The sequence below is a fragment of the Pseudomonas fluorescens genome (genome assembly GCF_902497875.1).
Lineage (GTDB): Bacteria > Pseudomonadota > Gammaproteobacteria > Pseudomonadales > Pseudomonadaceae > Aquipseudomonas > Aquipseudomonas fluorescens_BR.
In genome coordinates this window covers 1-57,137 of record NZ_CABVHY010000038.1, presented here as the reverse complement: position 1 = coordinate 57,137, position 57,137 = coordinate 1, and the positions used below count along the sequence as shown (strand labels likewise).

General features: G+C 60.3%; 51 protein-coding genes and 3 pseudogenes (1 of these 54 running past the window's edge). 28 read left to right on the top strand and 26 right to left on the bottom strand.

What is annotated here, in order from left to right; genetic code table 11:
• The 4 genes from F8N85_RS29090 to F8N85_RS29075 form a co-directional block, all read right to left on the bottom strand.
• On the bottom strand, positions 1–420 hold the 5' portion of the coding sequence (locus tag F8N85_RS29090) for a MarR family winged helix-turn-helix transcriptional regulator (RefSeq protein WP_150806912.1). It extends 54 nt beyond the left edge of the window; 420 of the gene's 474 nt are visible here — the first part of the coding sequence; it begins with the start codon at positions 418–420; the stop codon falls past the left edge of the window.
• 306 nt (positions 421–726) lie between these two features.
• Complete coding sequence (locus F8N85_RS29085; protein WP_150806911.1) at positions 727–4,398, bottom strand: translocation/assembly module TamB domain-containing protein; 3,672 nt, start codon at positions 4,396–4,398, stop codon at positions 727–729.
• Entirely contained in the window at positions 4,395–6,122 is a 1,728-nt protein-coding gene (locus F8N85_RS29080) for an autotransporter assembly complex protein TamA (protein ID WP_150806910.1), read from the bottom strand. Before F8N85_RS29080 ends, F8N85_RS29085 begins: the two co-directional genes overlap by 4 nt.
• A 65-nt stretch (positions 6,123–6,187) precedes the next feature.
• On the bottom strand, positions 6,188–6,838 hold the full coding sequence (locus F8N85_RS29075; RefSeq protein WP_150806909.1) for a GNAT family N-acetyltransferase: 651 nt from the start codon (positions 6,836–6,838) through the stop codon (positions 6,188–6,190).
• A gap of 211 nt (positions 6,839–7,049) precedes the next feature.
• On the opposite strand from F8N85_RS29075, the gene xthA reads away from it, so the two are divergent.
• Positions 7,050–7,862, top strand: coding sequence for an exodeoxyribonuclease III (xthA, locus tag F8N85_RS29070; RefSeq protein ID WP_150806908.1), 813 nt, complete (start codon positions 7,050–7,052; stop codon positions 7,860–7,862).
• 212 nt (positions 7,863–8,074) lie between these two features.
• Positions 8,075–9,409: a substrate-binding domain-containing protein gene (locus F8N85_RS29065; protein WP_150806907.1), complete on the top strand. Its 1,335-nt coding sequence runs from the start codon at positions 8,075–8,077 to the stop codon at positions 9,407–9,409.
• A gap of 141 nt (positions 9,410–9,550) precedes the next feature.
• Here the strand turns inward: F8N85_RS29065 and F8N85_RS29060 are convergent, their stop codons facing one another.
• Complete coding sequence (locus F8N85_RS29060) at positions 9,551–10,780, bottom strand: acyl-CoA dehydrogenase (protein ID WP_150806906.1); 1,230 nt, start codon at positions 10,778–10,780, stop codon at positions 9,551–9,553.
• A 151-nt stretch (positions 10,781–10,931) separates the two neighbouring features.
• On the opposite strand from F8N85_RS29060, the gene F8N85_RS29055 reads away from it, so the two are divergent.
• The 3 genes from F8N85_RS29055 (at position 10,932) to F8N85_RS29045 (ending at position 13,588) form a co-directional block, all read left to right on the top strand.
• A complete protein-coding gene (locus tag F8N85_RS29055; RefSeq protein WP_150806905.1) occupies positions 10,932–11,867 on the top strand; it encodes a LysR family transcriptional regulator in 936 nt (311 codons plus the stop codon).
• Between the two features lie 201 nt (positions 11,868–12,068).
• Positions 12,069–12,470, top strand: coding sequence for a MerR family transcriptional regulator (locus tag F8N85_RS29050; protein ID WP_150644617.1), 402 nt, complete (start codon positions 12,069–12,071; stop codon positions 12,468–12,470).
• Between the two features lie 218 nt (positions 12,471–12,688).
• Positions 12,689–13,588 (top strand): hydroxymethylglutaryl-CoA lyase, encoded by a 900-nt coding sequence (locus tag F8N85_RS29045; RefSeq protein ID WP_150806904.1) that lies wholly within the window; start codon positions 12,689–12,691, stop codon positions 13,586–13,588.
• Positions 13,589–14,323: 735 nt separating this feature from the next.
• Here the strand turns inward: F8N85_RS29045 and F8N85_RS29040 are convergent.
• The gene (locus tag F8N85_RS29040) at positions 14,324–16,015 is read right to left on the bottom strand and encodes an AMP-binding protein (RefSeq protein WP_150806903.1); all 1,692 of its coding nucleotides are present in this window, start codon (positions 16,013–16,015) and stop codon (positions 14,324–14,326) included.
• A 178-nt stretch (positions 16,016–16,193) separates the two neighbouring features.
• Here F8N85_RS29040 and F8N85_RS29035 point away from each other — a divergent pair, with 178 nt between their 5' ends.
• The 4 genes from F8N85_RS29035 to F8N85_RS29020 all read left to right on the top strand — a co-directional run bounded on the left by F8N85_RS29035 (position 16,194) and on the right by F8N85_RS29020 (position 21,863).
• Positions 16,194–17,357, top strand: a complete 1,164-nt coding sequence (locus tag F8N85_RS29035; RefSeq protein ID WP_150806902.1) for an isovaleryl-CoA dehydrogenase — start codon at positions 16,194–16,196, stop codon at positions 17,355–17,357.
• Between the two features lie 15 nt (positions 17,358–17,372).
• A complete protein-coding gene (locus F8N85_RS29030; RefSeq protein ID WP_150806901.1) occupies positions 17,373–18,980 on the top strand; it encodes a carboxyl transferase domain-containing protein in 1,608 nt (535 codons plus the stop codon).
• A 118-nt stretch (positions 18,981–19,098) separates the two neighbouring features.
• Positions 19,099–19,914, top strand: coding sequence for a gamma-carboxygeranoyl-CoA hydratase (locus F8N85_RS29025; protein ID WP_150806900.1), 816 nt, complete (start codon positions 19,099–19,101; stop codon positions 19,912–19,914).
• On the top strand, positions 19,914–21,863 hold the full coding sequence (locus tag F8N85_RS29020; RefSeq protein ID WP_150806899.1) for an acetyl/propionyl/methylcrotonyl-CoA carboxylase subunit alpha: 1,950 nt from the start codon (positions 19,914–19,916) through the stop codon (positions 21,861–21,863). The genes F8N85_RS29025 and F8N85_RS29020 overlap by 1 nt, the downstream gene beginning before the upstream one ends.
• Positions 21,864–21,906: 43 nt before the next feature.
• Here F8N85_RS29020 and F8N85_RS29015 read toward each other — a convergent pair whose 3' ends face one another.
• Positions 21,907–22,575 carry a LexA family protein gene (locus F8N85_RS29015; RefSeq protein ID WP_150806898.1) on the bottom strand — a complete coding sequence of 223 codons (669 nt, stop codon included), beginning with the start codon at positions 22,573–22,575 and terminating at the stop codon, positions 21,907–21,909.
• Between the two features lie 129 nt (positions 22,576–22,704).
• Between F8N85_RS29015 and F8N85_RS29010 the strand changes: the two genes are divergently transcribed.
• Together F8N85_RS29010 and F8N85_RS29005 are read left to right on the top strand one after the other, a co-directional pair.
• Positions 22,705–23,046, top strand: coding sequence for a DUF6124 family protein (locus F8N85_RS29010; protein WP_150806897.1), 342 nt, complete (start codon positions 22,705–22,707; stop codon positions 23,044–23,046).
• Positions 23,047–23,571: 525 nt separating this feature from the next.
• A complete protein-coding gene (locus tag F8N85_RS29005) occupies positions 23,572–24,723 on the top strand; it encodes a M14-type cytosolic carboxypeptidase (RefSeq protein ID WP_150806896.1) in 1,152 nt (383 codons plus the stop codon).
• Between the two features lie 229 nt (positions 24,724–24,952).
• On the opposite strand, the gene F8N85_RS29000 is transcribed toward F8N85_RS29005, so the two are convergent.
• Together F8N85_RS29000 and F8N85_RS28995 are read right to left on the bottom strand one after the other, a co-directional pair.
• Positions 24,953–25,498, bottom strand: a complete 546-nt coding sequence (locus F8N85_RS29000; protein WP_150806895.1) for a cytochrome b — start codon at positions 25,496–25,498, stop codon at positions 24,953–24,955.
• A complete protein-coding gene (locus F8N85_RS28995; protein ID WP_150806894.1) occupies positions 25,495–26,574 on the bottom strand; it encodes a catalase family peroxidase in 1,080 nt (359 codons plus the stop codon). Before F8N85_RS28995 ends, F8N85_RS29000 begins: the two co-directional genes overlap by 4 nt.
• Before the next feature lie 151 nt (positions 26,575–26,725).
• Between F8N85_RS28995 and F8N85_RS28990 the strand changes: the two genes are divergently transcribed.
• Both F8N85_RS28990 and F8N85_RS28985 read left to right on the top strand, forming a co-directional pair.
• Positions 26,726–27,232, top strand: a complete 507-nt coding sequence (locus F8N85_RS28990) for an RNA polymerase sigma factor (RefSeq protein ID WP_150806893.1) — start codon at positions 26,726–26,728, stop codon at positions 27,230–27,232.
• Complete coding sequence (locus F8N85_RS28985; protein ID WP_150806892.1) at positions 27,229–27,981, top strand: anti-sigma factor family protein; 753 nt, start codon at positions 27,229–27,231, stop codon at positions 27,979–27,981. The genes F8N85_RS28990 and F8N85_RS28985 overlap by 4 nt, the downstream gene beginning before the upstream one ends.
• 203 nt (positions 27,982–28,184) lie before the next feature.
• Here the strand turns inward: F8N85_RS28985 and F8N85_RS28980 are convergent, their stop codons facing one another.
• The 3 genes and pseudogenes from F8N85_RS28980 to F8N85_RS28970 form a co-directional block, all read right to left on the bottom strand.
• Positions 28,185–29,618, bottom strand: a complete 1,434-nt coding sequence (locus F8N85_RS28980; RefSeq protein WP_150806891.1) for an FAD/NAD(P)-binding protein — start codon at positions 29,616–29,618, stop codon at positions 28,185–28,187.
• 25 nt (positions 29,619–29,643) lie between these two features.
• Positions 29,644–29,814, bottom strand: a pseudogene (locus F8N85_RS35250) (ABC transporter ATP-binding protein); the annotation flags it as partial.
• Between the two features lie 116 nt (positions 29,815–29,930).
• Positions 29,931–30,494, bottom strand: coding sequence for a helix-turn-helix domain-containing protein (locus F8N85_RS28970; RefSeq protein ID WP_150806890.1), 564 nt, complete (start codon positions 30,492–30,494; stop codon positions 29,931–29,933).
• On the opposite strand from F8N85_RS28970, the gene F8N85_RS28965 reads away from it, so the two are divergent.
• The 9 genes from F8N85_RS28965 (at position 30,489) to F8N85_RS28925 (ending at position 40,682) form a co-directional block, all read left to right on the top strand.
• Positions 30,489–31,517 carry a DMT family transporter gene (locus F8N85_RS28965; RefSeq protein WP_150806889.1) on the top strand — a complete coding sequence of 343 codons (1,029 nt, stop codon included), beginning with the start codon at positions 30,489–30,491 and terminating at the stop codon, positions 31,515–31,517. The two genes, F8N85_RS28970 and F8N85_RS28965, sit on opposite strands and share 6 nt — an antisense overlap.
• Positions 31,518–31,763: 246 nt before the next feature.
• Positions 31,764–34,682, top strand: a complete 2,919-nt coding sequence (locus F8N85_RS28960; protein ID WP_150806888.1) for a monovalent cation/H+ antiporter subunit A — start codon at positions 31,764–31,766, stop codon at positions 34,680–34,682.
• Positions 34,682–35,026, top strand: a complete 345-nt coding sequence (locus F8N85_RS28955) for a Na+/H+ antiporter subunit C (RefSeq protein WP_023968969.1) — start codon at positions 34,682–34,684, stop codon at positions 35,024–35,026. The genes F8N85_RS28960 and F8N85_RS28955 overlap by 1 nt, the downstream gene beginning before the upstream one ends.
• Complete coding sequence (locus F8N85_RS28950; RefSeq protein ID WP_150806887.1) at positions 35,023–36,708, top strand: monovalent cation/H+ antiporter subunit D; 1,686 nt, start codon at positions 35,023–35,025, stop codon at positions 36,706–36,708. The genes F8N85_RS28955 and F8N85_RS28950 overlap by 4 nt, the downstream gene beginning before the upstream one ends.
• On the top strand, positions 36,705–37,193 hold the full coding sequence (locus F8N85_RS28945) for a Na+/H+ antiporter subunit E (RefSeq protein ID WP_150806886.1): 489 nt from the start codon (positions 36,705–36,707) through the stop codon (positions 37,191–37,193). The genes F8N85_RS28950 and F8N85_RS28945 overlap by 4 nt, the downstream gene beginning before the upstream one ends.
• Positions 37,190–37,468: a K+/H+ antiporter subunit F gene (locus F8N85_RS28940; RefSeq protein WP_150806885.1), complete on the top strand. Its 279-nt coding sequence runs from the start codon at positions 37,190–37,192 to the stop codon at positions 37,466–37,468. The genes F8N85_RS28945 and F8N85_RS28940 overlap by 4 nt, the downstream gene beginning before the upstream one ends.
• Complete coding sequence (locus F8N85_RS28935) at positions 37,465–37,833, top strand: Na+/H+ antiporter subunit G (protein WP_150806884.1); 369 nt, start codon at positions 37,465–37,467, stop codon at positions 37,831–37,833. Before F8N85_RS28940 ends, F8N85_RS28935 begins: the two co-directional genes overlap by 4 nt.
• A gap of 236 nt (positions 37,834–38,069) precedes the next feature.
• Complete coding sequence (locus tag F8N85_RS28930) at positions 38,070–38,456, top strand: DUF2946 domain-containing protein (RefSeq protein WP_150806883.1); 387 nt, start codon at positions 38,070–38,072, stop codon at positions 38,454–38,456.
• Positions 38,457–38,546: 90 nt separating this feature from the next.
• Complete coding sequence (locus tag F8N85_RS28925; protein ID WP_150806882.1) at positions 38,547–40,682, top strand: TonB-dependent receptor; 2,136 nt, start codon at positions 38,547–38,549, stop codon at positions 40,680–40,682.
• Positions 40,683–40,859: 177 nt separating this feature from the next.
• On the opposite strand, the gene F8N85_RS28920 is transcribed toward F8N85_RS28925, so the two are convergent.
• From F8N85_RS28920 to F8N85_RS28910, 3 genes are all read right to left on the bottom strand, one after another.
• The gene (locus F8N85_RS28920; RefSeq protein WP_150806881.1) at positions 40,860–41,876 is read right to left on the bottom strand and encodes an ABC transporter substrate-binding protein; all 1,017 of its coding nucleotides are present in this window, start codon (positions 41,874–41,876) and stop codon (positions 40,860–40,862) included.
• Positions 41,877–41,996: 120 nt separating this feature from the next.
• A complete protein-coding gene (locus F8N85_RS28915) occupies positions 41,997–42,200 on the bottom strand; it encodes a hypothetical protein (RefSeq protein ID WP_150806880.1) in 204 nt (67 codons plus the stop codon).
• The gene (locus tag F8N85_RS28910; RefSeq protein ID WP_191636289.1) at positions 42,200–42,646 is read right to left on the bottom strand and encodes a hypothetical protein; all 447 of its coding nucleotides are present in this window, start codon (positions 42,644–42,646) and stop codon (positions 42,200–42,202) included. The genes F8N85_RS28915 and F8N85_RS28910 overlap by 1 nt, the downstream gene beginning before the upstream one ends.
• A gap of 864 nt (positions 42,647–43,510) precedes the next feature.
• Between F8N85_RS28910 and F8N85_RS28900 the strand changes: the two genes are divergently transcribed.
• Together F8N85_RS28900 and F8N85_RS28895 are read left to right on the top strand one after the other, a co-directional pair.
• On the top strand, positions 43,511–43,741 hold the full coding sequence (locus F8N85_RS28900; RefSeq protein ID WP_150806919.1) for a hypothetical protein: 231 nt from the start codon (positions 43,511–43,513) through the stop codon (positions 43,739–43,741).
• Between the two features lie 214 nt (positions 43,742–43,955).
• On the top strand, positions 43,956–44,195 hold the full coding sequence (locus F8N85_RS28895; protein ID WP_150644313.1) for a DUF2789 domain-containing protein: 240 nt from the start codon (positions 43,956–43,958) through the stop codon (positions 44,193–44,195).
• 8 nt (positions 44,196–44,203) lie between these two features.
• Here F8N85_RS28895 and F8N85_RS28890 read toward each other — a convergent pair whose 3' ends face one another.
• From F8N85_RS28890 to F8N85_RS28875, 3 genes are all read right to left on the bottom strand, one after another.
• Positions 44,204–44,407, bottom strand: coding sequence for a hypothetical protein (locus tag F8N85_RS28890; RefSeq protein WP_150806878.1), 204 nt, complete (start codon positions 44,405–44,407; stop codon positions 44,204–44,206).
• 116 nt (positions 44,408–44,523) lie between these two features.
• Complete coding sequence (locus tag F8N85_RS28885; protein ID WP_224795771.1) at positions 44,524–45,753, bottom strand: methyl-accepting chemotaxis protein; 1,230 nt, start codon at positions 45,751–45,753, stop codon at positions 44,524–44,526.
• 698 nt (positions 45,754–46,451) lie between these two features.
• Positions 46,452–46,856, bottom strand: a complete 405-nt coding sequence (locus F8N85_RS28875) for a TraR/DksA family transcriptional regulator (RefSeq protein ID WP_150806876.1) — start codon at positions 46,854–46,856, stop codon at positions 46,452–46,454.
• A gap of 413 nt (positions 46,857–47,269) precedes the next feature.
• On the opposite strand from F8N85_RS28875, the pseudogene F8N85_RS28870 reads away from it, so the two are divergent.
• Positions 47,270–47,998: pseudogene (locus F8N85_RS28870) on the top strand (MurR/RpiR family transcriptional regulator); the annotation flags it as partial.
• 18 nt (positions 47,999–48,016) lie between these two features.
• Here the strand turns inward: F8N85_RS28870 and F8N85_RS28865 are convergent.
• From F8N85_RS28865 to F8N85_RS28855, 3 genes are all read right to left on the bottom strand, one after another.
• Positions 48,017–48,883 carry a patatin-like phospholipase family protein gene (locus F8N85_RS28865; RefSeq protein WP_150806875.1) on the bottom strand — a complete coding sequence of 289 codons (867 nt, stop codon included), beginning with the start codon at positions 48,881–48,883 and terminating at the stop codon, positions 48,017–48,019.
• A 278-nt stretch (positions 48,884–49,161) separates the two neighbouring features.
• Positions 49,162–50,091, bottom strand: a complete 930-nt coding sequence (locus F8N85_RS28860; protein WP_150806874.1) for a hypothetical protein — start codon at positions 50,089–50,091, stop codon at positions 49,162–49,164.
• Positions 50,092–50,290: 199 nt separating this feature from the next.
• Positions 50,291–50,614 (bottom strand): hypothetical protein, encoded by a 324-nt coding sequence (locus tag F8N85_RS28855; RefSeq protein WP_150806918.1) that lies wholly within the window; start codon positions 50,612–50,614, stop codon positions 50,291–50,293.
• Positions 50,615–50,808: 194 nt separating this feature from the next.
• On the opposite strand from F8N85_RS28855, the pseudogene F8N85_RS28850 reads away from it, so the two are divergent.
• Positions 50,809–50,919 (top strand): annotated as a pseudogene (locus F8N85_RS28850) (DNA-binding response regulator); the annotation flags it as partial.
• A gap of 168 nt (positions 50,920–51,087) precedes the next feature.
• Here F8N85_RS28850 and F8N85_RS28845 read toward each other — a convergent pair.
• From F8N85_RS28845 to F8N85_RS28835, 3 genes are read right to left on the bottom strand one after another with little or no spacing between them, the layout of a single operon-like run.
• Complete coding sequence (locus F8N85_RS28845) at positions 51,088–51,504, bottom strand: SRPBCC family protein (RefSeq protein ID WP_150806873.1); 417 nt, start codon at positions 51,502–51,504, stop codon at positions 51,088–51,090.
• Between the two features lie 35 nt (positions 51,505–51,539).
• Entirely contained in the window at positions 51,540–52,337 is a 798-nt protein-coding gene (locus tag F8N85_RS28840) for an SDR family NAD(P)-dependent oxidoreductase (protein WP_150806872.1), read from the bottom strand.
• Positions 52,338–52,353: 16 nt separating this feature from the next.
• Complete coding sequence (locus tag F8N85_RS28835) at positions 52,354–53,364, bottom strand: aldo/keto reductase (RefSeq protein WP_150806871.1); 1,011 nt, start codon at positions 53,362–53,364, stop codon at positions 52,354–52,356.
• Positions 53,365–53,479: 115 nt separating this feature from the next.
• Between F8N85_RS28835 and F8N85_RS28830 the strand changes: the two genes are divergently transcribed.
• Positions 53,480–54,385 (top strand): LysR substrate-binding domain-containing protein, encoded by a 906-nt coding sequence (locus F8N85_RS28830; protein ID WP_150806870.1) that lies wholly within the window; start codon positions 53,480–53,482, stop codon positions 54,383–54,385.
• A 42-nt stretch (positions 54,386–54,427) separates the two neighbouring features.
• Here the strand turns inward: F8N85_RS28830 and F8N85_RS28825 are convergent, their stop codons facing one another.
• Both F8N85_RS28825 and F8N85_RS28820 read right to left on the bottom strand, forming a co-directional pair.
• Positions 54,428–54,679 carry a DUF1652 domain-containing protein gene (locus F8N85_RS28825; protein WP_150806869.1) on the bottom strand — a complete coding sequence of 84 codons (252 nt, stop codon included), beginning with the start codon at positions 54,677–54,679 and terminating at the stop codon, positions 54,428–54,430.
• A 200-nt stretch (positions 54,680–54,879) separates the two neighbouring features.
• Positions 54,880–56,376 (bottom strand): helix-turn-helix transcriptional regulator, encoded by a 1,497-nt coding sequence (locus F8N85_RS28820; RefSeq protein WP_150806868.1) that lies wholly within the window; start codon positions 56,374–56,376, stop codon positions 54,880–54,882.
• 501 nt (positions 56,377–56,877) lie between these two features.
• Here F8N85_RS28820 and F8N85_RS28815 point away from each other — a divergent pair.
• Positions 56,878–57,137 (top strand): IS110 family transposase (locus tag F8N85_RS28815; RefSeq protein WP_150806867.1); only part of this gene is annotated, 260 nt, incomplete at its 3' end.

Here is a 57,137-nt window from a genome sequence, read left to right as displayed (position 1 = left end):
TTTCTTCAGGATCCGCTCCAGCGTTTGCAGCTCCTCAGGGTCGAGTGCGCTGGCCAATTGATTCATCGCGTTGGCACCGATTCCCGGAAGCATGTCGGCCAGCCGCTGTCCTTCGACCGTCAGCACCAACTGCACCTGGCGCCGGTCACCTTCGCTGCGTTGGCGCGCCAGCAGGCCTTTCTGTTCGAGCCGGTCGAGCATCCGCGTCATCGAACCGCTGTCGAGGGACAGATGGCGGCACAGCTCGGCCGGGGTATCGACGCCAAACTGGGCCATGATGATCAGCACCTTGAACTGCGCGGCGGTGACGCCGTGAGGTTCCATATGGGTGTCGATGATCCGGTCCTTGAGCAACGCGGCACGGCCGAGCAGCAGCCCGAGATGGCAATTTAGAAAGTTGTCCGGCGTGAAGTGTTTCATCTGGCCACCAAATAGCTGCCTAGGCAGAGAGTGTGTGTCCAGATGTTACTGCCTAGGCAGTGAATGTCAACGAAATAGTTAGGAAGCTTTGTATTTAGGGGATGAGTGGTGCAGGGTAGGAACCCGAGGTTATGAGTGGCAAGTTTTTAGAAAGGAGGTGTTAGCAGGTACACATCAGGCGCAGGTAAGGCCGCCAAGATCGCAGCCTGCGGCAGCTCCTACGCCGAGTCGATTCACCCTTGAAATAACAGGTGTACGCAATATCTGTAGGAGCTGCCGCAGGCTGCGATCTTTTAGCTTCGCGTCCTAAAAATCCCGCTTGTAGAAGATATCCAGCGAACTGGCGATGCCGCTGGCGGCTTCCAGATAGACCCGCTTACTCAGTTTGTAGCGCAGGGCGATGGTATTGGCCGGTTCGAACACGCCCACCCCATACCTCAAACTGAGCTTCTCGGAGATATTGCCGCTGGCGACCACACTGGTGGCGGCGCCGCTGCCCTCGGTGTTGAGCTGGAAATCCTGAATTCCCAGGTCCTTGGCCAGCGTGCCGGTGAAGTTGGAACTGCCCATCAGCCCCAGACCCAGCGCCGCCTGGGCCAGCATGTTGTTGTCTTCTCCGGTGGTGCTCCGCGGATGACCGAGCACCAGGTAGGACAGCGCATCCTCCTGGCTCATGGCCGGTTCGGAGAAAATCTGCGTGGTCGGCTGCTCGGCATTGCCGCTCAAGCGGATCCCGGCGATCACATTGCCAGTCTGGCGAATCGCTTCGATGTCCAGATACGGCTGATCGATGGGCCCGGCGAACAACAGCCGTGCACGACGCACCGTCAGGCGCTGGCCATAGGCGCGATATCGCCCTTCATTGAGCCAGAGCTCGCCACGGGTGTCCATGTTGTCGCCGATATGCACCTGGCCTTGCAGGTTGGCGGTCAGGCCAAAACCGCTGAAGCTGAGCTTTTCCTTGCCGACGATCACGTCGATATCCATGGCCATGGCCAGCGGCGGCTTGCCCTCTTCGGTCTGATGGCCAACGATCACCGCGTCATCCGAGACTTTGACGGTGGATGGCGGTAACTCGCGGATGGTGATATCACCCTTGGGCACCAGCACCTTGCCGGTGATCGCCAATTTGTCGTTCTGCATCGAGATCTGCAGGTCCGGTGCCACTTCCAGCACGGCATAAGGCTCGACTGTGACTGGCAATTGCGAGCCCTTGAGGCTCAGATCGACCACCAGTGCCTGGCCCCAGTTAATATTCCCGCTCAAGCTGCCCTGCCCGCTCTTGCCGCTTTTCCAACTGCCGTTCAGCTGCACGCTTTCCCCAGCAATCAGTGCCTGAAGCTGCAGGGCCTCGAAACTACTGGGCAATTCCGGCCCCGACACTTCGCCGTCGCTGAGAACCAAACTGCCGTTGACCTGGGGCGCCAGCAACCCTCCGGACAAACTGCCGCTGCCGTTCAAATGCCCGGACAGCTTCTCGACCATTGGCACGAAGGGTCGGGCCACCGACAGATCCAGGCCACTGAGACGGAACGAGCCAGTGAGTGGCATGTTCTTGGCTAACGGATTGATCTGCGCCTGCAGCATCAGTTCTCCCAGCTTGCCGCCGACGAAATTGAGCTGGGTATCGATGCGAGTCGGACCCAGGCGGCTGTCGAGCTTCAGTGTCTGGTAAGGGAAATCCAGCCACTGGTCTTTCTCGCGGATGCGCAACGTCCCGCCGCTGGCGTCGACCGTGACCTGGCCTTTCGGGCCGCTGGCCGGCAGATCCAGTTGCACGTCGGCATTGAGCCGGCCTTTCCAGGCGAATTCCTTCGGCAACCATTGCGCGAGGCTTTCAATCGGGAACTGCTTGAGGTGGTAACGCAGCATAGGGTCGGGCATCAATCGCTGGTCTTCACCGCACATACTGGCTTGTCCGGACACCCAGCAGTGGGCACCAAAGTTGAGCTTGCCATCGGCCAGGTACTCGAGCTTCGCCGGGGACTGCAACTTCCAGTCCTGTCCTGCGGCCTGTATGTCACCACTGGCCAGACGTCCGCGCCAGTTGCCTTTATCCAGATTGCCGTCCAGCCCCAGGGCCAGTTTGAGCAGCGGGCCCTGCAACTCCAGCGCCAGCTTCTGCTGCTTGATATCGCCCTGGCCGCTGGCGGTCAGCGTGCCCAGTTGCGTATCACCGGCCTGGATGCCGCTGGCTTTAAGATTGATGCGTGCCCGTTGCGCGCTATCCAGCTTGGCGTCCAGGTTCAGGCTTTGCAGGCGGTTATCCTCCAGCGCCAGCTGCAGACCTTGCAGGCTCAACTTGCCTTGGGGTGCCTTGAGTGTCCCGGCGACATCGACGCGGCCATTGAGCTGGCCGCGCAATTGCGGCCAGAGCTGACCCAGGCGCGGCATCTTGATGTCGATCTGCCCGGCCAGTTTCTGTTGCAGGCTGCCGCTGCCATGAATGCGGTTGTCACCCAGGCGAATATCCAGGGCGTTGAGGGTCCATTGTTCGCCCCCGCCATCGGCCTTGGCCTGGAACACCGCGGGTTGACCGCGCAGTTTGCCCTTGAGGTCCAGGTCAGCGTTCAACTTCAGCTGTTCATTCTTCAGCTCACCCTTGCTGCGCAACGGGCCGGCCAGGGTGCCCGGCAGCTCCGCCAGCCAATACGCCGGGTTGATCGCCGACAGGTCCAGCGCCGTGTCCCAGGCGATGCCGTCAGCGAATTGCAGGTTCAAATGCCCTTCGGCCTTGCCCTGCCCTGCCGCCAGCTTGAACTCCGGCAGGAAGATTTTTGTCAGGTCGCCACTGAACGGGCTGCTCAGGCTGAACGCCCCCGCCGGGCCATCGAGGGCAGCCTTGAAGTTGCCCAGATAGTTGCCATCGCGATAGAACACTTCACCATTGAAGGTCCGCAGCGCCACTTCAGGTTCGTCGATTAGCGGATAGAGCCGATGCCAGGGGAAGTTCAGCCAGTCGACCCTGGCCTCGGCGCTGAAGCCTTCACTCCAGTCCAGTTGTCCGCTGAGCTTGAGGCTCTGCTCGGCGCTTGCACTGAGGTCCAGCGCGGCGATTTGCGCGCCCTTGGCGTCGACCTTGCCTTGCAGCAGCAGGCCAACCGGCCCCTGTTCGGCCGGCAAGGTGGCATTGCCCAGCAATTGGTAACCGTTTTTCAGATCACCCTTGCCTGTGAGCTCAAGCTGATTGAGTTGCAAGGTGTCCGGCAAGTCGGCGCTGGCCTTGAAGCCATCCGCGGTGATGCGCACCTGGGCCGGGAGGTTATCCACCAAGGGTTGCAGCTCGCCAGTCAATTGGCCTTGCAGGTAGCCACTGCTGTCGGCCTTGAGGTTCAAGGTTTTCAACAGATTGCCGTCGACTTTCAAGGCCAGTGCCCAGGGTTCGCTGCCCGGTGCCGGCAAGGTCAATCGACCTTCAGCCGTCAACGGCCAGTCGCCACTTGGTTGCAACAGGCCGGACAGGTCCAGGCTCAGCTCGTCCCGCTGCAGATGCACCGAGTCGATCTGCAGCCCCTTGGCCGTCCACTGCGCCGCCAGTTGCAGGCCTTTGAGTTCTTCGCTGCCGTTGAACAACAGGCTGCCGATCCGCACTTCGCCCAACTCGATCGCCAGTGGCAGTTTCAACTCGGGCAGGTTGATGGGGCCGCTGCTTTCATCGCCGCCCGGTGGAAACTGCAGGCTGACCTGCTCGACCTTCAGTTGTTCGATGCACAGGGTCATGCGCGTCAGACACAGCGGCGACCAGGCAAACACCGGTCGGCGCAGCTCGACCCGGCTGCCGTCCTGCTGCCAGAGCAGATGCTCGGCACTCCATTGACCGCCCAGGCGACCCTGGAAATTTTCCACCGTCAAACCCGGTACCAGCCCCATCGCCCAATGGCTTCCAGCCTGAGTCCCCAGCACCGTGGCGAGCGCCAGCAACACCATCGTCACCAGCGTCAGGATCGCCAGCAGGGCTATTTTCACACCACGATTCACAGCTCAGGCCCCATGGAAAAGTGCAAACGAAAGCCGCCGTCGTCGTCCATTGCCCGGGCAACGTCCAGCCGCAACGGCCCGACCGGCGAAACCCAGCGCACACCGATGCCGACCCCGGTCTTGAGGTTTGGCAGTTCAAGGGTATTGAACGAGTTGCCCTGGTCGATGAAGGTCGCAACCCGCCATTTATCAGTAACAGAATATTGATACTCGGCGCTGCCGGCGACCATGTAGCGGCCACCGATGCGATCGCCTTTGGAGTTTTTCGGCGACAGGCTCTGGTAGTCGTAACCGCGCACGCTTTGATCGCCACCGGCAAAGAAGCGCAGTGACGGTGGGACCGACGCGTAACCATTGGTGGCGCTGCCGCCGAACTGCACGCGACCGAGGAGCCGGTGCTTGTCCCAGACCGTGGTCAGGCCCTTGAGCAGCGCCGTTCCGTAGAGCAGATTGTTATCCGAGCCCAACCCTTCCTTGGCCACCTTGGTGTCGAATTGCAGACGATAGCCATTGTGCGGATCGATGCGGTTGTCGCTGCGCAGGTAGGAATAACTGACGCCGGGCATCAGCAAGGTACTCAGACCGGAATCATCGCCGAGGCGGTACTCTTCGCGCTGCCATTTCAGCGAAACCACGCGCTGCCAGCCGCTGGGCAACTTGCTGTGCCACTCGGGACCGAGGGTCAGCAGCTTGCTCAGGCTGTCGTTGCTCGCCAGTTCTTCGTATTGATAGCCGCCGGCATAGCGCAGTTTGTCGGTCAGCGGTGGATCCAGCGGCACGTCGTACCACAGGCCGACGTTCTGCCGTGGCGCGGACACCTCGGCCTCCCAGCCATAGCTGTGGCCTTGGGGGTTGACCCAATGCCGGGTCCAGTTGGCCTTGACGCGCGGCCCGACGTCGGTGGAAAACCCCAGGCCCAGGCCCATGGTCCGCGGCTTGCGGGTTTCCAGGTGCACGGCCACCGGAATCACGTTGTTGGCCGCGGCGGCGGGCGCGGTATCGACTCGCACCCCTTCGAAATAACCGCTCGACTGCAACGCCTGGTTCAACTCGGCGATCTGTTCGGAGTCGTAGGGATCACCGGCCTTGAACGGCACCATGCGTTGCAGCAGGTCTTCATCGAACGGGGTGTCGCCGGCAAAGCTGACCTTGCCCAAGGCATAACGCGGACCACTGTCGTAGACCAGTTCAATGTCGGCGACGCCGGCCTGGGGGTCGACCAGTAGTTTCTGATGGGTAAAGCGTCCGCTGAAATAGCCGTAGCGCGAGGCCTGATTCTGGATCAGGCGCTTGGCGTCTTCGTAGTGTCCGTGATTGAGTACCGCGCCGGATTTCAGCTGAGTGCCTTTGGGCACCCGGAAGGATTTGAGAGAAGCTGCGGGGCCATCGACGCGCACCGTGACATTGCGCAAATGCACGGGCTCGCCGGGGTCGATGTTCAACACCAACCGAGGCTTCTTGCCGCCTTTGACTTCGCTGTCGATCTGCGGCTGATAGTAACCCAAGGCCTGGGCAGCCTTTCGCGCTTGCTCCTCGGCGCCGCGACTGAAGCGCAACAAGGCTTCTTCATCGCGCTCGCCGAGGCCTCCGATATAGCCTTCTATATTGGCCTTCAGTTCATCGTTGGACGGTTTGATCCGGACGTCCAATTCGCTTTGTGCAAGCGTCGCACAGCTGGTGACCAGCACGAGTAAACCGCTGGCAATTCTTCCTGGAAGCTTCATAGGCGCGGATGCTATCACGAGCAAGGGAGCGTGATAGAGGCCTGGATTGAGCGGAAGTTTCCAGATTAAGCAGTTGCTGTTTGTAACACCTGCGGGTTGGGGTGAAAAAACACGTGTTCGCGGACAGGTCCTACAGCGACCTCGCCGATTTCCTCGTAACCCTGACGCTTATAGAACTCCAGATAACGAGGGTTCCCGGTGTCGAGTACTACGCCTTCCGAATGCTCGTCTACTGCGCACCAATTATGCACCGCTTGCAGCAATTGCTCGCCGAAGTGCTTGCCCTGGAATTGCGGATGAATCCCCAGCAACGGCAAGACATGAACCGCATCGGAGGGCAGGCAGGCCACCACCGCCTCGTGATAGTCCAGATAACGCCGGGTACAACGAAAGCCGGTGCTGAGCACCATCCGCAGGCGCCAGGCCCAACTTTCGGTGATACCCAGACGACGTTGCGGCGGTGCGATCAGGGCGATACCGATCAGCCGGTCATTGACCAACAGGCCGATGGCCGGCAAGTCCTGGAGAAAGTGCTGTTTGACCAGTTCGCGCACCGTGGCCCGGACTCGTTGCTCATAACCAGGCCGCTCGGACTCGAACAAAAAGGCGAACGTCGGCTCATGCCGGTAGGCCTGATACAGCAAGGAGCGCGCTTCGCGGGAATAGCCACTGTCGAGCATATGAATGTCAGCGATGGCAGTTGAGGTCTCAGGCATAACGGTCGATCTCCCCAGGGCACGGCTCAAAGTGGCCGCACTCTTTTTACAGACGCTTGTTACTACGAGCCTGTGTACCCGCGCACAGTTCCCCGTAACTACTGCTCATACTCTACGCCCAAAGGACCTTAGCAGCGCATCTGACCTACTGCCACGCTGGCCGCCGCCGGTCTTGTCGGCTAGCATCGCAGTTTTGCCAGGACTGCCGACCATGAAGATCGTCTCGTTCAACATCAACGGCCTGCGCGCCCGGCCGCATCAGCTGGCAGCGCTGATCGAGAAGCACCAACCGGATGTAATCGGCCTGCAGGAAACCAAGGTCCATGACGACCAGTTCCCGTTCGCCGACATCCAGGCCCTCGGCTATCACGTGTATTACCACGGGCAAAAGGGCCATTACGGCGTCGCCCTGCTCTCCCGTCAGGCCCCGATCGCCCTGCACAAAGGCTTTGCCAGTGATGAGGAAGACGCTCAGCGACGGTTTATCTGGGGCACTTTCGCCGACGCCAACGGCGAGTCGGTGACCATCATGAACGGCTATTTCCCACAAGGTGAAAGCCGCGACCACCCGACCAAGTTCCCGGCCAAGCAACGCTTCTACAACGACCTGCAGCAATTGCTCGAAACCCAGTTCCGCAATGACCAGCCGCTGGTGGTGATGGGCGATGTAAACATTTCCCCGGAAGACTGCGACATCGGCATTGGCCCGGACAACATGAAGCGCTGGCTGAAAACCGGCAAGTGCAGCTTCCTTCCGGAAGAACGCGAGTGGATGGCCCGCCTGAAGAACTGGGGCCTGGTGGACAGCTTCCGGCACCTGAACCCGGACGTCGCTGATCGCTTCAGCTGGTTCGACTACCGCAGCCGTGGCTTTGAAGACGAACCCAAGCGGGGTCTGCGCATCGACCTGATCCTGGCCTCGCACGCTCTGTTGCCGCGAATCAAGGCTGCAGGCGTCGACTACGACCTGCGCGCCATGGAAAAACCTTCCGACCATGCGCCGATCTGGCTTGAGTTGAGCTGAGCCCCAAAGACCGACACAACTCTCATGTGGGAGCGAGCTTGCTCGCGATTGGGGCTGACATTCAACATTGATGTTGGCTGACAGTCCGCTATCGCGAGCAATCGAGCGTCGACCGGCTGCTCCCACAGTTGATCTGCGGCGCCTGTCATATTTCAGCAACCTGACTGTCTTATTCTCCCGGCACTTCCTTTGCCCTAAAAGGTGCCGCTCCGATGCTGCGCGCGCTGTTTGTGATGATGCTTTGCGGCCTGACTGTTCCGGTCTTCGCCAATCAGCTACCGACCCCGGAGCATGGCCCTGCCCTGCGCATTCAGGGTTCCAACACCATCGGCGCCGCACTGGGTCCGGCGCTGGTCAAAGGGCTGATGGAAGATCAGGGCCTGCTCAAGGTACGTAGCGAAATCACCGGCAAAGCCAACGAACAGCGGATCGTCGGCCAGACGACAGAAGGTCGCCAGGTGGTAGTGGAAGTCGCGGCCCATGGCTCCAGTACCGGCTTCGTCGCCCTGAAAACCTCAAGCGCTGACCTCGCAGCCGCCTCGCGGCCGATCAAGGACAGTGAACTGGTCGATCTGGAAGCCGTGGGCGACCTGAAAAACCCGGGCGCCGAACAGGTTATCGCCATTGACGGTCTGGCGATCATCCTCCATCCGCAGAACCCGCTGAATCAACTGAACACCGAGCAACTGGCGCGTATTTTCAGCGGCGAGGTGAAAACCTGGGAGGATCTGGGTGGCATTGGCGGGATGATCCAGTTGTATGCCCGGGATGAGCAATCGGGCACCTACGACACCTTCAAGGAACTTGTGCTCAACCGTCGCGGCAAAACCCTGGGCAGCGCGGCGAAACGTTTTGAATCCAGCGAACAGCTGTCTGATGCGGTCAGCCAGGACCCGCAGGGCATCGGCTTTATCGGCCTGCCTTACGTACGCCAGGCCAAGGCCGTGGCGATTGTCGACGGTGCTTCGCAGCCCATGCTGCCGCTCAATAGCCTGATCGCCACCGAGGACTATCCGTTGTCGCGGCGCTTGTTCTTTTACCTGCCGCCTGCCGGGCAGAACCCGTGGGCCACGGCGCTGGTGGTCTTTGCCCAAAGCAGCAAGGGCCAGGCCATCGTCGCCGCCAACGGTTTTATTGCCCAGAGCGTCCAAGCCATGACGGTAACGGCGGGCGCGCAGATGCCTGATGGCTATCAGGCCATCACCCGTCACGCGCAACGGCTGTCGGTGAATTTTCGCTTCGAGGAAGGCAGCGCCAGCCTGGACAACAAGGCCCGTCAGGATCTGTCGCGGGTGCTCGACTATTTAAGGCTCCACGGCAAGCTCGATAAACAGGTGACGCTGGTGGGATTTGGCGATGCCAAGAGCGACCCGGCGCGGGCAGACCTCTTGTCGAAGCTGCGAGCCATGGCGGTACGACGGGAACTGGTCAAGAACGGCGTGGTGTTGCGCGAGATTCGCGGCTTTGGCGCCGAGATGCCGGTGGCGGCCAATAGCGCTGATGAAGGGAGGATCAAGAATCGGCGGGTGGAGGTTTGGGTGTATTGAGCCCTGAAAGTGCTGCATTGACTGGGCTGATGCTATCGCGAGCAAGCTCGCTCCCACATTTGATCTGAGTTGACCGCAATTTTGCGGCTGAACTCGGTCAAGTGTGGGAGCGAGCTTGCTCGCGATGAAGTCGACTCGGTGTTACTGCCCGCTACGCATCATCTCTTTCGGCACATACTTGCCGATCTCAAACTTGCCGATGGCCGCGCGGTGCACTTCGTCCGGGCCGTCGGCCAGGCGCAGGGTGCGCTGCATGGCATACATGTAAGCCAGCGGGAAATCGTTGGAAACCCCGGCACCGCCATGGATCTGGATCGCCCGGTCGATGACCTTCAAGGCCACGTTCGGTGCAACCACCTTGATCTGGGCAATTTCGCTTTTCGCCACCTTGTTGCCAGCCGTGTCCATCATGTACGCCGCCTTCAATGTCAGCAGGCGCGCCATGTCGATTTCCATCCGCGAGTCGGCGATCTTGTCGATATTGCCACCCAGACGTGCCAGGGGTTTACCGAACGCGGTCCGGCTGATTGCGCGTTTGCACATCAGTTCCAGTGCCCGCTCAGCCATGCCGATCGAGCGCATGCAGTGGTGAATCCGGCCTGGGCCAAGGCGACCTTGGGCGATTTCAAAACCGCGACCCTCACCCAGCAGCACGTTCTCGTAAGGTACCCGGACGTTTTCGAACAGCACTTCCGCATGGCCGTGAGGCGCGTCGTCGTAACCGAACACCGGTAGCGGGCGGACGATCTTCACACCCGGAGCATCCACCGGCACCAGAATCATCGAGTGCTGTTGATGACGCGGCGCATCCGGATTGCTCAGGCCCATGAAGATCAGGATCTTGCAGCGTGGGTCGCAGGCACCCGAGGTCCACCATTTCTTGCCGTTGATCACCCACTCGTCGCCATCGCGCTCGGCACGGGCGGCCATGTTGGTCGCGTCGGAAGAAGCCACATCCGGCTCGGTCATGGCAAAGGCCGAACGGATCTCGCCGCGCAACAGCGGCTCCAGCCAGCGCTGCTTCTGTTCTTCGTTGGCATAACGCACCAGCACTTCCATATTGCCGGTGTCGGGCGCCGAGCAGTTGAACGGCTCCGGCCCGAGCAGGGAGCGGCCCATGATTTCCGCCAGCGGTGCGTACTCAAGGTTGGTCAAGCCTGCGCCCAACTCGGACTCGGGCAAGAACAGGTTCCACAAGCCTTCGGCCTTGGCCTTGAGTTTGAGCTCTTCCATGATCGCGGTCGGCTGCCAACGGTCGCCCTCCGAGACCTGGCGTTCGAACACCGCTTCAGCCGGATAAACGTAAGCGTCCATGAACGCGGTCACGCGCTCACGCAGTTCCTGAACCTTAGGGGAATAAGCGAAATCCATGAGCAGCTACCTTCTTCCAGGGATTGATGAGGTGATGCAATCGATGCTAGAACAGCTACGAAAATTTACCTAGCCTATTCCCGGCGTGTATTAACATTCATCACCGATATATGATCAGTTGATCGAAACCTAAAAATAAGAGTGCAGCGCAATGAATCTGAGCAAGGTCGACCTGAACCTTTTCATCGTCTTCGACGCGATCTACACCGAAGCCAATCTGACCCGCGCCGGGCAGATCATCGGAATCACTCAGCCAGCCGTTTCGAACGCTCTGGCCCGCCTGCGCGAGACCTTCAACGACCCGTTGTTCGTGCGTACCGCCCAGGGCATGGTGCCTACGCCTATGGCGCAAAACATCATCGGTCCGGTGCGCAACGCGTTATCGCTGCTGCGGGTGTCGGTGCAGGAAAGCCGGATTTTCAACCCCCTGCAAGCGACCAAGACCTACCGCATCAGCATGACCGACCTCACCGAAGCGGTGATCCTGCCGCCGCTGTTCCAGCGCCTGCGACGTCTGGCACCGACGGTGATCATCGAGAGCTTTTTATCCAAACGCCGGGAAACCACCAAGGAACTGGCGGCCGGTCGCCTCGACTTCGCGGTCGACGCGCCGCTCAACACCGATCCGCAAGTGCGCCACGTCAAGTTGATGGAAGACCGGTATGTCTGCGCCATGCGCAAGGGGCATCCATTGGCAGGCAAAGACAAATTCACCCTCGACGACTACTTGTCCCTGACCCATATCCATATTTCCAGCCGTCGCAGTGGCCTGGGGCATGTCGACCTGGCGTTGGGCAAGATGGGCATCCAGCGCAAAATCGCCCTGCGCTCGCAGCATTACCTGATGGCCTCGCAAGTGCTGCAGCAGACCGACATGGTAATGACCGTGCCGGAGCGTTTCGCCCGTCGGCATGAGCTGCATGCCTTCAACCTGCCGGTCAATGACGTGCCACCGGTCGAGACCCACCTCTACTGGCACGAAAGCACCGACCAGGACCCGGCCAACCGCTGGATGCGCGAGCAGATGATCGAGTTGTGCCAGCAAGTGACTGCCCATGAGAAGAAGCTGGATAAAGTGTCGGCCTGAAGACCGCGTCATCGTTCATCGCGAGCAAGCTCGCTCCCACAGTGGATTTTCGGCGTGCACAGAATCTGTGCTCCACACCGATCTACTGTGGGAGCGAGCTTGCTCGCGATGAGGCCAGCAATGACACCGAAGATCTTCACTGCTTGACGTAAACGTCAACCTGCCATTAGCTTAGCAGCAAGACCTTTCTCGAGCGCTTCCATGAGCAGCCAGACCTACAGCATCTCCGACCTCGCCCGCGAGCTCGATATCACCACCCGCGCCATTCGCTTCTATGAGGAGCAAGGCTTGCTTGCTCCCGAGCGGCGTGGCCAGGAACGCATCTACTCGCCCCGGGACAAAGTCAGCCTGAAGCTGATTCTGCGGGGCAAGCGCATCGGCTTCTCCCTGGCCGAATGCCGCGAGCTGATCGAACTCTACGACCCCACCAGCGGCAACCAGAAACAGCTGCACAGCATGCTGGCGAAAATCACCGAGCGTCGCGAGCAGCTGGAACAGCAGATGCTCGATATCGAGCAGATGAAACTGGAACTGGACACCGCGGAAGAGCGCTGTATCCAGGCGCTGGAAGAGACGATCGAGAATCAGAAGGTTGTGCAGTAGGAACATCGTTGGCCGAGGTTGAATGCGGTTGTGCGTAGCAGCTGGCGAAGCCTGCGTTCGAGCGCGTAGCGGTCGCAGTCCAAACGACACGTTTTCCCTGAAATGACGCGCTCGTGAATTCTACGACTGCTGCGCAGCCGAACGCAGCCTGACGGCAGCTGCTACGGGTGCGCGGTAGTACCGCTAATGCAGTATCAATAAAAACAGGTGAACCCCTTATGTCTCTCCCAACCCACGTACGCCTGATCGAAGTCGGCCCCCGCGACGGTCTGCAGAACGAAGCCCAACCCATCAGCGTGGCGGACAAGGTGCAACTGGTCGATGCGCTGACCGCCGCCGGTCTGGGCTATATCGAAGTCGGCAGTTTCGTCTCACCCAAATGGGTGCCGCAGATGGCCGGCTCCGCCGAGGTCTTCGCCCAGATCCAGCGCAAGGCAGGCGTGACCTACGGTGCGCTGGCACCAAACCTGCGCGGTTTCGAAGACGCACTGGCGGCCGGGGTCAAGGAAGTCGCGGTGTTCGCCGCCGCTTCCGAAGCGTTTTCCCAACGCAATATCAATTGCTCGATCAGCGAAAGCCTCGAGCGTTTCGTGCCAATCATGGAGGCCGCCAGGCAACACGGCGTCAGCGTACGCGGTTATGTGTCCTGCGTGCTGGGTTGCCCGTATGAAGGTGAGGTGGCGCCCGAGCAAGTCGCCGCTGTCGCGCGTGAGTTGTATGCCATGGGCTGCTACGAAGTTTCGCTGGGCGACACCATCGGCACCGGTACCGCCGGCGCTACCCGAAGGATGTTCGAGGTGGTCGGCGCTCAGGTCCCGCGGGACAAACTGGCCGGGCACTTCCACGACACTTACGGCCAGGCCGTGGCCAATATCTACGCCAGCCTGCTGGAAGGCATCGCGGTGTTCGACAGTTCCATCGCCGGCCTCGGCGGCTGCCCCTACGCCAAAGGCGCCAGCGGTAACGTCGCCACCGAAGACGTGCTGTACCTGCTCAATGGCCTGGGGATCAGCACCGGGATCGACATGGATCGCCTGATCCAGGCCGGCCAGCAGATCTGCACGGTACTGGGGCGCCCGACCGGTTCGCGCGTGGCCAAGGCTCGCAGCGCAGTGTGAGGTGTCGGGGTGTTACCGCCCCCTCAATCCCGCAGCGAAAACGAGTAACACGGGAACAGATTGGCGGGAATTGTCTGACTGCCCTTTCTTACAAATTTATCAAGTCATTGATTTTAAAGTGTTTTTAAAAGTTGGCACGGCTCCTGCTATCTCTTCTGTATAACAAGAATAAAAATAAGCGACAAACCCAATAAAAATAAGACGTAACGACTCTGACATAACAAAAACAACACGGCAGAGACGCAGCTAACAGATTTTTTTGGAGAAGGTGTGCTTTTCAGGGTGCTTTTCGAAGCAACCCGCAACCGGGCAGAGAACAATAAAACTACCTTCAGGTAGCTCCCGAACTGGTTGGATCGCTTGGCGAGAAGGTAGATCAGCGCTCAAAAAAATACGTTTGCTCTTGATCCTGGATAGGGATCGACATAACAGCGGTAAAGGGCCACGGTTGCCAAAAACAACAACAGACCGCCCCTCAATAATAAAAAAAGAGCACGTAACAACAAATTAAAGGGGAGCTTCGGCTCCCCTTTGTGCTTTCTGGCGTTTGGGTTTTCCTCCCAACTATGCGGTACCGCCAAAAGATCGCAGCCTTCGGCAGCTCCTACGCCGACCGAGCTGGTACTCGATATGGCCGGCGAATTAAAGCCCCCCCCCTGTAGGAGCTCGCGCAGCCTGCGATCTTTTGATCTTCGGGCGTTGCACCACCCCAAAAGATCGCAGCCTCGGCCCCTCCTACCGCGTCGCGCTGAGCTCCTCGATGCTGATCTCGCGCATCCTGAATTTCTGGATCTTGCCAGTCACCGTCATCGGAAATTCATCGACGAATTTAAAGTAACGCGGCGTCTTGAAGTGCGCGATGCGTTCCTTGCACCAGGTTTGCAGCTCCAGTTCGTTGGCCGTGTGGCCGGGATGGAACTTGATCCAGGCAACTATTTCCTCACCGTACTTGGCGTCCGGAATGCCGATAATCTGCACATCCGCCACCGCCGGATGGGTAAAGAAAAACTCTTCCAGCTCACGGGGATAAACGTTTTCGCCGCCGCGAATAATCATGTCCTTGTTGCGCCCGACGATGCACACGTAGCCTTGCTCATTCATGGTCGCCAGATCACCGGTGCGCATCCAGCCGGCCTCATCAATGGCCTCGGCGGTGCCTTTCGGATTGTTCCAGTAACCGAGCATCACACTGTAACCACGGGTGCACAGCTCGCCGATCTGCCCGCGAGGAACGGTGTTACCGACTCCGTCGATGATCTTGCTTTCCAGTTGCGGCTGGGTTCGACCGACCGTGGTGACGCGCACCTCCAGGTCGTCCGCGGGACCGGTCTGCAAGGACACCGGGCTGGTTTCGGTCATGCCGTAGGCGATCTGCACTTCGCTCATGTGCATTTCGTTAATCACCCGACGCATCACTTCGATCGGACAGGTTGCCCCGGCCATGATCCCGGTGCGCAAGCTCGACAGGTCGAACTCGGCGCGCCGTGGCTGATCGAGCATGGCGATAAACATGGTGGGTACACCGTACAACGCCGTGGCCTGTTCTTCGGCGACGGTGGTCAAGGTCAGCAACGGATCGAAGGCATCGTTGGGGTAAATCATGGTGCTGCCATGGGTCATGCAACCGAGGTTACCCATGACCATGCCGAAGCAGTGATACAGCGGCACCGGGATTACCAGCCGATCGGCTGCGGTCAGGCCGAGGCTTTCACCGACCATGTAGCCATTGTTCAGAATGTTGTGGTGACTGAGGGTCGCACCTTTGGGAAAGCCGGTGGTGCCCGAGGTGTACTGGATGTTCACCGCCTGATCGAAATGCAGGCTGTTCTGCCGGTCCTGCAAGCGCTCAACCTCTACCCCGGCACCCAACGCGGACAACTGCGACCAAGGCAGGAAACCCGATGGCGGCTGCAGATCCAGACTGATGACGCCGCGCAGGTCCGGCAGGCGTTCGCTGTGCAACTGGCCGATGGCCTGTTCTGCCAGTTCCGGCACCAGGCCTTGCAGCATCGCGTGGTAATCGGAAGTCTTGAAGGACCCGGCGCACACCAGCCATTGGCAACCGGATTGCTTAAGCACGTATTCCAGTTCGGAACTGCGATAGGCCGGATTGATGTTGACCAGGATCACCCCGATCTTCGCGCTGGCAAACTGACTGATGCACCACTGGGCGCAGTTCGGCGCCCAGACGCCAAGGCGATCACCGGCCTGCAAACCCAATGCAAGCAGCGCTCTGGCATGCAAGTCGACGGCCTCGGCCAACTGCTTCCAGCTATAGCGCTGTTGCTGATGGCGAACCACCAACGCCTCGCCATCCGGATACTGCGCAACGGTGTTGTCGAACGCCTGACCGATGGTCAGCGCCAGCAGGGCTTTGTCCTGCGAGCCACGGGTATAGCTATGCTGAATGGCACCTGGTTGATCCATGACGACCCCTATTGTGTTTATTAGTGGGTTTGAACAAAAAATCTGCCTCTACTCTGGCGCAAGTTGACGTTAACGTAAAGGGTGATTGACAGTCGTCGAGCGCAGGCTTACGTTAACGTAAAGGTGAGAGCTGATCAGGCGCTCTCCGCTCTCTAACAAAAAGCCCAAAGGTGACCCCATGAGCTACCCAACCCTGAACTTCGCCCTGGGCGAAACCATCGACATGCTGCGCGATCAGGTCCAGTCCTTCGTGGCCAAGGAGATCGCCCCGCGCGCTGCGCAGATCGATGTCGACAACCTGTTCCCCGCCGACCTGTGGCGCAAGTTCGGTGACATGGGATTGCTTGGGGTTACCGTGCCGGAAGAATACGGCGGAGCCGGCCTGGGCTACCTGGCCCACGTGGTGGCCATGGAAGAAATCAGCCGCGGCTCGGCTTCGGTTGCCCTCTCCTACGGCGCGCATTCCAACCTTTGCGTCAACCAGATCAACCGTAATGGCAACCACGAACAGAAAACCAAATACCTGCCAAAACTGATCAGCGGCGAACACGTCGGTGCTCTGGCCATGAGTGAACCGAATGCCGGTTCCGACGTGGTCTCGATGAAATTGCGCGCCGACAAGCGTGGCGACCGTTTTGTCCTGAACGGCAGCAAGACCTGGATCACCAACGGTCCGGATGCCAGCACCTATGTGATCTACGCCAAGACCGACCTGGAAAAAGGCGCCCACGGCATCAGTGCTTTCATTGTCGAGCGTGACTGGAAAGGCTTCAGCCGCAGCAACAAATTCGACAAGCTCGGCATGCGCGGCTCAAACACTTGCGAGCTGTTCTTCGACGACGTTGAAGTGCCGGAAGAAAACCTGCTGGGCGCCCTCAACGGTGGCGTCAAAGTGTTGATGAGCGGCCTCGATTACGAGCGCGTGGTGCTCTCCGGCGGCCCGACCGGGATCATGCAGGCCTGCATGGACCTGGTGGTGCCCTACATCCATGACCGCAAACAGTTCGGTCAGAGCATCGGCGAGTTCCAGCTGATCCAGGGCAAAGTCGCCGACATGTACACCCAACTCAACGCCAGCCGCGCCTATCTCTATGCGGTGGCCCAGGCCTGCGAGCGCGGCGAAACCGCCCGCAAGGACGCCGCCGGGGTGATCCTCTACAGCGCTGAATGCGCGACCCGAATGGCCCTCGACGCGATCCAGATTCTCGGCGGCAACGGCTACATCAATGAATTCCCGGCAGGTCGTTTGCTGCGTGACGCCAAGCTCTACGAAATCGGCGCCGGCACCAGCGAGATTCGCCGCATGCTGATCGGTCGTGAACTGTTCAACGAAACCCGCTAACAGAGCGAGCGCCCCATGACCATCTTGCATACTCAACTCAATCCGCGCTCGGCGGAGTTCGCGACCAACCGCGCGGCAATGCTCACCCAGGTCGACGCGCTGCATACCCTGCTCGCTCAGGTCCAGCAAGGTGGCGGCGCCAAGGCCCAGGAGCGGCACACCTCGCGGGGCAAACTGCTGCCGCGCGAGCGGATCAATCGCCTGCTCGATCCGGGTTCGCCATTTCTGGAAATCAGCCAACTGGCGGCCTACGAAGTGTATGGCGAAGATGTTCCGGCTGCCGGCGTGATTGCCGGGATTGGCCGGGTCGAGGGCGTCGAATGCATGATCGTCGCCAACGACGCCACGGTAAAAGGCGGTTCCTACTACCCGCTGACCGTGAAAAAGCACCTGCGCGCCCAGACCATCGCCCAGCAGAATCGCCTGCCGTGCATTTACCTGGTGGACTCCGGCGGCGCCAACCTGCCACGTCAGGATGAAGTGTTCCCGGACCGCGAGCACTTCGGGCGGATCTTCTTCAACCAGGCCAACATGAGCGCCATGGGCATTCCGCAGATCGCCGTGGTCATGGGTTCCTGCACTGCCGGCGGCGCCTACGTACCGGCCATGGCCGACGAAGCGATCATGGTTCGCCAACAGGCCACCATCTTCCTCGCCGGCCCACCGCTGGTGAAAGCCGCCACCGGTGAAGTGGTCAGCGCCGAAGACCTTGGCGGGGCCGATGTGCACTGCAAGATTTCCGGGGTCGCAGACCATTACGCCGACAGCGATGAACACGCGCTGGCCCTGGCGCGGCGCAGCGTGTCCAACCTCAATTGGCGCAAGCTCGGTGAGTTGCAACAACGCGCGCCGATTGCCCCGCTGTTCCCCACCGACGAGCTGTATGGCGTGGTTCCGGCCGACGCCAAGCAACCGTTCGACGTGCGTGAAGTCATCGCGCGCCTGGTGGACGGTTCGGTGTTCGATGAATTCAAGGCACTGTTCGGTACCACGCTGGTGTGCGGTTTTGCTCACCTGCATGGCTACCCGATCGCTATCCTCGCCAACAACGGCATCCTCTTCGCCGAAGCCGCGCAAAAAGGCGCGCACTTTATCGAACTGGCCTGCCAGCGCGGTATTCCGCTGCTGTTCCTGCAGAACATCACCGGCTTCATGGTCGGCCAGAAATACGAGGCCGGCGGCATCGCCAAACACGGTGCGAAACTGGTAACCGCGGTGGCTTGCGCCAAGGTGCCGAAGTTCACCGTGATCATCGGTGGCAGCTTCGGTGCGGGCAACTACGGCATGTGTGGCCGCGCCTACGATCCGCGCTTTTTGTGGATGTGGCCCAACGCTCGCATTGGCGTGATGGGCGCCGAGCAGGCCGCCGGGGTGCTGGTGCAAGTCAAGCGCGAGCAAGCCGAGCGCAGTGGTCACAGCTTCTCCGATGCACAGGAAGCCGAGATCAAGCAACCAATCCTCGATCAGTACGAACAGCAGGGTCACCCCTACTACTCCAGCGCACGGTTGTGGGACGACGGCGTCATCGACCCGGCGCAGACCCGCGACGTGCTGGCTCTGGCCTTGTCAGCCTCGTTGAATGCCCCAATCGAACCGAGCCGCTTCGGTGTGTTCCGGATGTGATTTTTTTGTGGGCGCGGGCTTGCCCGCGAAGAACGATGATGTGGTCAGACAGACAGAACCGCATCGTCCGCTTCGCAGGCAAGCCAGCCCCCACAAGAGCCGTGGAGAACGGAAGAATATGAGCGACTTCAACACCCTCGAACTGCTGACCGACCCGCGTGGTTTTGCGACCCTGTGGCTCAGTCGTGAAGAAAAGAACAACGCGTTCAACGCCGAAATGATCCGCGAACTGATCCTCGCCCTGGACAAGGTCTCGAGCGATGTGAGCCTGCGGTTTCTGTTGGTACGCGGTCGCGGCAAGCATTTCAGTGCCGGCGCCGATCTGGCCTGGATGCAGCAGTCGGCCGAACTCGATTACCACACCAACCTCGACGACGCCCGGGAATTGGCGGAGTTGATGTACAACCTCGCCAAGCTGAAAATCCCGACGTTGGCGGTGGTGCAAGGCGCGGCCTTTGGCGGCGCGCTGGGCCTGATCAGTTGCTGCGACATGGCGATTGGCGCCGATGACGCACAGTTCTGCCTGTCGGAAGTGCGCATTGGCCTGGCGCCAGCGGTCATCAGCCCGTTCGTGGTGCAGGCCATCGGTGAACGCGCGACACGCCGTTATGCCCTGACCGCCGAGCGATTCGGCGGGCAACGGGCGCGGGAAATCGGCTTGTTGTCCGAAAGCTATCCGGCCACTGAGCTGGAGCAGAAAGTCGGACAGTGGATCGACAACCTGCTGCTCAACAGCCCGGCCGCCATGCGCGCCAGCAAGGACTTGCTGCGCGAAGTCGGCAACGGCGCACTGACTCCGGCGCTACGCCGCTACACCGAAAACGCCATCGCCCGCATCCGCGTCAGCCCCGAAGGCCAGGAAGGCCTGCGCGCCTTCCTGCAAAAACGTCCGCCGAACTGGCAGCCCGACACGACCACCAAGGAGCCGCGTTGATGAGCGCACCTTTTCTCACCACCCTGCTGGTGGCCAACCGCGGCGAAATCGCTTGCCGTGTGATGCGTACCGCCAAGGCCCTGGGCCTGACCACCGTGGCCGTGCACAGCGCCACCGACCGCGATGCGCGGCACAGTCGCGAAGCGGATATCCGCGTCGACCTGGGCGGCAGCAAAGCCGCTGACAGTTACCTGCAGATCGACAAACTGATCGCCGCAGCCAAAGCCAGCGGCGCCCAGGCGATCCACCCCGGCTACGGCTTCCTCTCGGAAAACGCCGGGTTCGCCCGCGCCATCGAAGCCGCCGGCTTGATCTTCCTCGGCCCACCCGCCTCGGCCATCGATGCCATGGGCAGTAAATCCGCGGCCAAAGCCTTGATGGAAACCGCTGGCGTGCCGCTGGTGCCGGGGTACCACGGCGAAGCCCAGGACCTGGAAACCTTCCGCGCCGCCGCCGAGCGCATTGGCTATCCGGTGCTGCTCAAGGCTACGGCCGGCGGCGGTGGCAAAGGCATGAAAGTGGTCGAGGACGTCAGCCAGCTGGCCGAAGCCCTGGCCTCGGCTCAGCGTGAAGCGCAATCGTCGTTCGGCAATTCGCAGATGCTGGTGGAAAAATACCTGCTCAAACCGCGCCACGTGGAAATCCAGGTGTTCGCCGATCAGCACGGCAACTGCCTGTACCTCAACGAGCGCGACTGCTCGATCCAGCGTCGCCACCAGAAAGTCGTCGAGGAAGCACCGGCTCCAGGGTTGAGCGCCGAACAGCGTCGGGCCATGGGTGAAGCGGCTGTTCGTGCCGCCCAGGCGATTGGCTATGTCGGCGCCGGCACCGTGGAATTCCTGCTGGATTCGCGCGGCGAATTTTTCTTCATGGAGATGAACACCCGCTTGCAGGTCGAGCACCCGGTCACCGAAGCCATCACTGGCCTCGACTTGGTGGCCTGGCAGATTCGCGTCGCCCAGGGCGAAGTGCTGCCGATGACCCAGGAGCAGGTCCCGCTGATCGGGCATGCGATCGAAGTTCGTTTGTATGCCGAAGACCCGAGCAATGACTTCCTGCCGGCGACCGGCCGTCTTGACCTGTATCGCGAATCGGCAGCAGGCCCGGGTCGTCGCGTCGACAGCGGCGTGGAAGAAGGCGACAGCATTTCGCCGTTCTACGACCCGATGCTCGGCAAGCTGATCGCCTGGGGCGAGAACCGTGAACAGGCGCGCCTGCGCCTGCTGAGCATGCTCGATGAGTTCGCCATCGGCGGGCTGAAGACCAACATCAGCTTCCTGCGACGTATCGTCGGCCACCCGGCCTTCGCGGCAGCGGAACTCGATACCGACTTTATCCCGCGCTATCAGGAACAACTGCTGCCCCCGCCCAACGAGCTCAGCGACGAGTTCTGGCAAGCCGCGGCGCAAGCCTTCGGGCAAAGCCAGCCGGCCTCCGTGCGGGCCGATGACCGCAGTTCACCCTGGGCGCTGGCCAGCGGTTTCCGTGCCGGGCTGCCACAGGAAACCACCTTGCACTTGAGTTGTGAGGGGCAGGATAAAGCCCTCACGCTGGACCCGGCAGACACCCGCACCGCCGAGCTTTGCGCCGAGCAGTTGCTGATCGAGCACCACGGTCTGCGGCGCCAGCATCGGGCGATCCGTCGCGGCGACACGCTCTATCTGCACTGGGAAGGCGAACTGCGCAGCATCAAGCCTTACGACCCGATTGCCGCGGTAGAAGCCAGCCACAGTCACCACGGCGGCCTCACGGCACCGATGAATGGCAGCATCGTACGGGTGCTGGTCGAAGCCGGGCAAACCGTCGAAGCCGGTGCGCAGTTGGTGGTGCTGGAAGCAATGAAAATGGAGCACAGCATTCGCGCCCCCCATGCCGGGGTGATCAAGGCGCTGTATTGCCTGGAAGGCGAGATGGTCAGCGAAGGCAGTGCACTGGTAGAACTGGAGTAAGAGCGGTGAAATGATCGGTCCTGCGCCTAGGGACCGATCAGCATCAGAACTTCGCGGTGGCCTGCATCACCACGCCGATAATCCGGCATTCATCGGTGTACAGGGTTTTCGGATAGGTCGGGTTGAGTGGCACCAGGTAACGCTCGCCCCCCTCTTCGATCAACTTGCGAAAGGTGGCCTGGGCGTTGCCCGGCCACTGGGCAATCACCAGTTTGCCCGGCACTGCCTCAACCGCCGGGTCGACCAGAATCAGCATGTCCTGGGCAATGCTGAGGCCACTCGGGGCCGTCATGGCGTCCCCGACCACCACCAGCCAGAACGCCGCGCCCCGTGCATGGTAATCGGTCAGTTCGTAGCGTTCGCCGGCATAGACCGGTTGCTCAGCCTCGCGCGCTTCGCACACGTCTTGCCAGTCGCTGACCGGATAGCGGAAATACGGGTTGTATTTATCGGCCAGCGACATTTGGTAATCCTTTTCCTCGCCCGCCTCGTTCTTCGAAGTTTCGGGCTCCCTGATCACCAGTGCCACCTCGAGAAATCCCAATCCAAGCTCCTGAAGCACACGGTTCATGTCTTCAATCTTCGGTTGGCGACGTTTGTTCAGCCAATGGCCGACGCCGCCCTGGGACATGCCGAGACGTTCTGCGAGTTGCTCTTGGGTGACCTTGAGGTCACTCATTTTGGCCTTGACCAATTCGATCCATTTATCCATGGCCGGAACAATACTTTGTGTACTCGGACCCTCAATACACATATTGTAGTATTTAATTTATCGTCACAAATACACTATGTACTAGTCTTGGATGGACTTGTTCGACTTACCAGCAGAGCACCCGGAATCATGAGCACACCCAGCAATGACTCGTTAGAAATGGAAGCAGAGCTCGACTTTATCTCGTTGAAAGGCAACGCCGCGGCACAACGTGCACTGGACTATTACTTGAAACCGGAGGTTTCAGAAGCCACGTTCGAGGAAAAAATCTTTGAGGTAAGACCCGGTATCAGCAGCGAGGAGGCCATGGTCCACGCCTGCAGCCTGTTGCGTTGCGCTGCGGCCACCGCTCATGAATCAGCGGACAACCTGTTCGGCGCCAACCGTGATCTGGCATTCTCGGTGGTGCACATGATCGATATGGCGAAAACCCTGGTCGATCGGGCGCTGGACGGAAACCGCGGCGATTGATTCCTCTCTTGAAGGGCTTAAAGGCTGCATGGCGCAGACGTCAAGCTGGAGAGAAATCACCGAGGGCAGGAAAAAAAATTCCATTAAAGCAGGAGAAAACATTTGACTTGCAAATGATAATGATTATTATTGCATGCATCTGGTCGCGAGATCAGTCGATAGCTCAGGAGACCTTAGGTCGGACTCCTGGAATATCTCCTCATCAGGCTAATCACGGTTTTTGACCCGGCTTTTTGCCGGGTCTTTTTTTTTGCCAGTTTTTTCTGGCTTGGCTTCAGGCTAATGAAGACTGGGTGCTGCTATTTGAATGGCGGCGATGATAGCAAAGGAGTATCTGTTTGCAAGAGCGTGCCTTAGATACTGGGGCAAAGTATCAAAAAATAGCACTTGAGAATCAATCGCATACCCCCTAAGCTGCCGGCGCGTCAGGGACGACGCCCCCCTTTTTGCCGAATTGCCCGCCTTTATTTCCCCTCCTTGCGTGTAAAGTAGCAGCCATAAAAATCATACTCAGGGACCCAGACTATGACCGTGGCTCAGCGCGCCGTTGACATCACTTCGAACTTCGACAGCGGCAACATCGAGGTACTGGATACCAGCAATCCGCTGCAGGTATTGCTGGCTATCAAACCCGATACCCGCAGCAATCACTTCCAATGGTTCCACTTCAAGGCCAGTGGTCTGCATGTGGGCCAGGAACACTGGTTCCGCCTGAGTAACGCGAGCAAGTCTTCCTACAACAAGGCCTGGGCTGGCTACCAGGCCGTGGCCTCCTACGATCACGTCAACTGGTTTCGGGTGCCGACGATTTTCGAGGGCGATACCCTGCGGTTCAGCCTTGAAGCCAGTGCCACCAACGCCTGGTTCGCCTATTTCGAGCCCTATAGCCGCGGACGTCACGACTGGCTGATCGAGCAGGCGCTGACCAAGGCCGGCACCGAACTGCTCGCCACCGGCAAAAGCGTCGAAGGCCGCGACATTCAGTTGCTGCGCAAAGGCACCGGCGCCGAAGGCCAGCGCAAGGTCTGGATCATCGCGCAACAGCATCCCGGCGAGCACATGGCCGAATGGTTCATGGAAGGCATCATCGAACGTCTGCAACAGCACAACGATCCAGTGATGAAAAAGCTGCTGGAGCATGCCGACCTGTACCTGGTGCCCAACATGAACCCGGATGGCGCCTTCCATGGCCATCTGCGCACCAATGCCATGGGCCAGGACCTCAATCGCGCCTGGCAGAGCGCGAGCCAGGACCTCAGCCCGGAAGTGTTCTTCGTCCAGCAGCAAATGGACAAGTACGGCGTCGACCTGTTCCTCGACATCCATGGCGACGAAGAAATCCCCTATGTCTTCACCGCTGGCTGCGAAGGCAACCCGGGCTACACCCCGCGGATCGAGAAACTCGAAGAACATTTCCGTAAACACCTGAAACACCAGACTCGCGACTTCCAGACCACCCACGGCTACACCCGCGACAAACCGGGCAAAGCCAACATGACCCTGGCCTGTAATAGCGTCGGTGAGAAATTCGATTGTTTATCGTTGACCCTGGAAATGCCGTTCAAGGACAACAACGACGCACCGAATGCGCTGACCGGCTGGTCAGGCAAGCGTTCGAAGCAGCTGGGTAAGGATGTGTTGACGACCGTGGCGGACATGGTCGAAGTGTTGCGCTAAGCCGGTAACGGCCCGCTTGTCCACGCCAGGGCATGCGGGCCGGGTTACTCGACCGCCACCGAACTTTCGGTACTCGCGAGATCGCCAAGATCGCAGCCTTCGGCAGCTCCTACGCCGACTCCATGCACCCGTGATTTATCTGATGTATGCAAAATCTGTAGGAGCTGCCGCAGGCTGCGATCTTTTGGGGCCATCCAGGTCCTAACTGGTTGTGTATCCCCCCTGATTTTCAGCCGTGATCCTTGCCGAACAACATGCTCTGCAGTACCCCGTCGCGTCGCACCCAGCCATGGAACAACGCCGCCGCCAGGTGCAGCAGCACGGTCAGGAACAGCAGGTACGCGAGGTAACCGTGAGCCTTGCGCAGGAAAGCAAACATCTGTGGATTGGCCGGTAATATCGACGGCAGTTGCACCGAACTGCCGAGCATCACCGGGTCACCGGCCGCCGAGATCATTGCCCAACCCAACAGCGGCAATATCAGCATCAAAGCGTACAGCAACAGATGGGATGCCTTGGCCGCCAGCACCTGCCAACCGGGCAGGTCAGCCGGCAACGGCGGCTGCCGGGTCGAGAAGCGCACGACCAGGCGCACGATCACCAGCAGCAGAATCGCCACGCCCAGGGGTTTGTGGAGATGGATCAGCCATTCGTGCCGCTCGGACACCGAGGCCGCCATGCCCGCACCGATAAACAGCATGGCGATGACCATCAGCGCCATCAGCCAGTGCAGCAGCCGCGCCAGGGGCGCGAAATGATTGGGTTGGGCGCTCATGGGTGCGACTCCTGGGTAGCGGCAGGCAACTGGCTGACTTCGCTGGTGCGGCGCAGGTAAGACTTGGCGTATGCCGCAGAGCGGGCAGCCAGCAGCGGGTCGTCGGAACCTTCGATGCCGCTCGGCAGGATCAGCGGATCGTAGTTGATGTCGCGGCATTCGCCGTTGGTTTGCGCCTGGGTGCTTTCAAGCACCAGGGTGCCGGCATTTAACACTTTTCTATCGTTCGGCCAGGCTTTGCTGGCGTCATGTGTGGGATCGGCGGGGTTGGCCAGGGTGATGTTCAACTGCCAACGCAAGGGTCCGGCGGCCAGTCGTTGCACCAGATCTTTTTCCAGGAAGTCGGCGCCTTCAGGCGCACTGGCTCCTGCCGCATCTTGAGCAAGCGGCGCCACGCTCCAGCGCACGGCCTGACGCTTCCCCGCTGCATTCACCAGATAAAAGGCATTGATACCGTTATAGGTTTCGGTGGCGTAGCTGGCCGAAGGCTTGGCGGTCTTGACCCACTGCAGAAACGGCGCGGTTTCCGGGTGCGCGGCAAAGAACGCCGCAGGATTGGCGGGATTCGGCTTGCCGGTTGCCGGGTCCGGAGAACTGGCCTGTTGCAGTTGATAGAAGGCTTCGGGAGTACCCACCGGGAACACAGGCATGCTGTTCATCCCGGTGCGCCATTGCTGACCGTTGGCCTGTTTGAAGCGCAGCGCCAGGCTGCGGATCGGCACGCTGCTGTCCGGTGCATAGGGGTTACCGCTGGGCAATGCAAAGCGCCCCACCACTGGCGTACGCGCCTCGCCAAATACCTGGGCGCGGGAAAACTCACGGGCCTGACCACTGCTCTCGAAATAACCGGCCACGCACACGCCTTTGGCGTGATTGCGGCGAAACCCCGGATGCGCCCCGTTGTTTTTCTCCAGTACATCGACCAGTGCCTTGGGCGTCAGGCGCTGCGGGTCGAGGGTGCCGTTGACATAGGCAAACGCCCCGGCAATCGCCGCGACCACCACGGCAATCCCCGCCAGACGCAGCGTCAGACTCGCGGTACTCAGTGGCGGTGGCGGTGGTGAGCGATCAACCATGAAAATCTCCAGGGCCGTGGGCCGCAAATGACAAGGATCAATCAGACGAAGCCCGGCAGGGTTTATTCCATCGCCCGGTGTTTATTTTCCAGAGGCTGGAATAACCTTTAGTACCGGGCGTCTCCCTAGTCCCAAGACTAGCCAGAATTTCATGAACGATCTCGACGAACAGTTACGCCCACTTATCCCAAGGCTCAGGCGCTTCGCCATATCCTTGACCCGTAACTCCAGCAGCGCTGACGATCTGGTGCAGTCATGCCTGGAGCGGGCGCTGTCGGGTTGGGGTGACAAACGCCCCGAAGGCGATTTGCGGTCTTGGCTGTTCTCGATTCTTTACCGACAGTTTCTCGACGCCCATCGGCGCTCGCGACGTTATGCGCGGATGCTGGAGTTCTTTACCGGGCGCGATGATGCACAGCCCTCGGTGGAGCGCACAGTGATCGCGTTATCGACCCTCCAGGCATTCGACCGGCTGACCGCCGAGCAGCGCGCCCTGCTGCTCTGGGTCTCGGTGGAAGGCTTGAGCTACAAAGAGGTCGCCGAGATTCTCGACGTCCCCACCGGCACTGTGATGTCTCGCCTGTCCCGCGCCCGCCAGGCCTTGCGCCAGCTCAGCGACGGCGAGATCACCAGCCCTTCTCTGCGGATACTCAAATGATCAGCATGCCACCCAGCGAACGCGATCTGCACGCTTACGTCGACCATCAACTCAGCGATGCCGACCGGCGTCTGGTCGAAACCTACCTGAGCGCTCAACCCGAGGTCGCCGCACAAATCGGCGCCTGGCAGCAGGATGCCCAACAATTGCGCGCCGCCCTGAGCGGTACCCTGCAGAACCCGGCTAACCCGGACCACGATCCGCTGGTCATTCGCCAGCGCCTCAAACGTCAGACCCGACGCCATCTGGCCAGCGCCGCCCTGCTGTTGATCGCCATCGGCGTTGGCGGCATGAGCGGCTGGCAGGCACGCGAAATGACCATGGTTGTTGGGCCGCCACCGATGACCGATGCCATGCAGGCGCACCGGATGTTTGCTCAGCAAGGCATCCTGCCGGCCGATTTGAAAGTGCAGAACAATAACGACATGCAAACCTGGCTCGACCGTTACTTCAACCATGCCAACCGCCTGCCCGACTTGCAGAACGCCGGGTTCAAGGCGGTCAGCGCCCGCTTGTTGAGCACCGAACAGGGCCCGGCGGCGATGGTGTTGTATGAGGATCAGGACGGGCGCAAGGTCAGCTTCTACATCCGCCCACCAGGACCGAAAAACAAACTGCTGCCCCGTGGCAGCCGAAGTGACGGCGAATTGCAGGCCGAGTACTGGTCGGGGGCCGGGTACAACTATGCGATGGTCAGCCCGGCGGATTCGGCCGCGGCGCAGATGCTGCAACAGACGACCCGGTTCTAGCAGGAGAACCCGAGCCATCTTCTTCGCGGGCAAGTCGGATCGCCGCACCGCTGCGCCCACAAGGATTCATGGCGATCACACTACTGTGGTCTGTCACAAAACCTGTGGGAGCGAGCTTGCTCGCGATGGACGTTAACGATAACGCGTGTTTTCTGAATAAACGCGCCGCCCTTGAGTCCATCGCGAGCAAGCTCGCTCCCACATTACTGTTGAGAGACCAACCGCTGCGCCAGCGCCTTGGCCTGACTGGCCACGTCGGTCACCGCGGTACTTTCCCACCACATCCCCCGCAACGGCGGGCCCATGGCGAACAGGCGCTCGGCGACCTGGCCGCGGGCGTTGATCAGGGCGCCGCCAGCATCGGTGGCAATTCCCAAGGCCAGCGGCCCTGGCTGAATCAGCCCGCGCGCCAGCAACTGCTGAGGCAACGGCCGGGCCACTCGGCGCCAGTCGTATTCAATCCCGCTGGAGTTGATCAGCGCCGCACCGCTGACCAGGCAGGTATGCGTCTCGCCGCGTCGGCGCAGGCGAATGCTCACCTGGCCGTCAGCCGATGGCTCGAGACCCTTGAACGACGCTGCCTGAATTCGCAAACGTCCCTCGTTATGCAAACGTTCCACCAGTTCGGCACTCAACGGCGGCGAACGGTGATGGTGGCTTTCCCACCACGGCCGTACGTGGCGCACGAACTGCCGACGCTGCATGTCAGTCGCCTGGCTCCACAAGCGACCGATGTGCGCGCGCACGGTGTCCAGCGGCGCTTGCCAGTCGATACCGGCCGCCATTGCCGCCTGGCAGTGGCGACGCAGTTCACGCATCAACTGTCTGGGGCTGCGGATGCTTGGGTCTTCGGCGAGAAAATCCACCCAGGTCGGTGGCTGACGTCGAACATGGGGCAGTAGCCCGTGCCGGGAAAACACCTCGATCGGTCCGCGATGCCCGGCCTGTTCCAACGACACCACGGCATCGACCATGGTCAATCCCGAGCCGATGATCAGCACCCTGGCCTGCGGATCGAGCCGGGCCATGGCCGTAACATCCCAAGGGTCCAGCGCGGCCGTGTTCAAACCACTGGACTCGGTTTGCGGCGTGCGCGCGGCCGGGAACAGGCCGGTGGCCAGAACCGCGTAGGCCCCGCGTAATTGTCTGCCGTCATCCAGGGTCAACAGCACCCCGCTCTGGTCCATTTGCAGATCGACCGCTTCGCCACGAACGTGCTCGACGCTCGAACCCTGCTGCGCGCCGCCCGCCTGGGCTTCGGCCAGGCGTTGCTGTACATACAGGCCAAAAATCCCCCGGGGCGGGAACAACTCGCTGATGGGCACATGCTGCTGATCCGACTCCGGCCAGCCGCCGGCAGCGATGAACTCGCTCAACCATTGGGTCAGGTCATCAGCGTTGTCCGGGTCGACACTCATGCGCGCCGCGTTGCCGTTCAAGGTATGTCCCAATTCGACCGCACTGTAGGCCTCACCGCGCCCCAGTTCGGCGCGCGGCTCAATGACCAGCAGCCGGCGCTTGCCGGGCAGACGCAACAGCTGCGCCGCCAGCAGTGCGCCACTCAAGCCACCGCCGACAATCAGGATGTCCGCGCTGCGGAGGGCGTCGGTGGCCTGTGCGTTTGGGGATTCGCTCATGCGGTTCTCGCTTGTCAGTGTGGAAGGCGTATTTCAACGCCACATTAATGTTTTGCCCAACAATCAGAAAGCTCAACTGCCAGTCGCGATCGAGCTGCGCGACGGCCTCGAAAATCTCCTGGACGATAATAAGCGCCAAACCCATGGACGGCCTGTCCCGTAGTACCAAAGTAGGACGAGTCATCAACGCCCAGCCCTTCCCACAGAGAGCCTGGCATGCCACAAAATCTGCGATCTACGCCGTACTTGTAGGAGCGAGCTTGCTTGCTTATCTGCTGTTGGGCCGCGAACAGTTGCTGTTCAGTTCCCGGATCAAATCACCACATTACGCACGAACCGCGCCGCCACCGACCCCTCGTTGCGGTAGGAATGGGGTTGGTGACTGGCGTACATGAAGAACTCCCCGGCTTCAAGCGTGTGCACCTCTTCGCCGAGCATCAGTGTCAGGCAGCCTTCGAACACATAAAGCTGCTCGCTCCAGCCCTCGGCATCCGGTTCCGACAAGTACTGTTCGCCTGGTTCCAGCCGCCACTCCCACAACTCGACTTCACGGCTGGCCATCGCCTTGGCCAGCAGCACCGCTTTGCTGCCGGGGATCACCCCTGCCCACGCAAGCTCGTTGATGCGACTCGGGTCACGGGCATCGGGGGCCTGGATCAGGTCGCTGAAAGCCACGTCCAGGGCTTCGGCGACCCGATCCAGGGTGGTCAGGCTAACGTTCTTCTCGCCGGCTTCGATGGCCACCAGCATTCGCCGGCTGACCCCGGATTTTTCCGCCAGGGCGGTCTGGCTCAACTGCGCGGCATGCCGCAGCCGGCGAACGTTCTGGCTGACGTGCTGGAGGACTGAAGCGCGTTGCGTAGGATCTTTGTGCACTATATTGCTCACTTGACGGATTTGCGCAGTATACTGCCCAACTTCAGGCGCATTGTGCGTCGCCCTCAGGTAGCGCGCAAGGTCATGACGTCGGTGAAATCCCCCCCATCCTCTCCCCTGTTCTCTCGGTTCAGCAAAGCCGAGTGCGTGCTGGTGCTGATTACCATGATCTGGGGCGGGACATTTCTGCTGGTGCAGCACGCAATGACTGTCAGTGGACCGATGTTTTTCGTCGGCCTGCGGTTCGCCGCGGCGGCCGTTCTGGTCGCGCTGTTCTCGGCCCGGCATTTGCGCAATCTGAGCCTCTTCGAGTTCAAGGCCGGGGCGTTCATCGGCGTGGCGATCATGCTCGGTTACGGTCTGCAGACTGTCGGATTACAGACCATTCCCAGCAGTCAGTCGGCGTTCATTACCGCGCTCTACGTACCTTTTGTACCGCTGCTGCAATGGCTGGTGCTCGGGCGGCGGCCAAGGCTGATGCCGAGTATCGGCATCATGCTGGCGTTCACCGGCCTGATGCTGATCTCCGGCCCTGCCGGGGCATCGCTGAATTTCAACCCGGGGGAAATCGCCACGCTGATCAGCGCCATCGCAATTGCCGCCGAAATCATCCTGATCAGCACCTATGCCGGGCAGGTTGATGTACGCCGGGTCACGGTCGTGCAACTGGCCGTTACCTCGGTATTGGCGTTGCTGATGGTGGTGCCAACCCAGGAAGCCATTCCCCCGTTTTCCTGGCTGCTGCTGATCAGCGCCGTGGGCCTGGGCGCGGCCAGCGCGGCGATTCAGGTGGCGATGAACTGGGCGCAGAAAAGCGTTTCACCGACCCGCGCGACGCTGATCTATGCCGGCGAACCGGTGTGGGCCGGGATCGTCGGGCGGATTGCCGGTGAGCGGTTGCCGGCGATTGCCTTGCTCGGTGCCGGGTTGATCGTGGCGGCGGTGATCGTCAGTGAGTTGAAGACCAAGGGCAAGGATGTGGTTGAGATGGACGAAGTCTTGGAGAGCGGAAGCGAGAGATAACCAGTCAAGATCAAAAGATCGCAGCCTGCGGCAGCTCCTACGGTGGAATGTGTACACCCTGTAGGAGCTGCCGCAGGCTGCGATCTTTTCGCGGACAACCAAAATCTGATGCCGGCACATCGCTCTTCAAAACAATGAAAACCAGGCTTTTTCCGCCTACCTTGTAGGATCCTGCCACAGCTTGGCAGTTGGTGATCCATGGCCCGGCACGTATGATTCATCACAAACTTCGCAGATTAGAAGCCTATGTCCCTGATAGTTCTACTGCTTTTGCCTTTTATCGGCAGCTGTCTGGCGGCTGTGCTGCCGCACAACGCACGAAACACTGAATCCCTGCTGGCCGGCCTGGTTGCACTGATCGGCACGATACAAGTCGCCTTGCTCTACCCGCAGATCGCCGATGGCGGCGTGATTCGCGAAGAGTTTTTCTGGCTGCCTAGCCTGGGCTTGAACTTCGTCCTGCGCATGGACGGTTTCGCCTGGCTGTTCTCGCTGCTGGTGCTGGGCATCGGCGCACTGGTGTCGCTGTACGCGCGTTATTACATGTCGCCGGAAGATCCGGTGCCGCGCTTCTTTGCGTTTTTCCTGGCCTTCATGGGCGCCATGCTCGGGCTGGTGATTTCCGGCAACCTGATTCAGATCGTATTTTTCTGGGAACTGACCAGTCTGTTCTCGTTCCTGTTGATCGGCTATTGGCACCACCGCGCCGACGCCCGCCGCGGTGCCTACATGGCGCTGATGGTGACCGGCGCGGGCGGTTTGTGCCTGCTGGCGGGGGTCATGCTGCTCGGCCATGTCGTCGGCAGCTATGACCTGGACAAGGTGCTGGCCGCCGGTGACCTGATCCGCGCCCATAACCTGTACCCGGTCCTGCTGCCGCTGATCCTGATCGGCGCCTTGAGCAAAAGCGCACAGTTTCCCTTCCACTTCTGGCTGCCCCACGCCATGGCCGCACCGACTCCGGTCTCGGCCTACCTGCACTCGGCAACCATGGTCAAGGCCGGGGTGTTCCTCCTGGCGCGGCTCTGGCCGTCACTCTCCGGCAGCGAAGAATGGTTCTACATCGTCGGCGGAGCCGGCGCCTGCACCCTGTTGCTGGGTGCCTATTGCGCGATGTTCCAGAACGATCTCAAAGGTCTGCTGGCCTACTCGACCATCAGCCATCTTGGCCTGATCACCCTGTTGCTGGGGCTGAACAGTCCGCTGGCGGCGGTGGCGGCGGTGTTCCATATCCTCAACCACGCCACCTTCAAGGCCTCGCTGTTCATGGCCGCCGGCATCATCGACCACGAAAGCGGAACCCGCGATATCCGCAAACTCAGCGGTTTGATCCGGTTGATTCCCTTCACCGCCACCCTGGCGATGGTTGCCAGTGCCTCGATGGCCGGCGTACCGCTGCTCAATGGTTTCCTGTCGAAAGAGATGTTCTTCGCCGAAACCGTGTTCATTTCCGCCACTGCCTGGATCGAAATGACCCTGCCGGTGATCGCGACCATCGCCGGCACGTTCAGCGTCGCCTATTCCCTGCGCTTCACCGTCGACGTGTTCTTCGGTCCGACCGCCACTGACCTGCCGCACACCCCCCACGAACCGCCACGCTGGATGCGCGCGCCAGTCGAGTTGCTGGTGTTCACCTGCCTGGTGGTGGGAATTTTCCCGTCCCAGGTGGTCGGTCCGCTGCTGGCGGCCGCCGCCTTGCCGGTGGTCGGCACGCTGCCCGAGTACAGCCTGGCGATCTGGCACGGCTGGAACGCGCCGATGATCATGAGCCTGGTCGCCATGTCCGGCGGCATTGTGCTCTACCTGCTGTTGCGCAAGCAGCTCAAGCGCGGACGGTTCAAGTACCCGCCGATCATCGGCCACTTCAATGGCAAGCGGATGTTCGAGCGCAGCCTGGTGGTGATGATGCGCCTGACCCGCCGCATCGAAAGGCGAATCAGCACCAAGCGCCTGCAAAGCCAGTTGTTCCTGCTGGTACTGGCGGCAGTGCTCGCCGGGTTGATTCCGATGCTTCACAGCAGCCTGAGCTGGGGCGACCGGCCGAAGATTGCCGGTTCGATCGTCTTTGTCACCCTCTGGCTGCTGGCGATTGCCTGCGCCCTCGGTGCCGCCTGGCAAGCCAAGTATCACCGGCTCGCGGCCCTGACCATGGTCAGCGTCTGCGGCTTGATGACCTGCGTGACCTTCGTCTGGTTCTCGGCGCCGGACCTGGCCCTGACCCAACTGGTGGTCGAGGTGGTGACCACGGTGCTGATCCTGCTGGGGCTGCGCTGGTTGCCGCGACGGATCGAAGAAGTCTCGCCACCGCCCGGCAGCCTGCGTAAAGCGCGAATCCGGCGACTGCGCGACTTGCTGCTGTCGACCCTGGTCGGTGGCGGCATGGCATTGCTCTCCTACGCCATGCTGACCCGGCAGACCCCCAACCACATCTCCTCGTTCTACCTCAGCCGCGCCCTGCCCGAAGGTGGTGGCAGCAACGTGGTCAACGTGATGCTGGTGGACTTCCGTGGCTTCGATACCCTCGGCGAAATCACCGTGCTGGCGGCCGTGGCCCTGACCGTGTTCGCCCTGCTGCGACGCTTCCGCCCACCCAAGGAAAGCATGCAATTGCCGGCTCAACAGCGGCTGCTGGCGCCGGACGTGGTGACCGATCTGGTCAACCCGCGCCAGGCCAGCGACACCGCCTTGGGTTTCATGATGGTTCCTGCGGTGCTGGTGCGACTGTTGCTGCCGATTGCAATGGTGGTGTCGTTCTACCTGTTCATGCGCGGACACAACCAGCCGGGCGGCGGTTTCGTCGCCGGGCTGGTGATGTCGGTGGCGTTCATCCTGCAATACATGGTCGCCGGTACCCAATGGGTCGAAGCGCAGATGAGCCTGCGCCCAGTGCGCTGGATGGGCACCGGGCTGCTGTTCGCCACCGTCACCGGGCTGGGTGCGATGGCCGTCGGTTATCCGTTCCTGACCACCCACACCTGGCATTTTGAGTTGCCGATAATCGGTGACATCCACATCGCCAGTGCACTGTTCTTCGATGTCGGTGTGTACGCCGTGGTGGTGGGTTCAACGCTGCTGATCCTCACCGCGCTGGCGCACCAATCGGTGCGTGGCCATAAACCGAGCAGCCAGCCCAAACCCGTTGTCCAGCAAGGAGCAGTCGTCTGATGGAAGAAGTCATCGCAATTGCCATTGGAGTCCTGGCTGCTTCGGGAGTCTGGCTGCTACTACGGCCACGGACCTTCCAGGTGGTGATGGGGCTGTGCCTGTTGTCCTACGGGGTCAACCTGTTCATTTTCAGCATGGGCAGCCTGTTTATCGGCAAGGAGCCGATCATCAAGGACGGCGTACCCCAGGATCTGCTGCACTACACCGACCCGCTGCCCCAGGCCCTGGTGCTGACTGCCATTGTCATCAGCTTCGCCATGACCGCCCTGTTCCTGGTGGTGCTGCTGGCATCCCGCGGCCTGACCGGTACCGACCATGTGGATGGCCGGGAGCCTAAGGAATGAGCTGGATGCCCCATCTGATCGCCGCGCCGATTCTGCTGCCGTTGCTGACGGCGGCCCTGATGATGATGCTCGGGGAAAAACGTCGACCGCTCAAGGCGCGGATCAACCTGTTCTCGAGCCTGCTCGGCCTGGGGATTTCGATCCTGCTGTTGCAGTGGACCCAGCAAACAGATGTGCCCGGCTCGATCGGCGTCTACCTGCCGGGCAACTGGCAAGTGCCGTTCGGCATCGTGCTGGTGGTCGATCGCCTGTCGGCCTTGATGCTGGTGCTGACCGGAATCATTGGCGTCTGCGCCCTGCTATTCGCCATGGCCCGCTGGGACGGTGCCGGCTCGAGTTTCCACGCGTTGTTCCAGATTCAGTTGATGGGCCTCTATGGCGCCTTCCTGACCGCCGACCTGTTCAATCTGTTCGTGTTCTTTGAAGTGCTGCTGGCCGCTTCTTACGGTTTGATCCTCCACGGTTCCGGGCGGGCGCGGGTGTCGTCGGGGCTGCATTACATTTCGATCAACCTGCTGGCCTCGTCGCTGTTCCTGATTGGCGCGGCGCTGATCTATGGAGTCACCGGCACCCTGAACATGGCCGACCTGGCGCTGAAGATCCCGCTGGTCCCGGAAGCCGATCGCGGCCTGCTGCACGCCGGCGCGGCGATCCTCGCCGTGGCATTCCTGGCCAAGGCCGGCATGTGGCCGCTGAATTTCTGGCTGGTGCCGGCCTACTCCGCGGCCAGCGCGCCCGTGGCGGCGATGTTCGCGATCATGACCAAGGTCGGCGTGTACACCTTGCTGCGCTTGTGGACCCTGCTGTTTTCCGGGCAAGCCGGTGCTTCGGCGTACTTTGGCGGCGACTGGCTGATCTACGGCGGCATGGCGACGATCGTCTGCGCGGCGTTGGCGATTCTCGCCGCGCAACGGCTGGAGCGCATGGCCAGCCTGAGCATTCTGGTCTCGGCGGGCATCCTGCTGTCGGCCGTCGGCTTCGCCCAGCCGAGTCTTACCGCCGGTGCGTTGTTCTATCTGGTCAGCTCGACCCTGGCCTTGAGCGCGCTGTTCCTGCTGGCGGAACTGATCGAGCGTTCGCGTACGGCCATTGAAGTGCCGCTGGACTATGAGGGCGAGATCCTCCCGCGCCCCCCGAAATCCTTGCAGCCACTCAAAGGCACCAACCTGGATGACGAGCAGAAAACCGTGGTCGGCCAGGTGATTCCCTGGACCATGGCCTTTCTCGGCTTGAGTTTCATTGCCTGCGCGCTGCTGATCATCGGCATGCCGCCACTGTCGGGGTTTATTGGCAAACTGAGTTTGCTCAGCGCGCTGATCAACCCCGCGGGCCTGGGCAACGCTGCAGACCAGCCCATCTCGAATGCCGCCTGGAGCTTGCTGGCGTTGCTGATCCTGTCCGGGCTGGCTTCGCTGATCGCCTTCTCGCGCCTGGGCATCCAGCGCTTCTGGACCTCCGAGGAGCGCCCGTCGCCGTTGCTGCGGCGCCTGGAATGTGTGCCGATCTTCGCGCTGCTGGGCCTGAGCATTCTGCTGACCTTCAAGGCCGAACCGTTGCTGCGCTATACCCAGGCCGCCGCCGACACCCTGAATGACCCGCAACAATACGTCATGGCGGTGCTGGGCACACGCGCCGTACCGAGCCCGGAAGCCAGGGCGGCGCTGCTGGAGGTGCAACCATGAAGCGCCTGTTCCCTGCCCCTTGGTTGTCGTTGGCGCTCTGGCTGTTGTGGCTGGTGCTTAACCTGTCGGTCAGCCCCGGCCACCTGCTGCTCGGCGCCGTGCTCGGGTTTGTCGCACCGCTGATGATGAAACCATTGCGCCCGCTGCCGATCCGCATCCGTCGGCCCGGGGCGATTGTGCGGTTGTTTTTGCTGGTCGGTCGCGACGTGCTGGTGTCCAACCTGGTGGTCGCCTGGGGCGTGCTGAACGCCGGGCGCCGGGCGCCGCGCTCGCGGTTCATCAAGGTGCCGCTGGACCTGCGCGATGCCAACGGCCTGGCCGCGTTGTCGATGATCACCACGGTGATTCCCGGCACGGTGTGGTCGGAGCTGGCGCTGGACCGCAGCGTGTTGCTGCTGCATGTATTCGATCTGGATGACGACGCGCAATTCATCCAGCACTTCAAGGCGACTTATGAGCGCCCGTTGATGGAGATCTTCGAATGAGTGCCTTGCTGTCGAATGCGATTCTGCTGAGTCTGTTCATCTTTTCCGTGGCCATGGTCCTGACCCTGGTCCGCCTGTTCAAAGGCCCGTCGGCCCAGGACCGGGTTCTCGCGCTGGACTACCTGTACATTCTCGCCATGCTGATGATGCTGGTGCTGGGTATCCGCTACGCCAGTGACACCTACTTCGAAGCGGCGCTGCTGATCGCCTTGCTGGGGTTTGTCGGCTCGTTTGCCCTGGCGAAATTCCTCCTGCGTGGCGAGGTGATCGAATGAATGAGTTCGGCGAGCTGTCGCTGTGGATCGAGATCCCGGTGGCCATTCTGCTGGTGCTCAGCAGCGTGTTTGCGCTGATTGGCGCTTTCGGTCTGGTGCGGATGAAGGACTACTTCCAGCGCATGCACCCACCGGCCCTGGCCTCGACATTGGGCGCCTGGTGCGTGGCGCTCGCCTCGATCATCTATTTCTCGGGACTCAAATCCAGTCCGGTGCTGCACGCCTGGCTGATCCCGATTCTGCTGTCGATCACCATGCCGGTAGTCACCCTGCTGCTGGCGCGGGCGGCGTTGTTCCGCAAGCGCATGTCGGGGGATGATGTGCCGGCGGAGGTGAGTAGTCGGAGGTCTGAGGGTGGGAGCTGAGGCAGTCTGAAGGATGTGTGTCGTCAGACAGTCCGCATCGCGAGCAAGCTCGCTCCCACATGACTTGTGCTGAACCTGTGGGAGCGAGCCTGCTCGCGATGGCAATGCCCGCGGCAACTCAAAACCAGGCAACGATCCGCAACTTCAACCCCTGCACCACACAAAGTGGTGTAAATGAACGCCCTCGACGCTTTTAGTCAATTCCTGCCCCACCAGCAGTGTTAAAGTGCCGCCCCATGAAACTCGCTCGTACCGACCGCTCACTGATTGCCTGGATGCTTTACTGCTGCGTCCTGTTCAATGTGTTCGCCTGCAGTATCGGTCACGGGCAAATGGTCGGCCAGCAGCTCAACGGTATCGGCGGCCAGTTTTGTACGGTCGACCCGCGCACCCAGGCGCCGGCCCAATCGAACCCCAACGAAGAAAAACTGCCGACCCTGACCAAAGCCTTCGGCTGCCCGCTGTGCTCCACCGGCGGCATGGGTCCGGCATTCAATTCCAGCCTGACCCTGGCGCTCCTGCCGCAGCAACACAGCCCGCCACTGTTGCTGCTGTCCAACGCTGATATCCCGACCCGTTCAATCTGGCCGACGGCCAACCCTCGCGCCCCTCCTGTCGTTTAAGTCTTTCGCCTTTTCTTGATCAGCCCGGCTCGCTAACGCGTGGCGTTGGCCTGTGCGCTGTTTTCCACGCCAAGACTTCAGGATCTATCGATGAAAGCCTTTTCCCTGCTCGCAGGCCTGTTCGGCTGCCTGTCCGCTACTACCTGGGCGCAAACCTCCATTGAGCTGGCGCCGACCACCATTGGCGGCGCTGACCCGCAGTCCACTCCCGGCCTGAGCCTGGATCAATCCAGCGGCATGGCGTCGCGCCTGGGCTTGAGCGTTCGTGAAACCCCGGCCTCGATCGCCGTGGCCAATCGCAACGACATCGAGCGCCACGGCGCGCAGAATTTCCAGGATGCCGCGAACACCCTGCCTGGGGTGAATGCCAGCGCACCGCCGGGGTTTGGCGGCTTCGTCTCCTATCGCGGCTTTACCAGCAGCCAGATCACCCAGATGTTCAATGGCGTGAATGTTTCCGGCGGCCTGGCCCGGCCGGTGGATGCCTGGATCTATGACCGGGTGGAACTGGTCGGCGGCCCATCGTCGCTGATCAATGGCGCCGGTTCCGTCGGCGGTTCGCTGAACTACGTCACCAAACTTGCAACCCGCGAGGAGCAAGCGGCTGAAGGCCGGGTCAGCTATGGCACCTATGACACCGGCGAGGTCGCCTTCGGTCTCAATCATGCCCTGAGCGACGCCGGCTCGGACGTACAGCACTACGCGCGACTGGACGTCAGTCGCAACGCCAGCAACGGCTATATCGACCGCCAGGAGCGCAACTCCTGGAGCGCCGCATTTTCCTTGCTCAGCGACCTGACCCCCGATCTGTCCCATACCCTGGCGCTGGAATATCAGGACGAACATGAAGACAGCCCTTACTGGGGCACGCCGGTGCTGAATCCCAAGCGCGGCGAGTTGAAGATCGACCGGCACAACCGCTTCAACAACTACAACGTCGAGGACGGTCGTTATGAACAACGGACGATCTGGGCCCGCTCGATCATCGACTACAGCATCAACGACAGCACCAGCCTGCGCAATACCCTCTACCACCTGGACAGCCAGCGCGATTACCGCAACCTGGAAACCTACCAGTACAACGCCGATAACAGTCTGGTGAACCGCTCAACCGCTTATCAGGTGCGCCATCAGGGCGAGCAGAACGGCAACCAGTTCGAGCTGCGTCACGACAATCGCCTGTTCGGCCTCGACACCACCTGGTCCGGCGGTTTCGAGTACAAGGTCAACCGCACCACCAACTCGCCGCTGAACGTCAAAGGCCCGAGCGCGGTCGACCCGGACCACTACGACCCCGGGCATTTCTATGATATCCCCGGAACAAAATCGGGCTTCGTCAGTGACAAAACCAATGAAGTCACCACCAAGGCGCTCTTCGTCGAGAACCGCCTGGCGCTCACCGACAAGCTGTCGCTGCTGACCGGCCTGCGCTACGACGACATCGATCTTGAGGTGACCAACCATCGCGCGGTGACCGCAAGCAATCCACGCCATCTCGATCGCAGCTGGGAGCCGCTGACCGGCCGGGCGGGCCTGACCTACCAGTTCATTCCGAGCGCCAATGTGTATGTGCAATACAGCACCGCCGCCGAGCAACCGGGCGGCACTCAGGATTTCGATATTTCTACCGGCAAGCAATGGGAAGTCGGCAGCAAGTTCGACTACCTGGACGGTCGCGGTTCAGCGACGCTGGCGGCCTATACGATCGAGCGCAAGGATTTCGCGGTGACCGATCCGCTGGACCCGACTCAAAGCATCCCGGTTGGCCAGCAGACCTCCAAAGGCATCGAGCTTGCAGGCTCCTTCAGGATCACCCCGAAGCTGTTGGCCGAAGGCAACTTTGCCTGGGTCGATGCCGAGTACGACGAATTCAATGAGAAAAATGCCGCAGGGGTGGTGGTCTCACGCAAGGGCAATACCCCGACCAACGTTCCAAAGCAGGTCGGCAATCTGTGGCTGACCTATGATTTTGCCCCGGCCTGGCAAGGCGGCGTCGATGCGCGTTATGTGGCGTCAGTGTATGCCGACAACGCCAATACCCTGACCTTGCCGTCCTACACCTTGTACGGGACCTTTCTCAGCTTCAAGGTGGACCGGCACACCACAGTGACTGGCCGGGTGCGCAACCTCACCAACGAGGTTTATGCCGAATTCGCCCATGTTTCGCCGGCGTACTACCTGGGGACGCCAAGGACGTTCGAGCTGGCGGTGCAGAGCCGGTTTTGAGTGACTGAAAGGCTTCGCGGCTGAGGTGTTTTTTCAGGGATACCGCTATCGCGAGCAAGCTCGCTCCCACAGGATCTGCGCCGATCATATAAGCCGGGTTTGACGCAGATCCAATGTGGGAGCGAGCTTGCTCGCGATAGCGTCGCAAGAACCAACATCACCTTTAGCCAGATCCATTTATTTCAACGCCGCAGCAACCTTCTCCGCCACATCCTTGGGCAACCACGCCCGCCACACATCCGGATGGGCCTTCATAAAGGCTTCGGCCGCCTGGCGCGGTGCGGTGTGTTTTTCGCTCATGTCAGCCAACGCCTTGTTCAAAGGATCGATCGGAAAATCGACCTTGGTGAAGAACTCCGCCAGCTGCGGGTATTGCTTCTGGAACAGTGTAGACACACCAATCGACAGTTTCGACGGCAGCGAGCGCGTTGGCTTGGGGTTGGGATTATCGGCGTCGGTCAGGGTTTTCCAGGCTTCGGCGTCGAAGGGCGGTTCCTCCAGCTGGATCAACTTGAAACGCCCAAGTAACGGCGTGGGCGACCAGTAATAAAACAGCACCGGCTTGCCACGCCGGATCGACGAGCTGATTTCCGCGTCCAGCGCCGCACCGGAGCCGCTGCGAAAATTCACATAGCTGTCGGTCAGGCCGTAGGCCTTGAGCTTCTGTGCATTGACCACTTCCGAGGTCCAGCCAATCGGGCTATTGAGAAACCGGCCCTTGCCGGGCGTTTCCGGATCACTGAAAACATCCTTGTACCGCGGCAGATCGGTCACGCTGCGCAAGCCCGGCGCCATGGGCTTGATACCTTTGGCCGGATCGCCCTTGATCACATATTCAGGCACCCACCACCCTTCGGTCGCGCCTTTGACGGTATCGCCCAGGCTCACCACCTTGCCCTCGGCCTCGGCCTTGACCCACACCGGGCTGCGCCCTGCCCACTCTTCGCCGATGACCTGGATGTCATTGTTGGCCAAGGCGGTTTCCAGGGTGATGGTGGTACCCGGAAGCGTATCGGTAGGCAGGCCGTAACCCTTCTCGACAATGATCCGCAGGATGTCGGTGATCAGGCTGCCGCTTTCCCAGTTGAGGTCGGCAAAATGAATCGGTGCCGCAGCGGCTGATGCCGGGATGGATGCAGTCAACAAACAGAGAGTGGTCAATGTGCTGGCCAGCAGCACTCGAAATCCTTTCATGCTTATGCACCTCGTGCTTTTCACAGCAATAGCAGGATGATCTTCCAGAAGAAGACCGCGAACCTCTGGTAGTTCAGTCAACTGACTGTAGTAGAGGTTCCTGCTTTCGAGGCATGTCGGCTATTTTTCGCAGGATTCCTGCAAGCGCTTGAGTTCCCTTCTAACCATGCTGGCGTACTCCGCCGGACGCAAGCTGTAGATCTGCGAGGCGACCCAACCCAGCCAGGCACCTTGGAGAACGGCCTTTTCAGCGAAAAGGCGAAGGGCCAGCGCGCTGGCACTCTCAAGGTTCTGCTCATGGAAATCGGCGCGGGTCAGCGTCATTACTCGCTGGCCTTGAACGTAAGTTCGCCCTTGCGCCACTTCGCTGCTTTAGCGGTGACTGCCTTCAAGGTCTTGGTCAGCCCACCCTGCAGTTGTTCTTTGGCGGCGAACACCGTCACTACGGATTGCCCTTCCTTGAACAGGATGGCATGGCCTTCGGCGGTGGTGACAAACGCATATTCGCCCAGACCATAAACCGTGAGTTTGATCTCGCGAAACTTGATTTCGAACTTGCCACCTTCACGGCTGGGCAATACCGCAGCGCGGAAATGGTCACCCACCTTGAGTTCCAGGTGCTGCTTATCATCGACGACCATTGCTGTTTCGGTATCGATCTCGGCGATGTAGATACCTTCAGCGGTCTGCTCGGTGATGTAGACGAAACGTGATTGAAACTGTTTGACCAGCTTTGCGCGCAAATCACCGAGCACGAACAAAGCATGCATATCGAGATTACTTACTGCCAAGGAAACGTCCCCGAATCTAAAAATGATTCTGCCTGCATGAAACGCAGACAGCACAAAAAACGCCGGTGTCGGCACACGCTCAACATTCGCCATGCGAAGGCGCACGCCAATGACTGACACTCAGATCCCTGAACAGAGTTGAACACGGCGCCAACATGCAACAGGCCAAGACTAGTGGAGCAACGCTGGCGCTGCCTGTCCATGCCATCGTCAGACCTTGAAGGAAATCGCCCTTCTTATGGCCAGAGAATACTGGACTATCAACTTCAGGGAAAAAACTCTTTTAGAAAAGCACTTTTCTGACATATCGCTAGCAAAAAAATGCTTTAGATAGGCCTATACCTCCAGCGCTAGAGGTGATTCTAGAGCAGCCATGCTCATTGAGACTACAGATAGCGTCGGTCAGACGTCGGTAAAACCATAGAAAAGGATTTCCTATGCACACACCTCTACCCTTCGCCCAGGACCCGGGCACTTTCGAAAACTGCCTGGCACCTCTGCGTGACAAGCCATTCTACTCACAGGAACCAGCACCTGAATACCTGCCTTTGCTGCGTTATCGGGTTGTAAACGCCGGCAAAAATTTTTTTCACATTAAGGAAATCTCCAGCGGACGCGTAAGAGGATTCCGTCGCAACCACAACGAAGCCTGTGCGCTGGCAAGGGCCCTTGAGATCAATAGTTGAACCGTCGACCAGGCGTTGCCGATGCAATCGTTTCGTCACTCCGATGACTTTACTCAGCCACCGGCAGGCAACAACTGCCATACTGGCCCGACCATTGAAAAGCAGCCTGCCAGGCTGTGCTTCAAAAAGTACAACAACCTCCATGGGAAGGCGTTACGTGACGGAATTTGATATAGGTGAATTTTTCATCCATGGCGAGTCCAGGGAAGTAGAAGGCGAGTTTCAAGCGGTCATCGTGATGCGCGCCAAACCGCCCCTGACCACCGTGACCTACCATCAGGTCGAAAAGGATCGCTGGTTCAAGACCTCGGACGTCGCCGAAACGGCAGCCAGAGAAGCGGCCAAGTCGCTGAAACTTGCTGTCGATGAAGGCGCGCTGAACGCTTGATCCATCTGCCTGACGGCAGTCACCCGCGCGAATTCCATGGCGACCATGGCCTTGTTCCAGACCTGAGCTAGCCTTGACGGCATGATCAATACTTCAGCCTGAGGCTGGCTCTGCTGCCAATCGAACTCTTGGCGTCAGTCTCCCCTCAGGTACAGTGTGGCAATGAGACCTCAACCCTCGAACCCTTGGGTTGCCAATCGGGAAGGAGACGACCATGGATTCACCGACACATGATTTGACAGGCCTGTTCGATCAGCTGGGACTGGACTCCAATCAGAAAGCTATCGACGATTTCATAGCCAGCCACTCGCCGCTGGCCAACGATAAAAAACTGATAGACGCTGAATTCTGGTCACCCCAGCAGGCTGCGTTCCTGAAAGAACAGCTACGCGAAGATGCCGATTGGGCACGAGTGGTCGACGACCTGAACCTGCGCATGCATCAAAGGCACTAACGCAGCGCTCAATGCAGGCTGTCGGGCTTCTCGACATTCAGTTGAGCCAGCCAGGCAGCCCTGCACTCCTCGGCTTCATCCCGACTGCAGAACGCGGTGCCGCGTCGCTCGCCATTGAGCAATACGACCCAGCAGACACTTTGCCCCAGCGCCCGCAGCGCGAAAGGCACCCCGCTACCAATCATTACCGCAACATCGACCTTGCTTTGCATGAGCACTTCCCGAGCATTTCATTAGCTGCCTAACAATGTCGGCATATTAATGAGTTACCCGGTAGGGAAAAAGCTATCGCCCTGCATAGGTTATTTGCATCAGGCGTAACAATCCCTTAGCGGCGTGGCGCGCGCTCAGGCTTGTAGCCCAACCGCAAGCCACCCCAATGCCGCCCCTTGAGCATGATTGGCACCGAAAGGTCATGCATCAGCTCACCGGTGTCGCGGGTATAGGTCTGCAGCAACACCGGTTGTTGATGGCTGCCACAGCGGATCCCGGTTCGGTCGGCAAACTTTCGTTTTGTGCGGTTATGCAGCGTATCGACTTGCGCGTCACCGGTCAGTGGCTGGCTGAATAGCGTGTTGTGGGTCGGCACGTAACCCTGCTGGGTACAGGCAATAGCGAACACCAGGCCCTCATGACGCGCCAGTAATGGCTCCTGAATCGCCGGCAACACCTGATCGGTGTATCGGTCGAAACGGGTCTGGAATTTTGCCGGACTGGTTTTGGGGATCGCCTGATAGTTGCGGTCGAACAGGTCCTCCAGACTGACACGGCCCTGATCGATATCCGCTTCGAACTGCGCGGCAATCTGCCTGGCACCTTCCAGGGCCAGGTCATAAACGCGCTGGTGATAGTCGTCCAGCCCGACTTCAGCCAGGCGCTCGCTGATGGTTTCGGCCTGGCCTTCCATCTGCACCGCCGCCTCGGCCAGGCTCCGGGTCTGTTGATCGCTGACCGCCAGGTCGCTGCGCATCTGCTCGACGGCATGGAACAGGCTGTCGAGTTGTTCGCGATTGGTGTCTGCACCCTTGGCGATGTCACTCACCTGGCTCTCCACTCCCGCCGCCAGCCGGGCAATAGTCTGCAACGATTGGCCAGTGTGCTGCACCTGCTCGACCCCGGTATTGAGGTCACTGGACAACTGGCGAATCTGTTCCACCACCTGCGCCGTGCGCTGCTGGATATCGGCGACCATCACCCCGACTTCCTCGGTCGCCGTGGCCGTGCGTCCGGCCAGGCCGCGAACTTCGTCGGCAACCACGGCGAAACCGCGTCCGTGTTCGCCCGCACGCGCCGCTTCAATCGCTGCGTTCAGCGCCAACAGGTTGGTCTGGCTGGCGATCGACTGAATCACCAGGGTCACCCGCTGTATTTCTTCACTGCGCAGACTCAGGGCTTCCATCAACTGACGACTGTCATTGGCGCGCTGGCTGAGCTGATGCATGCGAGTAATCGACTCGGCGAGCACCGTACGCCCTTCGATACTGCTCTGATGGGCCTCGCTGGCCGCGCTCAGGGCTTGTCGACTGAGTTGCGAGGTCACTTGCTCGGTGCCAATCATCACTTCGGCGCTGCTGACGATTCGCGCCGCGGCATCCAGCTGCGACTGCACCCTGGCGGCCAACTGCTTGACCGAGAAGGCCACGCCGGCGGCGGACAAGGCGTTATGGCTGGTGGTATAGGAAAGGTCGCGAGTCAACTCGGCGATGGCGCTGGAAGCATCCGCAACCGTCGGATCGATCACCGGTCGCGAACGCAGGCGAGGCAGCCAAATGGTCAATACCGCCAGCGGCAGGCACAGGTAAAGCGACCAGCCGCCGAAAGCCATGCCAGCGAGCACCAGCATCAGGGCAATGCTTTGCATCGTGGGGGCCAGCCAGCGTGCCGGCGTCTTGAGCGACGCCGCAGAATTCGGCGTAGCGCCAGCCAGAGATCCGTGGCTCGTCATGTTGGTCACCCCACTGCTGCTTCTATTTATTTTGTCTGCATTAGACGCCACTACCGGGCCATTATCTATGGTCCCTTAGTCGTGGGGTTGCAGCAGATCAATAGAAGTGTGTAAGGGGGGGCGAACGTTGGACCTGTGGCGAGGGGGCTTGCCCCCGCTCGGCTGCGCAGCAGTCGTAAAACCGGCAGACGGGTTTTACCTGACGGAACACGGTGGCTGATTTTGGGGCCGCTGCGCGGCCCAGCGGGGGCAAGCCCCCTCGCCACAACAAGCCCCATCCACAGTAAGCTCCCTCGCCACAAAAAGCCCTATCAAGCCTGACGCTGGTGCTTGTCGATTTGCTCGTGGCGTTCTTGAGCTTCGATGCAGTACTTGGTGGTCGGGCTGATCAGCAGGCGTTTCAGGCCGATGGCCTCGCCGCTGTCGTCGCACCAGCCGAAGGTGTCTTCTGCAATACGGCCCAGGGCCATTTCCAGCTGCGGCAGCATGCGCTGGTCACGATCGATCACGTTGACCAGCCAGTGGCGCTCTTCTTCAACGGAAGCGGCGTCGGCAGGGTCGGCAGGAGTGTCCAGGCTTTCAATGGCAATGCGGCTCTGCTCGATACGCGCGTGGGTTTCAACCTTCATCGCTTGCAGCAGCGCAGTGAAGAAAGCCAGTTGCTCGGCGTTCATGTAGTCATCCGCCGGCATGGCCAGCAACTTTTCCTTTGTCATTGATTTCTCTATAAAAAATACGTGCATTAAGGCGAATAAGGGAGCGTTCCAGCCGACCGGTTCAGATCGTCGGAAAGGCGCCATGCATTCCAAGCGCCACCCGGCACTCAATTTACGAGGGGCGGCAGTCTAAGGCCGACTTGAGGGCGCAGCAACTGAAATGACAGCGAATTTGTCCCACAAAGCTTGAAAATGCGCTAAGGCAGGCTTTGCAGGCGGTCATCGGAGTGCGTTTATAGCAAGAAATTCAATCGAGCGGCGCTATATAGAAGATAAACGGCGACGCGGTTGTCAGGTTTTCAATGGGAGATCCGGGACTTACCAACAGCGACCGACGGAAAGTGATCCACGGCAGGAGCTGCCGCAGGTTCGGGCTGCGTTCAGACGATCTTTGATGTCCGTTCAGCCAATCCATCGCTCGTGAATGCGAAGTGCACCCCTCGGCCATCGTGCGCTTCTCCCAGCGCTTCGGTTTCAGCGGCTTCAGTGAAATGCAGGCGTTGTTCCGCGAGGCCTACACCCATAAGACCACCCCGGTGCAGAACTACCAGCAGCGCATTCGCAGCATGATCGCCAACAAATCACAGAAGGCCAGCGGCGGCGATCTGGCGCGCGAATGCATCAATGCGACGCTGTCGGGTATCGAACGTCTGGGTCTGGAACTGGACGACCAGGCCTTCGACAAGGCCGTGGACCTGGTGGTGAATGCCGACAACATCTACGTGGTCGGCGTGCGCCGTTCCTTCGCGGTGGCCGATTACCTGGTCTACAACCTGCAGCACACCAACAAGCGCATCCACCTGGTCTCGGGCCTGGGCGGCAGTTACCGCGAACAAATGCGCAGCGTGCGCGCCAACGATCTGGTGATCGCCATCAGCTTCACGCCCTATGGCAAGGAAACCCAGCATTGCCTGCGGATCGCCCAACACCATCAGGCAAAAACCCTGATCATTACCGACAGCAACCTGTCGCCCCTGGCCAAGCGCGCCAATACCGTGCTGCTGGTCAATGAGGGCAGCTCGTTTGCCTTCCGCTCGTTGAGTGCCACCTTGTGTCTGTGCCAGGCGCTATTTATCGCCGTGGCCTATCGCCTGGAATTGAAGGTCGACGAGATTCACGAACAGGTGGGGTTTGAGGACTAGGCCCGGATGCAAGCCGGTTTACTTCGGGCTGTGAGTGTGGGCCTGCAATGAACCCGGCACCCCGGTGCGCACCAGCCCGCCCTTCGCGATCCAGTCCTGGGTCTGTTCATAGGCTCGTCGTAGCAGCAGATCGGTCTGGCTGAAGTCGAACACCGAAATCCCCAGCGGGCACAGCGGCGCCACCACATGAATATCGGCCCGCGGGGAATACAACTCTATGTCGCGAACCAGTTGGCGCATGCTCATCAGGTTCAGCGTATGCAACGCCAGCGCCACCAGCCCGGTCGGCGGCTGTGGACAGGCACAACCGAATCCGGTCGGCACCACCACGACACGGGTTGCGCCCAAAAATACCGCACTGGCAATCGGCGTATTACTGGTCACACCGCCATCAACCAGCCATTTGTCGCCGATCCGCACAGTGGGAAACACCAGCGGAATGGCCGCGCTGGCGAGCAAGGCTTGTTCAACACTGCCGCTCGACAGCAGTTCATCGGTACCGGTGAGCAGGTTGGTGGTGACGATGTACAGCGGCAATTCGGTCTGTTCGATCAAGGTCACCGGCATCGCCCGACGCACCAGCTGTTTCAGTGCCGAAGATTGCAGCAGATAACCGCGCCGACGCAGGATCGCGGCCAGGGTATCGGTCAGCGAAAACGGAAACACATCCGCCTTGCGCAACCCGCGCCAGAAGTCCGCCAGCTCGGCAACCCCCTCGGCAGTCGGCCTGGCCGCGAAATACGCGCCATTGATCGCCCCGACCGAAGCACCGATCACCAGATCGAAAGCCACTCCGGCCTCGAGCAGCGCCCGCAACATGCCGACCTGAACCGCGCCGAGACTGCCACCACCGGCCAGCACCAGTGCAGTTTTAACCGTGGCCATGGCAGGCCTCCTGCGTCCACCCGACACCTGAATCAACAAGCATAGCTGGCGGATGGACGCCTATTCCGGATGGTCAAGAGGATGGTCAAGAGGATGGTCAAGAGGATGGTCAACGGTACACCAGCAACATTGCAGACGTACGTGATTGGCGTAGGAGCTGCCCGAGCCTTCGGCAGCTCCTACACGTCAGATCACGTGAGCAGCGCGATCAGGATAATGATCGGAATGGGAACACCGAGAAACAACAGCAGTAATGAGCGCATGGTCATTCTCCTGGCTTAGCGAACGGGCGGCAGTGTAGTGGTGCGGACATATTCTTCGGTTTCGAGGTACTCCACGGCATCCCGGCTGCGACCGCCGAAGGTCGCGGCGAGGCTGGCGAAAAACGCACCGCAGAGCAATGCGACAAACATCCACAGCGAACTCCAGGCTGCGGCTTTGCTGGCGGTCTCGGCGGCTTGTCTGGCGTCCGCTACGGCCTGTTGGGTCTTGGCGAACACCTCGTCGACCCGGCGTTCGGCATCGGGCTGGCTGAGGTTGGTGCGCTGGGCGACCAGTTGCGCCAGATAATTGCGATCCTCGACCGCGAGCTGGCCGTCGTTGCTCAGGCTGCGCACGAAGATTCGCGTCACCGTGCCGTGCACCGCATCATCGCTGACCGCCGCCGGGCGATTGTCACGGAACAGGCTGTCGACGAAGTAGCCAACATCATCACCGCGGCTGTTACTTACGGCATTGCTGGCCGCCTGGGTCATCGCGCTGGTTGCACCGGAGGCGATGCTGGCACCGGCCTGCACCCCGCCGCTGACGATACTGCTCAGCGAGCCGAGCACCAAGGTCGCGGTCACCAGGGTCGCGACCGCCCAGGCCAGAAAGCCATGTGCCGTATCGCGAAAGTACACCTCATCGCCGTGCATATTCGCCCACTTCACCCGCAATCGACCGGCAAGGTAACCGCCCATGCCGGATGCAACGATTTGGGTGAAGGCCAGCCAGACAATGGTCGAGATGCCCAGACTCTTGGCGCTGATGCCGCTGTTGGCCCACGGCGACACTGCCGAGAAACCCAGCCCGAAACCGAGCACCACCAGCACCAGCGACAACGCAGCCGCAGCCACGGCCCCGGCAAATATCGCCGCCCAGGACACCGCTGAGTGGCTGCTCGACTCATCCAGCGCAGTGAGATAAGTATCAGAGGATCTATTCATTGTTGTTCTGCTCCCGGCATGAAGATGGAGTTACAACTCTCGTGGGAGAAATTGCAGTCAGCGTGCCAATTGCGAACTTTTGATAAATCGCTTTATTTCAATGAGTTGGTTTTTTTTCCTGGCGCTCGACCATGCAATTTGCAATAGCCGGGCAATATCGGCGGGTTTTATGCACTGGGGCGGGCTTGAGAAAAGAAGGCTATTGACGCTTATAGCTTTTGCTGCCGCTTGGCGTCAGGCAATACACCCCGCCGCGTGGCCCGGTGCAGTAGCTGCCTGTGCCGCATTGGCAACCGTCAGCGTTTTTCAGCAAGGGTTGCGCACGCGAGCTCAGGTTTCCTGCCCCGTGGATCGCCGAACAGCTCTTCTTCGACCCGCTGATAGAACCGTCATTGCACAGAAAAGCCTCGCCGTCACAGCCGGCGATTCCACCTTTCTTGCCCGAGCACGGTTGGTTCGCTGCCAATACCGACGAAGTGACGAGCATCAACAGCGAACTCAGGCAAACCCCATAAATCGGCATCCAGCCACGACGAGACAAGGCGTTCACGTTGAAGCCTCCAGGCAAAATTATGGCGTTATGATATCAACTTTCACCAACTCTGGATTGCGTCCTGAAGACTCGGCAAAGCCGACATGAAGGTTTTTTAGAACGCCTGCAGCCCATTGCGGGCAAAATGTCGCCCCTGCGTCATGAACTCCTTTGCGGTAACGCCTATGACCCGCATCTTGACCATCGAAGACGACGCCATCACGGCCCGGGAAATCGTCGCTGAACTGAACAGCCACGGGTTGGACGTGGACAGGGTCGACAATGGCCGCGAAGGCTCGTGGCCTGGAGCTGCATTCTGAAAGAAGGTGTCAATCTCGCCAATCAGAGTTTGATGCCGGAGGGCTGAAGATCAAAAGACCGCAGCCTGCGGCAGCTCCTACAGGTGATTGGCGAACCGATGGGTAAATGCGGTCGGCGCAGCCTGCGATCTTTTGGCATCCCCCTCAATCCTGGAAATTGGCCAGCAACGCTTCCAGTCCTCCACGGTAGATGCCGGTAAACAACTCCACCGCCTCTTCTTCACTGACGCCGACCGGGGTGAATCGTCCCGCCCAGGTGACTCGCGAGGTTTGCCCGCTTTCGAGCATTTCAACGCGCAAGGTGGCCAGGTAATCGGTCACTGGAAACGGTGCCTGGCTGATCGAGTAGCTGTAGGAACGCATGGCATTGTCGAACGCCTCGAGGCGCTCGACGATTACCAGGCCGTCCGCGGTTTGCAGGCTGCGCACCCGGCCGCCTTCGCTGAGTTCGCTTTTGACAATGAACGGCAACCAGTCGGGTAGCGAGTTGAAGCCACCGATCAATTTCCAGACCTGATCGGCCGAAACCGGGACATCGATGAATTCTGAGGCATTAGCCATGCAAGTTTCTCCAAAAAATCAATGTTAAAAAAGCTTCAGATCGCCATGCTGTCAACGACACCACCGTCGACCCGCAAGGCTGCGCCGGTGGTCGCAGAAGACAGCGGCGAAGCGATATAAGCCACCAGGTTTGCGACCTCCTCGACCTCAGCGGCTCGCTGGATAATCGAGGTTGGCCGCGCCTTGCGTACAAACTCATCGGCCTCTTCACGGGCGCTGCGCCCGGATTTCGCGATGGCGCCCTTGAGCATGTGCTCAAGGCCATCGGTGAAGGTCGGCCCTGGCAAGATCGCATTGACCGTGACCCCGGTTCCCGCCAGGCGCTTGGCCAAACCGTGGGACACCGCCAGATTGGCACTTTTGGTGACGCCGTAGTTGATCATGTCTCCGGGCGTGGCGATACCCGATTCGGAGGACAGGAAAATCACCCGGCCCCAGCCCTGGCCGACCATGTCGGGTACGTAATGGCGTGCCAGGCGTACCCCGGAGATCACGTTGACTTCATAGAAGCGCGCCCACTCGCTGTCGTGGGCGTCAAAGAAGTCGACGTCGTTGAAGATTCCCAGATTGTTCACCAGGATGTCCGCCCGTGGCTCGCTGGCGAACAGCTGTTCGGCGCCTTCAACGGTGCCCAGATCCGCCTCCAGCCCACGTAGTTTGGCCTCGGGCACACGTTGACGAATATCCTCTAATGCGTGCTCGACCTTGTACCACTCGCGACCGATCACCACCACCGTAGCCCCGGACTCGGCCAGCGCCTTGCTGATCCCCAACCCGATCCCGGCGGTGCTGCCGCTGACAATCGCGAGTTTTCCAGTCAAATCAATGTTCATATTCGGCTCCAGATGCTTAAGCAGTGGGTAAAGGGGCACTGGCAGAAATCAAATGAGCCTCGCGCAGCGCCTGCCAGAACGCGCGCGGGATTGTTGCCGATAAAGCGGCAACGTCTTCAGCGATTCGACCTGGACGACTCGACCCCGGAATGACCGCGGCAACCGCCGGGTGGGCCAGGGAGAACTGCAATGCCGCTGCCTTGATATCGACCCCATGGGCGTGGGCGATGCGCTTGATATGTTCGACTTTGTTGATGATCACCGGGCTGGCTTTCTGGTACTCGAAATGCTCGCCACCGGCCAGAATCCCCGAACTGTAGGGGCCACCGACGACGATCTCGACCTTCTGCGCCAGCGCCGCATCCATCAAGCGTTGCAGGGCACGATCGTGATCTAACAGAGTGTAGCGACCGGCTAGCAGAAAGCCGTCCGGTTGCGCTTCGGTCAGATCAAGGGTCAGCTCGCAAGGCTCGACGCGGTTCACCCCCAGGCCCCAGGCCTTGATCACGCCCTCTTCGCGCAGGCGGGTCAGCACTTTGAACGCGCCGGTGCGCGCCTGGTTGAAGTACTCCAGCCACTGATCGCCATAAAAGTCCTGAGCGATGTCGTGAATCCAGACGATATCCAGGCGGTCGGTCTGCAGGCGTTCGAGGCTGTCTTCGATGGAGCGCAGGGTCGCGTCGGCGCTGTAATCGTTGAGCATCTTGTTTGGACGGCCGTGTTCGAACACCCCGCTCTTCTCGCCCAGATCGCGGTTGGCGGCGTCCTCGACTTCATCGAGGATGACCCGGCCGACCTTGCTGCTGAGCACGTAATCGTCACGGTTGTACCGCGCCAGGGCCGCGCCCAGACGCAGCTCCGACAGGCCCGAACCATAAAAGGGCGCGGTATCGAAGTAACGCACACCCGCGTCCCAGGCCGCTTCGACCGTCGCCAGAGCTTCTTCCTCGGGGATGGCGCGGAACATGTTGCCCAAAAGCGCGGTACCGAAGCCCAGAACGCCGGGCAGTTTGTCTTTCAGACTCATGGCTCAATCCTCATCAGTTCATGGCCACTTGAGTGACCGTTGAGCAGATCCTAGATTGCGATGGTCGGACCGTCCAAGACATAATACGCAGTAGTTAAGTCCCTACAGGTCTAATATGATCGACTTCCGCCAACTCCGCTATTTCGTTGCCGTCGCCGAGGAAGAACACGTCGGTCGCGCCGCCGAACGGCTGCACATTTCCCAGTCTCCGCTGAGCCGACAGATCGCTCAGCTGGAAGAACGCCTGGGCCTGACCTTGTTCGAACGCAGCCAGCAACGCATTCGCCTGACCCGCGACGGCCAGACCTTCCTGGCGGAAACCCGGGCCCTGCTGACCCATGCCAGCCGCCTGGAATCCCTGGGCCGGCGGCTCGGCCGTGGCGAGGAAGGCGGGCTGTGCATCGGCTACATCGAAAACGCCATGCACGCCGGGGTGCTGCCGAATGCCTTGCGGGTCCTGCGCGGATCCCGGCCAAGCGTGCACGTCGCGCTGTACAACCTGAGCTCCACCGAACAGCTTGAGGGATTACGCCAAAGAAGCCTGGACATCGCCCTGGTCAGCGAACCGCCCGCCACTGACGATCCGGATCTGCAGAGCCTTCAGGTGCTGGATGACCCGATGCTGTTGGCGCTACCCGCACAGCATCCGCTGGCCAACCAGTCGCAATTGACACCCGCGGATCTGGCCGAACAGGAGTGGATTGGCGTGCAACCGCGCCAGGACGCGGCCAGCCGGGATGATTTTGTTTCTGCGTGCATCCGCGCCGGCTTCACCCCGGATATCCGCATGGAGGCGACCGAACCCTTTACCGCGCTGGGGCTGGTGGCCTCTGGATTGGGCATCGCGATGATCCAGAAAGGCCTGAGCCGCAACGTGCCACCTGGGGTGGTGTTGCGGGAAGTGCCATGGATTTGCTTCACCACGCCGTTATGGGCGGCCTGGCACCGGATCAATCTACGCCCGCTGGTGGAAACCTTCAGGAAGGTGTTGACCGAGCCGGGGACGGAGGTTTCGGCGTGAATAGGGTCGGCTACAGGAGATTTGCGTACGTTTTGCGGTTTTTTAATGCCCCGTCCCGGAGCGATCGAGGTTGTTGCTCTGCAATTCGTAGCGCAGTTCTTCGATCAGGGCCTGGACATCTTCCAGGGTTTTCAGCGTTTCCGGACGCAGGCCGCTGACCACCATATCGACTCGGCCGCTGGCAGGGTCATAGACCCGCACGGTCAATGTAGGCCCGGGACACAGACCACAGTCGCACGCCAGCGGCAGGAAACCCTGCTGCAGATAACCGCGCAATAACGATAGGGAAATCACCCGAGGGTGGCCAGGTCTTTAACGGCGACTGCACCGACCGCAGCATTGATCTGTTCGCTGTACATGTAACGTTCCTTTGCCTGCTTTGAAGGGATCGCGGTACCCATCCAAAAAGATGGATATCGCTATTTCAAAGAGTAAGAAACGCCAATAGCCGGCAGAAGCTGAATTTGCACTGGTTGGCCTAGTGCATTTGCACCTTACTGCTTGCCCTTGGCCCGCCGCTCACCAGCGAACAGACCGCGCTCACGGGCCCAGACAATCGCTTCACTGCGGCTGTGAACATCGAGTTTGGAATACACCGTCGCCACGTGATTGCGCACGGTATTGGGCGCCAGCGTCAGGCGCGCTGCGATCTCCTTGTCCGCCAACCCCTCACAGATCAATCTCAGCACATCCCGCTCGCGGGCCGTCAAGTCAGCAAACGAAACGCTCGGCAGTTGCGGTGAATTCACACTTTTTACATTGGCGAGTTTTTCGATCAAGGTCCGGCTGAACCAGGAGGCGTCCTGCATCACCTCTTCAATAGCCGCCACCAGCTCCAGCTCGGTACGCTTGCGTTCGGTGATGTTCATCAGTACCAGCAAATAACAAGGCGAATCCTGAATGCTGACAGTGTCCGCCGAGACCACGCAGTCAATCAGTTCGGCGCCTTTCTTGCGCACCTTCAGATCCACACCGTCCAGGCTTCCGGAATTCTCCAGCGCTGTGAACAAGCGGGAACAGGCCTCAGGGCTTTCGACAAAGGCTATTTCTTCGACCGTCTTGCCGAGCAATTCTTCAGCCGTATAACCGGTGGTGGTCAGGAAGGCTTCATTGACATCGACCACCTGCCGACTCTCGGCGTAGCACACAAGAATCGGCACTGGCGTCAGGCGAAAGGATTTGGCAAAGCGCTCTTCACTCTGACGCAGCGCGACCTCGGCCTTGCGCCGCGGCTCCAGGTCCATGAAGGAAAACAACATGCAGGCTTCATCATTGATGTCCAGCGGCTGTCCGGCGACTATCACCAGCTTGCTGCCGCCCTCAGGCAAGCGCAGCTCGGCCTCCATCTGCGGAATGGTCGCGCCCGCGTTCAAGCGCTCGATGGCGAGGTCCTTGCGATCGGCATCTTCAAGCACATCCACCTCATACACCGAACGGCCGATGATCTGGTCGCGGGCATAGCCCGTCATCTCTAGAAAGCCCTGATTGACCTTGATGTAACGCAGGTCACTCAGCCGACAAATCACCGCCGGCGCAGGGTTGGCGTTGAAGGTCTTTTCGAAGCGTTGCTCGGCGCTGGCCCAATCGGTGGCATCGGCGAAAATCAGCACCAACGACTCCGGCTCGCCACTGCGATCCTCGAGAATCATGCTGCGGATGCGATGAACCCAGGTGCGTTGCTGATCGGCGTTGGCAGTGACTTCGACCATCACATCGCTGAAGATCTCGCCTTTGGCGACGCGGCTGATCGGGTAACTGTCTGCAAGCACCGGGTGGTTGTTGCGGTAGCGCAAGGCAAAGCGTTCGGCATATTCCCGCGCATTGGCGCCCAGCTCACTGACCTGACTGACACCGTGCATGGTCAGCGCGGCTTCGTTGGCCCAGAGAATGGTCTGATCCGCTTCGATCAGAATGACCCCGTCCGACAGCCCGGAGATGATCTGCTGCAACTGACGGCGATTGGTTTCGGTGGCTAGCACGTCCTGACTCATCGGCGCTCCAGAGAGTGCCCGCAGCACACAGGCGCGAAATGCGCAAAGGATGCGGACACAATCTACGACCACAGGCGTCGGGCATCGTGCGGCAGATCAAAAGATCGCAGTCAAGATCAAAAGATCGCAGCCTATCGGCAGCTCCTACAGGTTTTGTGTACCCCCGTTGTTTTCTGGGGGAACCGGATTGGCGTAGGAGCTGCCGCAGGCTGCGATCTTTTCGGCGCAGCCAAGATCAAAAGATCGCAGCCTATCGGCAGCTCCTTGTATCTCGACTATCGCTCCGCCAGGAGCGATAGTTCTCGACTGATCATCGAGGGAGGGATCTGGAAGCCGTGCAGCTCCTTAGGCCTAGAGCCTGCGACGTAGATCGTGCTCCAACCCTCCACACTCACTCGTATAGTTCGAACGGTATCTTGGGCCCGTCTCTGGCGAGAGCCCGCATTCGCAAGGTTGGACAGAGTGCAGTGATGATCACAATTGATCCAATTGGAGACGATCATGTCCGATTATGTTGGCGTCGACGCCGCTAAACACACCTTTGACATCGCCAAATACCTGCCTAACGGCAAACATAAAACCAAAGCCAAGCTGGCCAATGCAATCAAGGGGTTCGAGGAGTTCCACGCCTGGCTGCAGAAGCATGTCGAGCCTTCAGCCTTGATCGTGATGGAGGCCACCGGCATCTACCATGAAGCGCTGGCCGAGTTCTTGTACAACAAGGGCTATCGGGTCTGCGTCGTCAATCCTGCACAGACCAA

Coding starts and splice junctions, on each gene's coding strand:
- F8N85_RS29080 (WP_150806910.1), bottom strand. CDS start 6,122: ATGAAGCTTCCAGGAAGAATTGCCAGCGGTTTACTCGTGCTGGTCACC.
- F8N85_RS29075 (WP_150806909.1), bottom strand. CDS start 6,838: ATGCCTGAGACCTCAACTGCCATCGCTGACATTCATATGCTCGACAGT.
- xthA (WP_150806908.1), top strand. CDS start 7,050: ATGAAGATCGTCTCGTTCAACATCAACGGCCTGCGCGCCCGGCCGCAT.
- F8N85_RS29065 (WP_150806907.1), top strand. CDS start 8,075: ATGCTGCGCGCGCTGTTTGTGATGATGCTTTGCGGCCTGACTGTTCCG.
- F8N85_RS29060 (WP_150806906.1), bottom strand. CDS start 10,780: ATGGATTTCGCTTATTCCCCTAAGGTTCAGGAACTGCGTGAGCGCGTG.
- F8N85_RS29055 (WP_150806905.1), top strand. CDS start 10,932: ATGAATCTGAGCAAGGTCGACCTGAACCTTTTCATCGTCTTCGACGCG.
- F8N85_RS29050 (WP_150644617.1), top strand. CDS start 12,069: ATGAGCAGCCAGACCTACAGCATCTCCGACCTCGCCCGCGAGCTCGAT.
- F8N85_RS29045 (WP_150806904.1), top strand. CDS start 12,689: ATGTCTCTCCCAACCCACGTACGCCTGATCGAAGTCGGCCCCCGCGAC.
- F8N85_RS29040 (WP_150806903.1), bottom strand. CDS start 16,015: ATGGATCAACCAGGTGCCATTCAGCATAGCTATACCCGTGGCTCGCAG.
- F8N85_RS29035 (WP_150806902.1), top strand. CDS start 16,194: ATGAGCTACCCAACCCTGAACTTCGCCCTGGGCGAAACCATCGACATG.
- F8N85_RS29030 (WP_150806901.1), top strand. CDS start 17,373: ATGACCATCTTGCATACTCAACTCAATCCGCGCTCGGCGGAGTTCGCG.
- F8N85_RS29025 (WP_150806900.1), top strand. CDS start 19,099: ATGAGCGACTTCAACACCCTCGAACTGCTGACCGACCCGCGTGGTTTT.
- F8N85_RS29020 (WP_150806899.1), top strand. CDS start 19,914: ATGAGCGCACCTTTTCTCACCACCCTGCTGGTGGCCAACCGCGGCGAA.
- F8N85_RS29015 (WP_150806898.1), bottom strand. CDS start 22,575: ATGGATAAATGGATCGAATTGGTCAAGGCCAAAATGAGTGACCTCAAG.
- F8N85_RS29010 (WP_150806897.1), top strand. CDS start 22,705: ATGAGCACACCCAGCAATGACTCGTTAGAAATGGAAGCAGAGCTCGAC.
- F8N85_RS29005 (WP_150806896.1), top strand. CDS start 23,572: ATGACCGTGGCTCAGCGCGCCGTTGACATCACTTCGAACTTCGACAGC.
- F8N85_RS29000 (WP_150806895.1), bottom strand. CDS start 25,498: ATGAGCGCCCAACCCAATCATTTCGCGCCCCTGGCGCGGCTGCTGCAC.
- F8N85_RS28995 (WP_150806894.1), bottom strand. CDS start 26,574: ATGGTTGATCGCTCACCACCGCCACCGCCACTGAGTACCGCGAGTCTG.
- F8N85_RS28990 (WP_150806893.1), top strand. CDS start 26,726: ATGAACGATCTCGACGAACAGTTACGCCCACTTATCCCAAGGCTCAGG.
- F8N85_RS28985 (WP_150806892.1), top strand. CDS start 27,229: ATGATCAGCATGCCACCCAGCGAACGCGATCTGCACGCTTACGTCGAC.
- F8N85_RS28980 (WP_150806891.1), bottom strand. CDS start 29,618: ATGAGCGAATCCCCAAACGCACAGGCCACCGACGCCCTCCGCAGCGCG.
- F8N85_RS28960 (WP_150806888.1), top strand. CDS start 31,764: ATGTCCCTGATAGTTCTACTGCTTTTGCCTTTTATCGGCAGCTGTCTG.
- F8N85_RS28955 (WP_023968969.1), top strand. CDS start 34,682: ATGGAAGAAGTCATCGCAATTGCCATTGGAGTCCTGGCTGCTTCGGGA.
- F8N85_RS28950 (WP_150806887.1), top strand. CDS start 35,023: ATGAGCTGGATGCCCCATCTGATCGCCGCGCCGATTCTGCTGCCGTTG.
- F8N85_RS28945 (WP_150806886.1), top strand. CDS start 36,705: ATGAAGCGCCTGTTCCCTGCCCCTTGGTTGTCGTTGGCGCTCTGGCTG.
- F8N85_RS28940 (WP_150806885.1), top strand. CDS start 37,190: ATGAGTGCCTTGCTGTCGAATGCGATTCTGCTGAGTCTGTTCATCTTT.
- F8N85_RS28935 (WP_150806884.1), top strand. CDS start 37,465: ATGAATGAGTTCGGCGAGCTGTCGCTGTGGATCGAGATCCCGGTGGCC.
- F8N85_RS28930 (WP_150806883.1), top strand. CDS start 38,070: ATGAAACTCGCTCGTACCGACCGCTCACTGATTGCCTGGATGCTTTAC.
- F8N85_RS28925 (WP_150806882.1), top strand. CDS start 38,547: ATGAAAGCCTTTTCCCTGCTCGCAGGCCTGTTCGGCTGCCTGTCCGCT.
- F8N85_RS28920 (WP_150806881.1), bottom strand. CDS start 41,876: ATGAAAGGATTTCGAGTGCTGCTGGCCAGCACATTGACCACTCTCTGT.
- F8N85_RS28915 (WP_150806880.1), bottom strand. CDS start 42,200: ATGACGCTGACCCGCGCCGATTTCCATGAGCAGAACCTTGAGAGTGCC.
- F8N85_RS28910 (WP_191636289.1), bottom strand. CDS start 42,646: ATGCATGCTTTGTTCGTGCTCGGTGATTTGCGCGCAAAGCTGGTCAAA.
- F8N85_RS28895 (WP_150644313.1), top strand. CDS start 43,956: ATGGATTCACCGACACATGATTTGACAGGCCTGTTCGATCAGCTGGGA.
- F8N85_RS28890 (WP_150806878.1), bottom strand. CDS start 44,407: ATGCAAAGCAAGGTCGATGTTGCGGTAATGATTGGTAGCGGGGTGCCT.
- F8N85_RS28885 (WP_224795771.1), bottom strand. CDS start 45,753: ATGATTGGCACCGAGCAAGTGACCTCGCAACTCAGTCGACAAGCCCTG.
- F8N85_RS28875 (WP_150806876.1), bottom strand. CDS start 46,856: ATGACAAAGGAAAAGTTGCTGGCCATGCCGGCGGATGACTACATGAAC.
- F8N85_RS28865 (WP_150806875.1), bottom strand. CDS start 48,883: ATGGCCACGGTTAAAACTGCACTGGTGCTGGCCGGTGGTGGCAGTCTC.
- F8N85_RS28860 (WP_150806874.1), bottom strand. CDS start 50,091: ATGAATAGATCCTCTGATACTTATCTCACTGCGCTGGATGAGTCGAGC.
- F8N85_RS28855 (WP_150806918.1), bottom strand. CDS start 50,614: ATGCCGATTTATGGGGTTTGCCTGAGTTCGCTGTTGATGCTCGTCACT.
- F8N85_RS28845 (WP_150806873.1), bottom strand. CDS start 51,504: ATGGCTAATGCCTCAGAATTCATCGATGTCCCGGTTTCGGCCGATCAG.
- F8N85_RS28840 (WP_150806872.1), bottom strand. CDS start 52,337: ATGAACATTGATTTGACTGGAAAACTCGCGATTGTCAGCGGCAGCACC.
- F8N85_RS28835 (WP_150806871.1), bottom strand. CDS start 53,364: ATGAGTCTGAAAGACAAACTGCCCGGCGTTCTGGGCTTCGGTACCGCG.
- F8N85_RS28830 (WP_150806870.1), top strand. CDS start 53,480: ATGATCGACTTCCGCCAACTCCGCTATTTCGTTGCCGTCGCCGAGGAA.
- F8N85_RS28820 (WP_150806868.1), bottom strand. CDS start 56,376: ATGAGTCAGGACGTGCTAGCCACCGAAACCAATCGCCGTCAGTTGCAG.